Genomic DNA, 57,166 nt, shown 5'->3' with positions numbered 1-57,166 from the left:
TGGCGGAGCTGGACAAGCCGGTGCTGGTGTCCGAGTTCCAGTTCGGCTCGCGTGATCGCGGGCCGTTCTGGCCGGGGCCATTGGAGCTGGCGCGGGAAGAGGATCGCGGCCCGGCCTACGCAAACTTCCTCAAGGCGGCCCTGGCGCAGCCTATGATCGTTGGTGCGCACTGGTTCCAGTACCTCGACCAACCGGCCAGCGGTCGCCTGCTCGATGGTGAGAACGGCCACCTTGGGCTGGTGGCGATTACCGATATGCCCTATCCAGGGTTTGTCGATGCCGTGCGCAAAAGCAATCTGCAAACCATGAACCAACTGCGTGCCGAGCTGGAAAAACCGGCCCCTTGAGATCAGGCAGATGCAGTCAACCCAGGTGAGAGCGGCCTTGTGTCGCGACCACTTGGCCCAAGCCTGTTTGCAAAACACCCAACTACTGAAACAATGCACACCTTTTTGGATAATGGTCGTACGGAGAGCAGCGGGTGCAGATCCAGGGTCACTATGAGCTGAAGTTCGAAGCTGTGCGCGAAGCTTTTGCCGCGCTGTTCGATGATCCCCAGGAGCGTGGCGCCGCGCTGTGCATCCAGGTGGGTGGCGAAACCGTCGTTGACCTGTGGGCTGGCAGTGCCGACAAGGACGGCCAGCAGGCCTGGCACAGCGATACCATCGCCAACCTGTTCTCCTGCACCAAGACTTTCGCGGCTGTTACCGCCCTGCAGCTGGTCGGCGAGGGCAAGCTGGCCCTCGATGCTCCGGTTGCCAACTACTGGCCCGAGTTTGCCCAGGCGGGTAAGCAGTCGATCACCTTGCGTCAGCTACTCAGCCACCGTGCCGGCTTACCGGCCATACGCAAGCTGTTGCCGGCTGAAGCCTTGTATGACTGGCAGTTCATGGTCGATGCCCTGGCAGCCGAGACACCGTGGTGGACGCCAGGCACAGAACACGGCTATGCCGCCATCACCTATGGCTGGCTGATCGGCGAGCTGATTCGCCGTGCCGACGGCCGTGGCCCTGGCGACTCGATCGTGGCCCGCACCGCCCGCCCATTGGGGCTGGATTTCCATGTTGGCCTGGCCGACGAAGAGTTCCACCGCGTGGCGCATATCGCCCGTGGCAAGGGCAATGCTGGAGACAGTGCAGCGCAACGCTTGCTGCAGGTGACCATGCGCGAGCCTGAGGCACTGTCGACCCGTGCCTTTACCAATCCGCCCGCGATACTGACCAGCACCAACAAACCGGAATGGCGGCGCATGCAGCAGCCAGCGGCCAATGGCCATGGCAACGCACGCAGCCTGGCAGGGTTCTATGCCGGGCTGCTGGACGGCAGCCTGCTTGAATCCGAACTGCTCGATGAGCTGACCCGCGAGCATAGCCTTGGCCAGGACCGTACCTTGCTCACCCAGACCCGTTTCGGCCTGGGCTGCATGCTCGACCAGCCCGATGTGGCCAATGCCACCTTTGGTCTCGGCGCCCGCGCCTTTGGCCACCCCGGTGCCGGTGGTTCGGTCGGTTTTGCCGACCCGGAGTACGATGTGGCCTTCGGTTTTGTGGTCAATACCCTCGGCCCTTACGTGCTGATGGACCCACGCGCCCAGAAACTGGTACGCGTCCTTGCCAGTTGCCTTTGATCGGGTAATGCGGGTATTGCCACACCCCTTTGACTATCCTCAATGCCAACGCCTGAAGTTCGTAGGCAAAATATCTTTCTATTTCATGGTGTATCGCTGATGTCTTCACATAAAACCTTAGCACTCGCCCTGTGCCTGACCGCCGTTACCGGCTGCGCCAGTCACTCCCCGGACGGCTCCAAGGAAGGTGGCTCCAGCTGGTGGCCTTTCGGTTCGGACAAGGTTGCCGAGCAGGAAGTGAAGTCAGCCGTCACTGAAAACGTGGCCAAAGCCGATGCCAAATCCGAAAGCTCCAGCCGCTGGTGGTGGCCGTTTGGCGGTGACGACAAGCAAGCCAAGGGGCCGGTGGTGCCAAAGATCGATCAGAAGGCCACTCAGGCCTGGCTGGACGAATACGAGCCCAAGCTGCGCGAAGCGATCAAGGACAGCAAGCTGGAGCTGGAGCGTCGTGACAATGTGCTGGCGGTAACCCTGCCGGTGGACAGCTCGTACAATCCCGATCGCCCGAACATGTTGCTGCCCATGTCCCTGGGCCCGATCACCCGCGTCGCCAAGACAGTCGAAGGCGACCCCAAGACTGCCGTACTGGTACTGGGCCATGCCGACAGCAGCGGTGCCGCCGTTGCCAACCAGAAGCTCAGCCTGGAGCGCGCCGCTTCGGTATCGGCCATCTTCCGCCTCAGCGGCCTGCAGCGTGACCGCCTGACCCTCAAGGGCATGGGTTCGGTGATGCCGCGCGCTGCCAACGACAGCGCCGAGGGGCGCGCCCTGAACCGCCGCGTGGAAATGTTGCTGACCCCGCAAAACACCATGGTCGCGCTGCTGGCCAAATACCAGCAGGCCGCCCCGGCACCCGTCCCGGCCTCGATGGTGGCGGTGCAGGATGCCAAGGCACCCGCCGCCAAGGCCGCTGGCAGCAAACCGGCCGTCAAGGCTGCGGCGAAGAAACCTGTAGCCAAGGCCAAAACGCCTGCGAAGACTGCAGCCAAGAAAAAAGCTGCGCCGGCCAAGCCTGCCGCCAAGAAAGCTGCCGTTGACAAGAAAGTAGCTGCCAACAGCCCTGCGAAGACCAACTGATCGTCAAGGAACCGCAGTAATGACCCAATCCCTGGCCGATATGCGCCGCGACTACACCCGTGATGGCCTGGCCGAAGCCCAGGCACCAGGGGAGCCGTTCGCCCTGTTCCACCAGTGGTTCGCCGATGCGGTGAAAACCGAGCAGGTACCGGTAGAAGCCAACGCCATGACCTTGGCCACGGTGGACGGCGAAGGTCGCCCGCATTGCCGTGTTTTGCTGTTGAAGGGGCTCGACGAGCAGGGTTTCACCTTCTTCACCAACTATGACAGCGCCAAGGGCCAGCAACTGCAAGCCAACCCCTTTGCGGCAATGACCTTCTTCTGGCCGGCCCTGGAACGTCAGGTGCGCATTGAGGGCCGGGTGCAGAAGGTCACGGCGCAGGAGTCGGATGCCTACTACCAGGTACGCCCGCTGGGCAGTCGCCTAGGGGCTTGGGCTTCGCCACAGAGCCGCGTGATTGCCGGGCGTGAAGAGCTGGAGGGCCTGGTTAAGGCCACCGAAGCGCGTTTCTCCGACACCCAGCCGCACTGCCCTGAGCATTGGGGGGGATACCGTTTGTTGCCCGAGCGCATCGAGTTCTGGCAGGGGCGGGCAAGCCGCCTGCATGATCGTTTGAACTATCGGCTGGTGGATGGGCAGTGGCTGCGAGAGCGGCTGGCGCCCTGAGCAACTGGGGCCGCCAAGCGGCCCCAGCCATTGATCAAGCTACCCCGGATAACCTGCCGCCTCGCGCTCCAACCACCCCGCCAGTTGCTTACGCCCCACCTTCTCCTGGCGCGCCTGCGCCAACCTTTCCAGCATGAACGCGCGTTTTTCAGGATCGGCCCCTGCCAGCGACAACGCCAGGTCGCGGTCCATCCAGCGGCGCATGCGCACATACAACCACCAGTGGAAATACAGTCCCGTAACGGTGGTGACCACGACGATGAAGTAATCCATGGCTATTCTTGGTCTCACTTGAAAGGCCTTCGACACAGCCCGGCAGGCTGTACCCCGGCTGAATGAAAACAATTTTATTACGTTTGTACCGTGACAGCCGTCAATGTGCAGCGTCTAATGAGCACCTGACTTATGGAGACTTTACCCATGCGTAAATCCGCTTTGCTGGTGGCGACCTTTACCACCATGTCGCTGCTGCTGGGGGGCTGTGCCTCGAGCCTGACCGGTGACAGCTACTCTCGTGACGAAGCCCGCCGCGTGCAAACCGTGCGTATGGGTACCATCGAATCCCTGCGCCCGGTCAAGATCGAGGGCACCAAGACCCCGATTGGCGGCGGTGCCGGTGCCATTGTGGGTGGCGTTGCCGGCAGCGCCGTGGGCGGTGGTCGTGGCAGCATCGTGGCTGCCGTGATCGGTGCCGTGGCCGGTGGCTTGGCGGGTTCCGCAGCAGAAGAAGGCCTGACCCGTACCCAAGGTGTCGAAATTACCGTTCGTGAAGATGATGGCAGCATGCGCGCCTATGTGCAGGCCGTGCAGGAGAACGAAGTCTTCCGCGTTGGCGAGCGCGTGCGCATCATGACAGTTGACGGTACCAGCCGCGTTTCGCACTGACCGTAGCGCAGTAAAACAAAACCCCGACATGGCTGCTGCCAGTCGGGGTTTTTTCATGCTTCAGCCAAGTCAGGCAACGCTGGTTTTGCGGCTGGCCATTGCGGTGACGGCGTAGCCGATCACCGCGGCAAAGAACGAACCAGTAAGAATACCCATGCGGTCCATGCCGGCATACTCACTGCTACCCGGGGCGAAGGCGAGCGAGCCTACGAACAGGCTCATGGTGAAGCCAATGCCGCAGAGTATCGCCACCCCCAGAATTTGCCCCCAACCCGCACCCGCAGGCAGCGCGGCCAGGCGCAGCTTGACCGCCACCCAGGTCAGGCCGAAAACCCCCACGGTCTTGCCCAGCAACAGGCCGACCGTGATGCCCATCGGCACGGGGTGGGTGAAGCTGTCTACGGTCATGCCTGCCAGCGAAACGCCGGCATTGGCGAAGGCGAAAATGGGCAGGATGGCATAGGCCACCCAAGGGTGCAGGGCGTGTTCCAGCGCCAAAAGAGGTGACGATTCAGCATTGCGTGTACGCAGCGGGATGCAAAGGGCCAGGGCGACACCGGCCAGAGTGGCGTGCACGCCACTTTTGAGCACGCAGACCCACAGGATCAGGCCAACGATCATGTAGGGCCCGAGCTTGACGACGCCAAGCCGGTTCATCGCCACCAGTACCACCAGACAGGCCGCAGCCAGCAGCAGCGACACACTCGACAGGGTGCCGGAGTAGAACAGGGCGATGACAATGATCGCACCCAGGTCGTCGATGATCGCCAGGGTCATCAGGAACAACTTCAGTGACACCGGTACGCGCTTGCCGAGCAGGGCCAGGACGCCGAGGGCGAAGGCGATGTCGGTGGCGGTAGGGATCGCCCAGCCTGCCACGGCTGCAGGGTTGTCACGGTTGATGAACCAGTAGATCAGCGCTGGCACCACCATGCCGCCCACGGCTGCGGTGGCAGGCAGAATCACTTGTGAGGGCTTGGACAGGTGACCGTCGACCACCTCGCGTTTGACCTCCAGGCCGATGAGCAGGAAGAACAGGGCCATCAGGCCGTCGTTGATCCACAGTAGCAATGGCTTGGCGATGTTCAGCGCGCCGACCTGGACGGCGACGGGTACGTCGAGCAAGCCGCCGTACAGGTAGGACAGTGGCGAGTTGTTGATGATCAGGGCCAGAACGGCGGCGGCGATCAGCAGCAGGCCGCTGGCAGCTTCGAGCTGGAAGAAACGGGTAAACAGGCTACGCACGGGCTTTAGGCCCTCCATGAGCAGTTTACGAAGGGTGCGGGCGTACACCCTAGCCTGTGACGATGTTCCTTAAAACAAAAAACATATTCGTTTTTGTTATATGTTGTTGCTGACAGGCCTGGGGCAAGCCTAGACGGATTTGGGGAAGGATGGGGGAGGGGAAGTCTGGAGTAGGTGCCGGAATAGTCTGATGCCGGACCGGGCCCTTTCGCGGGTAAACCCGCTCCTACAGGGGACCATTGTTCCGTGTAGGAGCGGGTTTACCCGCGAAGAGGCCCTGTCAGTCGATAAAGAGTCAGAGGCCGAGCATATCCCGCGCCACCGCCTCTGCGATGCGAATGCCATCCACACCGGCTGACAGGATCCCGCCCGCGTACCCGGCCCCTTCACCCGCCGGGAATAGCCCTTTGAGGTTCAGGCTCTGGTAATCCTCACCGCGGGTAATCCGCAGTGGCGACGAGGTACGCGTCTCGATCCCGGTCAACACCGCATCATGCAGGTTATAGCCCTTGATCTGCCGGTCGAACGCCGGCAGTGCCTCCCGAATCGCCTCAATGGCGAAGTCCGGCAGGCTCGGCGCCAGGTCACCCAAGGTCACGCCCGGCTTGTAGGACGGCTCGACACTGCCCAGTGCGGTCGAGGGCCGGCCGGCGACAAAATCACCCACCAGCTGCGCCGGGGCCTGGTAGTTGCTGCCGCCCATTACATAGGCGTGCGCCTCCAGGCGCTCCTGCAGTTCGATACCGGCCAACGGGCCACCCGGGTAGTCGCGCTCGGGGTCGATGCCGACGACGATGCCGGAGTTGGCGTTGCGCTCGTTACGCGAATACTGGCTCATGCCGTTGGTGACGACCCGCCCAGGCTCGCTGGTGGCCGCGACCACGGTGCCACCCGGACACATGCAGAAGCTGTATACCGAGCGGCCATTCTTGGCGTGGTAAACCAGCTTGTAGTCGGCGGCACCCAGTTTCGGGTGGCCGGCGTACTTGCCCAGACGTGCCTTGTCGATCAGCGTTTGCGGGTGCTCGATACGGAAGCCCACCGAGAACGGCTTGGCTTCCATGTAGACACCTTTTGCGTGCAGCATGCGGAAGGTGTCGCGGGCGCTGTGGCCCAGGGCCAATACCACATGGCGAGAGTGCAACTGCTCGCCGCTTTCGAGCACTACACCGGTCAGTTGGCCATCTTCGATCAACAGGTCGGTGACCTTCTCCTGGAAGCGCACGTCGGCCCCTAGGGCGATCATGTCCTGGCGCATCTGTTCGACCATGCCGGTGAGGCGGAAGGTGCCGATGTGCGGCTTGTTGATGTACAGGATTTCGTCTGGCGCACCGGCCTTGACGAATTCTTCCAGCACTTTGCGGCCGTGGTGTTGCGGGTCCTTGATCTGGCTGTACAGCTTGCCGTCCGAGAAGGTACCGGCGCCGCCTTCACCGAACTGCACGTTGGACTCAGGGTTGAGCACGCTTTTACGCCACAGGCCCCAGGTGTCCTTGGTGCGCTGGCGCACTTCCTTGCCGCGTTCGAGGATGATCGGCTTGAAGCCCATTTGTGCCAGCAACAGGCCGGCAAAGATGCCGCACGGGCCGAAACCGACCACGATCGGGCGCTCCTGCAGGCCTGCCGGGGCCTGGCCGACAAACTTGTAGGTGACGTGTGGGGCTGGGCCGATGTTGCGATCATCGGCGAACTTGCTGAGCAGCTCGGCTTCGTTGCTGGCTTCCAGGTCGATGGTGTAGATGAACAGCAGTTCGCTGTTCTTCTTGCGCGCATCGTAGCTGCGCTTGAACAGGTTGAAGCTGAGCAGTTGCTCGTCGCGGATGCCCAAGCGCTGGACGATGGCTTCGCGCAACGCTTCGTCGGGATGGTCCAGGGGCAGCTTCAGTTCGGTGATTCGTAGCATGGCAGGGTCCAGTATCCCGGCCATGGGCGGCCGGCGGCTTTACACAAACCGCCAAGTATAAGCTGTTAGACGCCCTGACTGGCAGGATAAAAGCGCCCGGCGATCAGTTGTCGCGCGCACCACCGTAGTAACCGCAGCCGCGCAGGGTCTGGCCGTCGATGCGCAGTTCGGCGCGCAGGTGGTGGATGGCGCCGGTGGCGCTGTCGACGCAGCGTTGCGGGGCGACCCACAGTTCCACGTGCTGGCCGTTGGCTTCGCTGGTGAGGGTCAGGCCGCCGCCGGGCACTTCTTCTTCGAGAAATGGCAGTGGCAGCGGGTCTTTGCCGATGCGGTTGAGCACCATGCCCTTGCCGCTGGCCTTGATGTCCCAGTCCGGTTCATGGCCATTGGCGCGCAGGGTCAGCTGCTTGAAGTTGGGGTCGTCGCAAGCGCGGGTGGAGGGTTCCAGGCGGTACAGGCGGCTGACTTCCAGCTGGCCGTCGTTGTCGGCCTGCTTGGCGCCCGTGAGGCGACCGCGCACGTCGGCGAACAACTTGGCATTGGCGTCCTTGGCCAGGTTGGCGGACTCTTGCAGGATGCCGGTGCCGGCGACGTCGTTGATCACGAAGCGGCGTGCTTCGCTGCAGGGCTTGAACAACAGGCGGCCGCCGTTGGCGCTCAGTTCGCCCTGCATGCGTGTGGTGCCGATGTTCGGGTCACGGGGCTGCTCGGCCAGTAGCTGGCAGCCAGCGAACAGCGGCAGCAGGGCACTGAGCAGCAGGGTAGGGGTGAGGCGCATGGGGCGGGCTCCGGGGAATCTTTGCCAAAGAGCTGGCCACGATACACGTCCTGCGGGCAGAAAAAAGGGCCCGAAGGCCCTTTTTCATTCAACCCCCCAGGTAGGCATCGCGCACCTTCGGGTCGGTCAGCAGTGCCTCACCGGTGCCCTGCATCACCACCCGACCGTTCTCCAGCACATACGCCCGGTCAGCGATCTTCAGCGCCTGGTTGGCGTTCTGCTCCACCAGGAACACCGTCACGCCATCGCGGCGCAGCTGTTCGATGATGTCGAAGATCTGCTGGATGATGATCGGCGCCAGGCCCAGCGAAGGCTCGTCGAGCAGCAGCAGCTTGGGCTTGCTCATCAGCGCCCGGCCGATGGCCAGCATCTGCTGCTCGCCACCGGACATGGTGCCGCCGCGCTGGATGTAACGCTCTTTCAGGCGCGGGAACAGTTGCAGGACCTTGTCCAGTTGCTCCTGATAGTCGCCCTTGTCGGTGAAGAAACCGCCCATGGCCAGGTTTTCCTCGACCGTCAGGCGAGCGAACACGCGACGGCCTTCCGGCACTACCGCGATGCTTTTGCGCATGATGTGCGAGGACGGCTGGCCGACCAGCTCTTCACCCAGGTACTTGATGCTGCCGCTGTGCGCCTGCGGCGAGCCGCACAGGGTCATCAGCAAGGTCGACTTGCCGGCACCGTTAGCGCCGATCAGGGTGACGATCTCGCCCTGGTTGATCTCCACGTTGACGCTGTGCAGCGCCTGGATCTTGCCGTAGAAAGTGGAAACGTTTTCGAACTTCAGCATTTACGCTTCCCCCAGGTAGGCTTTGATCACGTCAGGGTTGTCGCGGATCTCCTCCGGCGTGCCATGGGCCAGGGGGGTACCCTGGTTGATCACCACGATATGGTCGGAAATGCTCATCACCAGCTTCATGTCGTGCTCGATCAGCAGCACGGTGACGTTGTGCGACTCACGCAGGTAGGCGATCAGAGCCTTGAGGTCTTCGGTTTCCTTCGGGTTCAGGCCGGCTGCCGGTTCATCGAGCATGATGATGCGTGGCTGGGTCATCATGCAGCGGGCAATTTCGAGGCGGCGTTGCTGCCCGTAGGCGAGGGTGCCGGCCGTACGGTTGGCGAACTCGGTCAGGTTGACCTTCTCCAGCCAGTACTGCGCGCGTTCCATGGCCTCCTTCTCGCTGCGGCGGAAGCTCGGGGTCTTGAACAGGCCGGCGAAGAAGTTGGTGTTGAGGTGGCGGTGCTGGGCGATCAGCAGGTTTTCCAGTGCGGTCATTTCCTTGAACAGCCGCACGTTCTGGAAGGTCCGCACCACGCCCTTGCGGGCGATCTGGTGGCCGGCCAGGCCCTGAATCGGCTGGCCATCGAGCAGGATGGTACCGCCGCTGGGCTTGTAGAAGCCGGTCAGGCAGTTGAACACGGTGGTCTTGCCGGCGCCGTTCGGGCCGATCAACGCCACCACCTGTTTTTCCTTGACGGTCAGGGCCACGCCGTTGACCGCCAACAAGCCGCCGAAGCGCATGCTCAGGCCGCTGACTTGCAGAATTTCGCGGCTCATCGACGCAGCTCCATGTGTGGACGTTGCATAGGCAGCAGGCCTTGCGGACGCCAGATCATCATCAACACCATCAGCGCACCGAACATCAGCATGCGGTATTCGCTGAACTCACGCATCAGCTCAGGCAGCAGGATCATCACGATGGCCGCGAGAATCACGCCCAGTTGTGAACCCATGCCACCCAGCACGACGATGGCGAGGATGATCGCCGACTCGATGAAGGTGAACGACTCCGGCGTCACCAGGCCTTGGCGCGCGGCGAAGAAGCTGCCGGCGAAACCGGCGAAGCAGGCACCCAGGGTGAATGCCGAGAGCTTGATCACGGTCGGGTTCAGGCCCAGTGCACGGCAGGCGATCTCGTCTTCACGCAGGGCTTCCCAGGCACGGCCGATCGGCATGCGCAGCAGGCGGTTGATCACGAACAACGCCAGCAGGGCCAGCAGCAGGGCCACCAGGTACAGGAAGATGACCTTGTTGATCGAGTTGTATTGCAGCCCGAAGAACTCGTGGAAGGTCTGCATGCCCTCGGCCGCACGGCGTTCGAAGGTCAGGCCGAAGAACTCCGGCTTGGGGATGTTGCTGATGCCGTTGGGGCCGCCGGTCCAATCGGTGAGGTTACGCAGGAACAGGCGGATGATCTCACCGAAACCGAGGGTCACGATCGCCAGGTAGTCACCACGCAGGCGCAGCACCGGGAAGCCGAGCAGGAAGCCGAAGGTGGCAGCCATCAGGCCGGCAATCGGCAGGCACACCCAGAAGCTCCAGCCCAGGTAATGCGAGAGCATGGCGTAGCTGTAGGCACCGACGGCATAGAAGCCTACGTAGCCGAGGTCGAGCAGGCCCGCCAGGCCGACCACGATGTTCAGGCCCAGGCCCAGCAACACGTAGATCAGGATCAGCGTGGCGATGTCGACCGCACCGCGAGAGCCGAAGAACGGCCATACCAGTGCCATCACGATCAACCCGATGATGACGTAGCGCTGGGTCTTGGGCAGGGTGAGGTAGTTGCTGACTGCCGGGGGGATCAGCTTGCGATCCGATCGGCGGCCCATCACCGAACTCCACTGCTTGTCGAACAGCACGCGCAGGAACATCAGCACCGAACACACGGCGATGATGCTGATGGTGAACGAGCCCTGACTGTGCACGACCAGGCTGATCCCGTCGATGCTCAGTTTCAGGCCCAGTACCGGGAAGGCCACGGCCCACACCAGCAAGGCGCTGAAGAACGCCTGTTTGAGATTTCTGTTCATACTTTTTCAACCTCCGGGCGGCCCAGGATGCCGGTCGGCCGGAATAGCAGGACAAGAACCAACAAGCCGAATGCCACCACGTCCTTGTACTGGTCGCCGAAGATATCGGCACCGAACGCTTCGGCCACGCCCAGCACCAGCCCGCCGAGCATGGCGCCCGGGATGCTGCCGATGCCACCCAGTACCGCCGCGGTGAAAGCCTTCAGGCCCACCAGGAAACCGGCGTTGGGGTTGATCACCCCGTACTGCATGCTCAGCAGCACGGCCGCCACGGCAGCCAGGGCGGCACCGATGACGAAGGTGAGGGCGATGATGTTGTTGGTGTTGATGCCCAGCAGGTTGGCCATCTTGATGTCCTCGGCACAGGCGCGGCAGGCGCGGCCCAGGCGGGAACGAGAGATGAACAGGGTGAGCAGGGTCATGGCCACCAGGGTGACAACGAACACCAGGACTTGCATGTAGCTGATCAGTACTTCTTCAGCACCGCCTGGCCCGAAGGAGAAGCTCCCGGGGATCAGGTTGGGGATGGACTTGTCCTTGGAGTCCTGCGAAAGCAAGACCGTGTTCTGCAGGAAAATCGACATGCCGATGGCGGAAATCAGCGGGATCAGACGGTTGCTGTTGCGCAGGGGGCGGTAGGCAACCCGTTCGATGCTGTAGCCATAGGCACTGGTGACGAAGATCGTCGCGACGAAGGCGACGGTCATCAGGATCGGCAGCGAATGGATACCCATCATGGCCAGGCCCGCCAGGGCAATGAAGGCCACGTAGGAACCGATCATGTACACCTCGCCGTGGGCGAAGTTGATCATGCCAATGATGCCGTACACCATCGTGTAGCCGATGGCGATCAAGGCATAGGTGCTGCCGATGGTCAATCCATTAACCAGTTGTTGGAAGAAATGGTAGATCTCAGGCATTACAGCGCTCCTAAAAACCTGATTTGCATTTCACTGGCAGGGGTACGGCCAGGAAACCGCGGGTGACGGTTTTAAGATTTTCAGGTGAGCCTGCCCCCGGATCGCGGGGATCGGGCCCATGAACCTCATAAAACGAAGCCCACTGCTCGCACAGTGGGCTCGTAGGTCAGCTATTAGTCACGCAGTTACTGAGGGGAGACTTCGGTCTTCGGCTTGCCGAAGTGCCATTCGTAGACCACGAACTTGAAGTCTTTCAGGTCGCCTTTGTCGTCGAACGACAGTTCGCCGGTCGGGGTCTTGAAGGTGCCTTTGTGGATGGCCTCGGCCACCTTGTCGGTATCATCGGAACCGGCTTTCTTGATGCCTTGAGCGATCAGCTCGACAGCCGAGTAGGCAGGGAATACGAACGGGCCACTTGGGTCCTTGCCGTCAGCCTTGATGGCGTCGACGATCTTCTTGTTCGCCGGGTCTGCGTCGAACGATTTCGGCAGGGTGACCAGCAGGCCTTCGGAAGCGTTCTGGGCGATCTGCGAAATGGAGTCGTTACCCACGCCTTCCGGACCCATGAATTTGGCTTTCAGGCCTTTTTCCTGAGCCTGGCGCAGGATCAGGCCCAGCTCTGGGTGATAGCCGCCGTAGTAGACGAAGTCGACGTTGTTCTGCTTGAGCTTCTGGATGATCGAGGAGAAGTCCTTGTCACCGGCATTCAGGCCTTCAAAGACGGCAACCTTGGTGCCTTTCTTCTCAAGGGTTTGCTTGACGGCGGTGGCGATGCCTTCACCGTACTGCTGCTTGTCGTGCAGGACGGCAACGACCTTCGGCTTGACGTGGTCGGCGATGTAGTTGCCGGCGGCCGGGCCCTGGGCGCTGTCCAGGCCGATGGTGCGGAAGATCAGCTTGTAGCCACGGGCGGTGATTTCCGGCGAAGTGGCGGCCGGGGTGATCATGATCACGCCTTCGTCTTCGTAGATGTCGGACGCAGGCTGGGTGGAGCTGGAGCACAGGTGGCCGACCACGAACTTGACGCCGTCGTTGACCACTTTGTTGGCGACTGCCACGGCCTGTTTAGGGTCGCAGGCGTCGTCGTATTCCTTGGCTTCGAGCATCTTGCCATCCACGCCGCCCGCGGCGTTGATATCCTTGATGGCTTGCTTGGCGCCGATGAACTGCATGTCGCCGTACTGGGTCACAGGACCCGTCTTGGGACCGGCGATGCCGATCTTGATGGTATCGGCGGCAAACGAATGGCTGGCTACCCCGGCCAGTACCATTGCGGCGAACAGCTTGGAAATCTTGATCATAGTGCTCCACTCATTCTGTTGTAATTCTTATAGTCCTGGCGGCCAGGGCTACAGACCGGGCGGGATTTGCGGCGTGGCCATGCCAACGCGCTAGCCCACCTTCCCCCGGAACATGTCCCGGAACTGTACCGGTACAGTGTAGAGCGCTGTTCGAGCGCTTGAAAAGCGGTCGAAAAGTGCGTCTTTCCTGCGTTGTCGCTTGATCGACAGAAAGATACAGAAAGGCGCCATCAAACTGCCTGCATCTGCGATCCCGCCCCACAACTTCGGGGTCAATCGACCAAATTACATATTTGAAACCGGGTTTTTCTGCAAAAATGCCGGCCTTTTTTATTGACCGATTTTTTGCGGATACCACCCATGACTGATCAAACAAGCACCCTCTATGCCAAATTGCTTGGCGAGACGGCAATCATCGAGTGGAAAGCGCTGGAGCGTTTTTGGGCCAAGGGTGACCTGATTTGGGTCGACCCCTGCCTTGACCTGATCGCCGTTGCTGAGGCGATGGCCGAGAATCGCAGCGAGATCTTCGCCAAGTGGCGTAGTGATGGCACTGTTGGGCCGGTATCGGCCGAGCAGGCATTGGACCTGCAAAGCCGCGACCCAGAGATCTGGGCGGTGGTGGTTTCGCCGTTCATCGTGATACAGGTGAAGGGCCAGGAAGAAGCGTGATCTTTTTTGGTGCGCAAAAATACGCATCAGCTCCGTTTTGGTGCTTGAAAGCGATCAAGGCGGGTAGAGGGAAGTAACAATTCGGCGTGGCGGTAACAGTTTACGGGATGCGTAATGTGGCCGCCGTTCTGGCAGGCGCCAACGGAATCGTAGCCCGCCTGGGAAATGTTCGAATCAGTCAGGAGTTTATCGATGAGCACTGCACTACCTTCGCTTGGATTCGCCGGCATCGGCCTGATGGGCCTGCCCATGTGCCGCCGCCTGCTGGCAGCGGGTTATCCGCTGACGGTATGGAACCGCAGCCCGGACAAGTGCGCCGCACTGGTCGCTGCTGGCGCGCGCCTGGCCAGCAGCCCGGCCGAATTGTGCCGTGACAGCGACATGGTATTACTGTGCCTGGCCGACACGGCGGTGGTGCGTGAGGTGGTGTTTGGCGAGCAAGGCATTGCCCAGGGCGGGCGCAGCGGCCAGTTGCTGATCGATTTCTCTAGCCTGGAACCCACCGCCACCCGTGAAATGGCTGCCGAACTGGCAGCACTGTGCGGCATGGCCTGGCTGGATGCACCTGTCTCTGGCGGTACGCCCGGTGCCGAAGCGGGCACGCTGGCGATCATGGTGGGCGGTGAAGCGGCCGATCTGCAGCGTGCACGCCCGGTGCTGGAGGTGCTTGGTCAGCGCGTGACGCATATGGGCGCGGTAGGCACGGGACAGGTGACCAAGGCGTGCAACCAGATGATCGTCGCGTGCAATGCCCTGGTAATTGCAGAAGTGGTGGCATTGGCCGAACAGTCGGGCGTGGACGCGACGTTGATCGCTGAAGCGCTGGCGGGTGGCTTTGCCGATTCCAAGCCATTGCAGATTCTTGCGCCGCAAATGGCCGAGAGCCGCTTCGAGCCAATCAAGTGGCACGTACGCACGCTGCTCAAGGACCTCGATGGCGCGGTCAAGTTTTCCCGCGAGCAAGGCTCGGCGACGCCGCTCAGTGGCCTTGCCGCGCAACTGATGCGCTTGCACGGTAGCCAGGGTTACCTGCAAAAAGATCCGGCGACCCTGGTAGAGCTGTATCGCAACAAGGTGTGATCCGGCCGTTCTGGCGCTGCAACCGCTCCAGCAGTGGGCGCAACTCGGCCAGCGGTACGGGGCGCCCCAACAGGTAGCCCTGCAGGTAGTCGCAGCCATGGCTTTCGAGGAACGCCTGCTGTTCGGCGGTTTCCACGCCCTCGCTGACTACCCGCAGGTGCAGGGTATGCGCCATGGCGATGATCGCCTGGACAATTTCCCGGTCTTTCTGGCTGCCCGGTACATCCTGCAGGAAGGTGCGGTCGATCTTCAGCACATCCAGCGGCAGGCGCTTGAGGTAAGCCAGTGACGAGTAGCCGGTACCAAAATCATCGATCGAAAGTGCCACCCCCAAAGCCCTGACGCGTTTGAGCAGGCTGACCGTGCGCTGGATATCGCCCACCAGGGCGTTCTCGGTCACCTCCAGCTCCAGGTGGCGCGGCGCAAGGGCGGCGTGGAACAGCGCCTTTTCTACTTCCTTAGGCAGTTCGTCGTGGCTGAGGGTGACTGCCGAGCAATTGACCGTGACCTGGACCTCGCCGTAGCCGTGGCGCTGCAAGTGGGCCAGGTCGGCACAGGCATGGCGCAGCACCCACAGGTCAAGGTCGATGATCAGGCCGTTGGCTTCGGCAATGCCGACAAAACGGTCGGGCCCGAGCAGGCCGTGTTGAGGATGCTGCCAGCGTACCAGCGCTTCCAGTTTGGCCACTTGCCCGCTGCGCAGGTCGAAGATCGGCTGGTAGTGCACACACAGCCCGCGCTCCTCGAGCAGGGCCAGGCGCAGCTCTTCTTCCAGTTGCAAGGCGATCGACGCGCGAGCCTTCAGGCTGTCATTGAAGAAATTCAGGCTGTTGCGCCCGTTGTCCTTGGATTGGTAGAGGGCCAGGTCGGCATGCTTGAGCAGCTCTTCGGCTGTGCTGCCATCGTCCGGGAAGATACTTATACCAATGCTGGTGGTCATGACCATGCGCCGCCCGCCCAGGTCGATGGGTTCTTTCATCCGTTGCATGATGCGCTGGGCCAGGTGGCGGGCTTCGTCGCGGCTGTTCAGGCTGGTGACCACACAGAACTCGTCGCCACCAAAGCGCGCAACCAGGTCGTGGTTGCGGGTAGCGGCCTTGATGTGGTGGGCGATCACCTTGAGCAGCTCGTCACCGGCATCGTGGCCAAGGCTGTCGTTGATACGCTTGAAATGGTCGATGTCGAGAAACATCACGGCCAGGCGATTTTCGCTGGCCTGAGTTTCGACCAGGCGCTCGGCGAACACCTGGTTGAATCCGCGGCGGTTGAGCAGGTTGGTCAGGGCATCATAGTGCGCCGCCTGCTGCAGCGAAGCGCGGGCCTGGTCCAGTTGGCTGAGCAGTACGCTGACCCGGCGCAGGTCGTGCTCCTTGCTTTGCAGCTTCTTGTCGGCCAGTGCGGCGCTGATGCTGGCGCCACTGATCAGCAGGGTGATGAAGCCGATGCCCAGTCCCAGCTGCAGGCTGTTGTCGCCAGACGGCAGGCGCAGTGCGGTATCGGCAGGGATGATCAAGGTCATGGCCGACATCGCGGTGAAATGAGTGGCGACGATGCCGCCCGCCATCAGCAGGCTGGCGCCGTACTTCATGGCCTGGTACAGGGTGCCGCTGCCATTGCGCAAGTAGCGGGCCAGGTACAGCGAGGTCAGGGCGGTGAGCAGGGCAATGGCGGCAGAGGCAAGTAGCAAGCCGGTTTGGTAGTACTGGCGGGCACCCGTTTCCATCGCGGCCATGCCGACAAAATGCATGAGGATGATGCCCAGGCCGATCAGCCCTGCGCTCAGCACGAAGTGGTGCGCGCGCATCTTGCTGCGTTCGAGGCTGTGCATGGCCAGCCAGGCCACGCCCAGTGCGATGAGCAGCGAAAGAATGGTCAGGGATACGTCGTAGTGCACGTCCACCGGGGCCCGAAAGGCCAGCATGCTGATGAAGTGCATGGCCCATATGCCGCCTGCCAGGCAGCAAGCTCCAAGCATGTTCCATTGCCGGTGGGCGGTGGGGTCGTCGCTGTGGGACTGGCGCTCGGCCATGTCGAGGGTGGCGAAACAGGCCGCGCAAGCAACGAAATAGGCGAGCAGAACCAAGAGCGGTTCATGACGGCAGTCGATGACGATGCGCCCGGTTGCGGGAAGATCGGCGAACAGTTGCAGCCCCAGCCATTCCATGGAATGCCTCTTGATCGAGTTTTCACTCGTCTGCGCTACAACCCTGTGCAGACTGTCCAGAGGCAGTATAGGAAGGAGTGCTTAAGCCTTCCTGACTAATGGCACAATGATTTCTACGATTTGGTTATAACTCCAATCGCAGTGAGGAATAAATTTGGGGCCCTGATGCCTTCCTGTGGGAGCGGGCGAGCCCGCGAAGCATCCACTGCGGTGGATGCCACCGGCTTCGCCGGTGTTCGCGGGCGTGCCCGCTCCCACAAGGGCGCGGGGACTGCGTTAGCCAGCCACCAGCACGCGAATGGCTTCCAGGCGCAGGGCGGCCTTCTCCAGCATTGCCAGGCCATCTTCGCGCCGCTTGCGCAGGGCGTCGATTTCGCTGTCACGCACACTTGGGTTGACCGCTTGCAATGCCACCAGGCGCGCCAGCTCTTCGTCGGCCTCGGCTGTCAGGCGGCGCTGGGCTTCGGCCACGCGCTCGTTGTGGGCCGGCAGGATCTTCTCCTCGCCGCCACTGATACGCTTGGCCAGCACATCGCGCTGGGCCTGGACGAACTTGTTGGCGCTGGCGCGCGGTACGCTCTCGAGCTGGTCGTTGAGGGTTTCGAAGGCCACGCGTGACGCCAGGTCGTTGCCATTGGCGTCGAGCAGGCAGCGCAGTGCCGCCGGCGGCAGGTAGCGGCCCAGTTGCAGGCTGCGGGGTGCCACCACCTCGCTGACGAACAGCAGTTCAAGCAGTACGGTGCCTGGTTTGAGCGCTTTGTTCTTGATCAACGCCACGGCGGTGTTGCCCATCGAGCCTGACAGCACCAGATCCATGCCACCCTGCACCATCGGGTGCTCCCAGGTGAGGAACTGCATGTCCTCGCGTGACAGCGCCTGGCCACGGTCATAGGTGATGGTCACGCCTTCATCGTCGCCCAGCGGGAAGCTGGCATCGAGCATCTTCTCGCTCGGCTTGAGGATCAGTGCGTTCTCGGAATGGTCTTCGCTGTCGATGCCGAAAGCGTCGAACAGGGTTTCCATGTAGATCGGCAGGGCGAACTGGTCGTCCTGTTCGAGAATGGCCTCGACCAGCGCCTGACCTTCGCCGGCTCCGCCGGAGTTGAGCTCCAGCAGGCGGTCACGGCCAGTGTGCAGTTCGGCTTCCAGGCGCTCGCGCTCGCTGCGGGCGTCGGCCACCAGGGTATCCCAGGCCTTGTGATCGCCGCCTTCCAACAGCGGCAGCAGGCGTGGGCCGAACTGGTGCTGCAGGGCATTGCCGGTGGGGCAGGTGTTGAGGAAGGCGTTGAGCCCTTCGTGGTACCACTGGAACAGGCGCTCTTGCGGGCTGTCTTGCAGGTACGGGATGTGCAACTGGATAGTGTGCTTCTGACCAATCCGGTCAAGGCGGCCGATGCGCTGTTCGAGCAGGTCGGGGTGCGCTGGCAGGTCGAACATCACCAGGTGATGAGCGAACTGGAAGTTGCGGCCTTCGCTGCCGATTTCCGAGCAGATCAGGACCTGGGCGCCAAACTCTTCATCGGCAAAGTAGGCAGCGGCACGGTCGCGCTCGAGGATGCTCATGCCTTCATGGAACACCGAGGCCGGGATGCCGGAGCGCACGCGCAGGGCGTCCTCCAGGTCCATGGCGGTTTCGGCGTGGGCGCAGATCACCAGTACTTTGGTGCGCTTGAGCATCTTCAGGGTGTCGATCAGCCAGTCGACGCGTGGGTCGAAACGCCACCAGCGCTCGTCATCGGCCACTTCACCCTGGGCCTGGAAGGCAACTTCCGGGTACAGCTCGGCATGCTCGCCGGCTGGCAGGTTGCGGTATTGCTCGGGCGTGGCCAGCGGGTAGGGGTGCAACTGGCGCTCGGGGAAGCCCTGAATCGCCGCACGGGTGTTACGGAACAGCACGCGTCCGGTGCCGTGGCGATCCAGCAGTTCGCGAATCAGCCGGGCGCTGGCCTGGGTGTCGCCGTCGCTGACCGCAGCCAGCAGGGCTTCGCCTTCGGCACCCAGGAAGCCCAGGATGGTGGCGTGGGCCTTGGGCGACAGGCGGCCCTCGTCGAGCAGTTCCTGCACCGCCTCGGCTACCGGGCGGTAGTGCTCGCTTTCGGCGCGGAAAGCGGCCAGGTCGTGAAAACGGTTGGGGTCGAGCAGGCGCAGGCGGGCGAAGTGGCTGTCCTGGCCCAGCTGCTCGGGGGTGGCGGTGAGCAGCAGTACGCCCGGAATCACTTGGGCCAGTTGCTCGACCAGGCCGTATTCGGCGCTGACCTGGTCTTCGTGCCAGACCAGGTGGTGGGCTTCGTCGACGACCATCAGGTCCCAGCCAGCGGCAAACAGTGCGTCCTGGGCCTTTTCGTCGTCGACCAGCCACTCCAGGGCAACCAACGCCAGTTGGGCATCCTCGAACGGGTTGCTGGCGTCGCTTTCGATGAAGCGCTCGGCGTCGAACAGCGCCACTTGCAGATTGAAGCGCCGGCGCATTTCCACCAGCCACTGGTGCTGGAGGTTTTCCGGCACCAGGATCAGTACGCGGCTGGCGCGACCCGACAGCAGCTGGCGGTGAATGACCAGGCCAGCTTCGATGGTTTTGCCCAGGCCCACTTCGTCGGCCAGCAGAACGCGTGGGGCGCTGCGGTCGGCGACTTCGCGGGCAATGTGCAGTTGGTGGGCGATGGGCTGTGCGCGGCAGCCGCCCAACCCCCACAGTGCCGACTGCATCTGCTTGCTGGTGTGCTGCAGGGTGTTGTAGCGCAGGCTGAACCACGACAGTGGGTCTATCTGCCCGGCGAACAGGCGGTCGCTGGCCAGGCGGAACTGAATGAAGTTCGACAACTGGGTTTCAGGCAGGGTGCGAGGCTGATTCTGCCCGTCCAGGCCGTGGTAGACCATCAGCCCGTCGATGTCCTCGACTTCGCGTACGGTCAGCTTCCAGCCTTCGAAGTGGGTGATCTGGTCACCTGGCGAGAAGCGCACGCGGGTCAGCGGCGCATTGCGCAGGGAATACTGGCGGGTGTCGCCAGTGGCCGGGTAGAGCACGGTCAACAGGCGGCCATCCTGCGCCAGGATGGTACCCAGGCCGAGCTCTGCTTCGCTGTCGCTGATCCAGCGTTGCCCCGGTTGATACTGCTGCGCCATACTGCCTGAACTCCCGCGATGAAAAAGCCGATTATGTTAACGGATCGGCCGGTCAGACCAAAGTGCCGAGAGCACCGAAAGGTATCGAAAGGCACAGTCTAGTCGTTTCATCGCCCTGCACAGCGCCGCCGATGAGGGCCCCGGATCAACATGTCTGCCAAGCACCGCTGGATCAGCGCTTCGATGGCCGTGGGCAGCCTGGTGCTGCTGAGCGCCTGCGAGCAGAAAAACTTTGAGACATTGCCCCCCATTCCGATGGAGCAGCTTGAGGTACTGGGCGTGCAGACGCCGATAAAGAGCGTGCACTTTCGTGACAGTGACGGCGAAGGGCTGTTGGTCCTGAGCCGCAGCGATGGCCAGGCCAGCGACCTGGAAAGCGAACAGGAAGTGGACAAGGTGGTGCTCAAGGCCACCTTGTACGGGCGCACGGCCGAGAACGACACCTTCAAGGCGCGTTGGCAGGTCGAGCAGGAAACGACCTGCCCGGGGCTGGACCTGGACGTGGACTTCTATAATGACGTCAGTGATGTGAGCGACCTGAACAAGAATGGGGTGGCCGAGATAACGGTGGCCAGCCATGCGTTCTGCGGCGGCGGTATCGACCCGCATGACATCGCCATCGAGATGCGTGAAGGGCAGGCCAGTTACACCATTACCGGCCAGTCGCTGATCACCCCGGCGGGCGAGGAACCGATCGGTGGTGAGCGCGAGGACAGCGCTTCGCTGAAAGCCGCGCCACAGGTGTTACGCGATCATATGGATGCGGTTTGGCAACAGGTGTACAAGCGGCCCTGGAGCGAGGCCAGTCCGCCAGTCGACGACGAGCCGGGTGACGAAGCCGAGTAAATGTTGTCCATGACATCAAGGTAAAGCTGCGCCTGCCGATATAGGGGGCATAGGAGAACGTCCATGCTGCCGCCGATCATTCCGCTCAGTGCCGCCCCGGTCACCTCGCAACAGGACCCGGTCAAGCCAACCCCCGATATCAAGCCGGTGGTGCCGACGCAGCCTGCGTCCGGCGAAAGTGCCATTGACCTCAAGCGCCAGCGCGACCCGCAGGAGCAGGTATTGTTGCTGCGCGATGAACAGCGCCGCCAGCAGCAACGCCGCAATAAGGGCGAGCAGGAACGCTACGATGCCGTCCCGGGTGACGAGGTCAATGCCGACAATACCGTGCCGGTAGCGCCATTGATGGGCGAGCATGTACGCCAAGGACTGCTGGTGGACATCGAAGTCTGATACGGGGCTGGTCAGCGCCTGCGCCTGGCTTCATCATGCAATTCTCTGTTGATCGTCGAGCCCACCCATGAGCCAAGACAACCTCATCGATTTCGATGCCGAACGTGCCAAGCGCGTCCACGACCTCAAGGAAAAGCGGCTGAACGAAATGCGCAATGCTTTCGAGCAGGCCCTGCCTTTGAGTACCAGCAAGAAAAAGAAGCCCAAGGGCAAACCTAAGAAGCGTTGAAACTTGACGCAGGTCAACCCTGCGCCCCCCTCGCGTGCCCGGCCTCGGGCACCATTGACACTGATCAATTTTCCCCGCCGCCACATTGGTTAACGTGTACCCATCGGACAACGGCAAACGAATGGGGAGGCCAGCATGTTCTTCGACAACGTGGTTATCGCCGGTGTGGTAACGGTCGGGCTGATGGTCGCCTTCTTTGCCGGTCTGGGCATTTTCATCTGGAAGGACTCGAACAAGCGCAAGCCGCGCTGACCTTCCGGGTACACGAGCACGCAAGGCATTTAGGGCGACTTCGGTCGCCCTTTTTTTTTGCCTGCATTTTTTATTGCCTGAGCTGTCCCTCTCGGTGCAGGCCCATCGCATATACATGATTAGCTAGCTAATTAATCGTTTCCGCTTTATTCTGCTCATCATTGTCTATCTTTTCAGCAAGACTTTTCCCCGCAAGGTCCGCCTCGTGCCCATCACCTTTCAGGCCCTGTTCGCGCCCAACAGCCTCGCCCTCAAGTTTGCCATCAAGACCCTGCTCGGTGGCGGCCTGGCGTTGTGGCTGGCGATGCGCTGGGGGCTGGAGCAACCCTCCTGGGCATTGATGACTGCTTTCATCGTCGCCCAGCCGCTATCGGGCATGGTGGTGCAGAAAGGCTTGGCGCGGTTGGCCGGCACGTTGGTCGGCACAGTCATGTCAGTGCTGTTCATCGGCCTGTTCGCCCAGACCCCCGGGCTGTTCCTGCTTGCCTTGGCGCTGTGGCTGGCCCTGTGTACCGCCGCGTCCACCCAGTTGCGCAGCGCCTGGGCCTATGCTTTCGTGCTGGCCGGCTACACCGCAGCGATCATTGCCTTGCCGGCCATTGACCACCCCCTGCAGGTATTCGACCAGGCCGTGGCGCGCTGTACCGAGATCTGCCTGGGTATTTTCTGTGCAACAGCCAGCAGTGCCTTGCTCTGGCCCATGCGGGTCGAGCAGCAACTGGGCGGGCAGGCACGGCAGGCCTGGCAGAACGGCCTGCAGGCCGCCAGAGCCATGCTGGGCGGAGAGGACGAGGCGCGCAAGGGCCTGCTGGAAAGCCTGGGACGCATCGTTGCCATCGACAGCCAACGTGAGCATGCCTGGTTCGAGGGCAATCGCGGGCGCCAACGTGCCCGTGCCATTCGTGGCCTTAGCCAGAAACTGCTGGTGCTGTTGCGTATTTCCCGTTCGGTGCGCCGCCAGTGGCGGCAACTGGATGAGTGTGAGGTCGAGCACTTGACGCCTTGGTTGCAGGAAGTGCGTACGCTGCTCGACCAACCCGACCAGCCCAGCCTGTTGTTGTTGCGTCAGCGTATCTGGGATGCCGCACACGACGAGCAGATCAGTTCGGCGGAGCACTTCTGCCTGGCGCGCATGGCCCTGCTATTGGACTATGCCATGGCCGCCAGCCAGGCACTTGAGGATGTGGAGGCGGGCAGGGCGCCCAAGGACGTGTCCCAGGGGCTGGCCGTGCACCGAGACTGGTCGCTGGCCTTGCTGTTCGGCTCGCGCAGTGCGCTGGCCTTCCTGGTAATGAGTGGTTTCTGGCTGGCCACGGCCTGGCCTTCGGCACCGGGTGGCCTGGTGCTGACCTGCGTGGTCTGCAGCCTGTTCGCCAGTCGCGAGAACGGCGCACAGATCGGCCTGAGTTTCCTGCGCGGGATATTCCTGGCGATACCGGCGGCGTTTGTGGTCGGGCAGATCATGCTGCCGCAATGGAGCAGCTTCGCCATGCTCTGCCTGGGCATGGGCGTGCCACTGTTTCTTGGTGCACTGGGCATGGCCCATCCGCGTACCGGGGCTACGGCCACTTCCTATTGCCTGCACTTCATTGTGCTGGTGTCGCCGCTGAACGCCATGCAGTTCGGCGTGGCGACCATGTTGAACAGTGCCTTGGCCATGCTGGTGGGGGTGTCGGCAGCGGTCATGGCCTTCCGCTTGCTGGTGTTCCGCCACCCGGCCTGGCTGGGCCGGCGCTTGCGTGCTGCAACGCAGAACGACTTGGTGCGCCTGACCCGGCGCGACCTGCGCGGGGCTGACAGCTGGTTTGGCGGGCGCATGGCCGACCGGCTGATGCAACTGGCGCGGCATGCCAGTGAATTACCGGAAGGCGAACGCAAACGCTGGGATGACGGCCTGCTCGGGCTGGATATCGGCGACGAACTGGTGCACCTGCGCATGTGCCTGGCGGTCGCCCAGGCCCCTTTGGGGCGGGCCGAGCGCGAGTACCTGCAACACGTGGAGGCAGTGCTGGCCAAAGGGCCGGCTGCCGGGCGTGGGCAGCGGCTGGATGCTGCCAGTGAGCAGTTCATTGCAGCCTTGCGTCGGTTGCCAGCCAGCGACCCGCTCCGGCTGGCCGAGGGGGCGGTGCTGCAATTGCAGAAAAGCTGGGGCAAATGGTGCCGCTGGCAGGAGGACACCCATGGGTTTGCGTGAGTGGGAAGTGGGCGGTGTGCTGCTCAGCCCGTTTCTGCTTTATGTGTTGTTGGCGCTGCTGCTCACCGGCCTGCTGCGCCTGGTGGTGCAGGCCACACCGTTGGGGCGCTGGATCTGGCATGAAGCGCTGTTCGACGCAGCGCTGTTCGTCTGTGTGTTGTTCCTGGTGGTACGCCTGCTGGGAACTTTATAAAGGAGTGTTTCGATGCGTGCGGCCGTACGTATTCTGGTGACCCTGTGTGTGGTGGCCCTGGCCGTGTTGGCCGGCTACCAGCTGTGGCAGTACTACATGCTCACCCCATGGACGCGCGATGCCCGTGTGCGCGCCGATGTGGTGGTGATTGCGCCTGACGTGTCTGGCTGGGTTCGCGAACTCAAGGTTCATGACAACCAGCAGGTCAAGGCTGGCGACCTGTTGATGAGCATTGACCGCGAGCGCTTCCAGGCCGCGTTCGATCAGGCCAGCGCGGTGACCGAGACCCGCGCCCAGCAATTGCGCTTGCGCGAGCGTGAAGCAGCCCGGCGTACTGCCTTGGGGCCGGAGGCGATCAGTGCCGAGTTGCGTGAAAACGCCCAGATCAATGCCGCCATCGCGCGTGGCGAGTTGCATGAGGCCGAGGCGCAGTTGCAGGTGGCCAGGATCAACCTGGCGCGCAGTGAGGTGCGGGCACCGCGCAGCGGGCATATCACCAATCTGCGTTTGGCCGAAGGCAATTATGTGAACACCGGGGAATCGGTGATGGCGCTGGTGGATGATTCGACGTTCTACATCCAGGCCTATTTCGAGGAAACCAAGCTGCCGCGCATTCGCGTTGGGGACACTGTGAAGGTGTGGCTGATGGGCACGGGTGAACCGATGCAGGGGCACGTGGAGAGCATCAGCCGCGGCATCACCGACCGCAACAGCAACCCGGACAGCCAGTTGCTGCCGGAGGTAGAACCGACCTTCAACTGGGTGCGACTGGCCCAGCGCATACCGGTGAGGATCCGCCTGGATCAGGTGCCGGAAGGGCTGACCTTGAGTGCGGGGATGACGGCGAGTGTGCAAGTGCACGAGGACCGCGACCCGCAGTGATGGTGCTGCCTCAATAGACAGAAATGTAACGTTCGAAGCGGTACAGCCGGGTCGTGTGGTGAAGGCAGTCCAGCTCCAGTACGCCGACGACGTCGGGCAGACACGAAAAAACTTGGCGAGCGGCCCGCCAGTTGCGTTAGGCTGCCGTTGTGAGTTGCCCGACAGAGGCAACCCTTTTCCCGCCGGGCGTGCGTATCTTCCGATTTCATTGCGAGGTTACGTCATGGCCATCACTTCCCAGGATATTTGCAACGCCGCCGATCAGCTAAAGGGCTTTGTCGGTTTTCACGGCAAGCGCGGTGTTCATATCGTGCGTTTCTCCGAGGACGCGTTCGGCATGGACGTGGCCGACGCCAGTATCACCCCCTGCAGCGAGTTTGTCTGGCGGCCCGAGCAAGGGCAGCGCATGGCGTTGTGCCGCGAACGGCTGTCGCTGTTGCTGGATCAGCATGTGGATGACCGCTTGAACATTGGTGAACCGCTGCGCGCCTACCTGCGCCGCTGTGATCTGCCCGAAATCGTGGCGCAGCGCAGCCTGCAGCAGCACACCCAGTCTGTTTAGGAGCAAGGCCGCGTCTACAAGGGCTGTGCAGTGCTTTGGGAGGTTTGGTGCAACAACGCCGCCAATCCGGCGCTGTCCAGGGGCATGCTCAGGTAATAGCCTTGCACTTCATGGCAGCGATCGTTTTCCAGCGCCTTGAGTTGATGTTCGCTTTCCACGCCTTCGGCTGTCACTGTCAGCCCCATCGCCTCACCCAGGTTGATGATGGCCTGGACCACAGCGCGGTCGCTGCCGCCGTTGTTGTTCAGGCCGCTGATGAAGCGTTTGTCGATCTTGATGCTGTCGAACGGGTAAGTACGCAGGTAGCCCAACGACGAATAGCCGGTGCCGAAATCATCCATGTTCAGGCGCACCCCTAGCTCCTTGAGCGACAGCATGGTGCCTAGCGCGCCCTCGATGTCGTTGAGCATCACGTTCTCGGTAATCTCCAGTTCCAACCGCTGGGCGGGGAAGGCCGTGTCGAGCAAAATTTCGCGCACGTCGGCTACCACATCGCTGCGCAAGAACTGCGCAGGCGACAGGTTGACCGAAACCAGCACGTCGGCTGGCCAGTCATGGGCAGTGCGGCAAGCTTCGCGAAGCACCCAGCGGCCCAGCGCAACAATGATGTCGCTCTGCTCGGCCAACGGAATGAAGGTGTCCGGCCCCAGTAACCCTTCCTGTGGATGCCGCCAGCGCACCAAGGCCTCGACCGCGACGATACGCAGGTCGTCGAGGCGGTAGCGCGGCTGGTAATGCAACTCGAACTCCTCATTGCGCAGGGCCCGGCGCAGGTCGTTCTCCAGCTGGCGGCGGTACTGGATCTGCTGGTTCATTTCGGCAACGAAGTAGCGCCATGTGTTCTTTCCATCGGCCTTGGCCTGGTACAGGGCGATGTCGGCGCAGCGGATCAGCTCACCTGCATCGAAGCCCTGGTTACGCGTCTGGGCAACGCCAATGCTGGCACCGATGTGCAGCGGCTGGCTTTCGAAGACGATGGGTTGCTGCAGCAGGCCGATCAGGCGCGCACAGAAGCGGTCGATCTCGCTGCTGTTGTCCATGCCGCTGAGTACCAAGATGAACTCGTCGCCGCCCAGACGCGCGACCAGGTCGCCATCGCGGGTGGTGTCGCGCAGGCGCGTTGCCACTTCTTGCAGCACGGCATCTCCGGCGGCATGACCGAGCGAGTCGTTGATCGGCTTGAAGTTGTCCAGGTCCAGCAGCAACAAGGTCAGCGGCGGCGAGTCACTGCCGCGCAACAAGGCCTGCTCCAAGTGCCGGGCGAGTTTGTTGCGGTTGGCCAGCCCGGTCAGTGGGTCGTGCAGCGAAAGATGCTGGATGCGCGCGTGGGCGTCGACTTCGTCGGTGATATCGCTGGCGGTACCCCGAAAACCGATGGCCTTGCCATCGCGCCAGATAGCGCGGGCGGATATCCGGCAGTAGCGGTTCTGGCCATTCTGGTCGCGGTAAGTGCAGCGCAGGTTGGCCAATTGCTGCGGGTCGGCGGTAGCCAGGGCGTCGAGCCAAGGTGACAACGGCGTGGTGTCGCAGGCTAGCAACTGGTTGAGCGGGTGGCCCAGCCAGCCGTCTACCGGGTAGCCGGTGACGTTGGCGAAGCGTTGCGACAGGTAGGTCAGGCGTTGTTGCCGGTCGGTTTCCCAGATCCAGTCGGATGCCGACTCGGCCACCGCGCGGAAACGCTGCTCGCTGGCCTCCAGGGCCTGGTTGCTTTGTTGCAGATGCACGAGCGTGAGGCCGATTGCCCGGGAGCTGCGCAAGGCATGACGGAACAGGTACAGCATCACCAGGCCAAGTATCAGTAGTGCGCACAACAGTGCTGGCAACACTGCCCGCAGCATCTGACGCCCCGGCAGTGGGCTGTTCCAGGTCAGATGGTAGCCGGTGTCGCCCAGGTCGATGCGCAGGTGGCTGTGATCCTGCATATCCTTCTTTTCCACGTGCATGCCCGTCAGGCCGGCGCCGTGGCCCAACTGCGCCAGTTTGCTTTCGTTGAGCTGGTCAATGAACAGCATCACTGGCGCTTGGCTCACCTCGCTGTCGGTAACCTCCCGGTCCGGGCGCACGGCTGCTGCACTGAGTGCGGCCGGCCAGCCGTTGAACAGCACGAAATGGGTGATTTGCTCGCGTGAAACTGCCGCTGCGCGGGCTTGTTCGATGATCGGTTGCAGCGGTGTGTCTATATAGGTGTTGGCACCTGCCTGGCTGGGCTGGCCTTTGAACAAGGCATAGGTGGTGCGGTCGTTTTCCACTACGAACACCCCTTCGTAGCCGCTGGCGCTGTACAGCGACTCGCCTATGTTTTTTTCCTCGTAGGCCCATTGCCAGTCGGCTTGGCCCGACAAGTGCTCGAAGGCTGCATCCCATACGGCATAGCTGGACAGAAACTGGCGCGAGGCGAGCAGCCGTTGTTCCAGCGCCTGGTTCGCATGGAAGGCGCTACGCTGGCGCTCCTGTTGGTCGAGTGTACTGGCGATATTGAACAGAGCGCCGAGAATGACCAGGCAAGCCAGGCCGAACACTGCGCTGAAACCGGCAATGAGGTGGCGCACCTGAAAGCGCGGTGTGGGGCTAGCGGGTGGAAGCTTGGCGGTCCTGGCCATGCGCGAGCGGCTCCTTCAGGCAACCTCCCGCCAGGCAGTCAGGAAGGAGGTTCAATCAGAATAGGCCAGCCTGAGCGCGGCAGCTTCACTGCGGGCAAAATTGACCTGATCGCGGCCAGCGTGCTTGGCGATGTACAGCGCCTTGTCTGCCTGTTCGAGCCAGTGTTCGGGGGACTCGAGGTTGGCCTCGAAGGGGGACAGGCCGATACTCAGGCTGATGCGCAGGTGCGGTAACTGTGGGTTGCGGTAGCTGGAAACCCGCTCGCGCAGACGCTCCATGACTTGGCAGGCCTGGGCTTCACTGATTTCGGGCAGGATCACGCAGAATTCGTCGCCGCCGTAACGCCCGGCCTGGTCGCCCTCGCGCAAACTGCGCCGCAGCTCAGCGCTGAGCTGGCGCAGTACACAGTCGCCGACCACATGGCCAAAGGTGTCGTTGATGGTCTTGAAGTGATCGATGTCGATCAGGGCAATCACCGCGTGCTCCTGTCGCTGCTTGCACGCCTGGAACTTGAGCTGCAGCAGGTCCTTCCAGGCGCCGTGGTTGAACAGCCCGGTCAGGCTGTCGGTGAGGCTCAGGGCGCTCAGCCGGCGCTTGTGGTCGCCCAGCTTGATCGCAAGCTGGTAGCACACCCAGCCCAAGGCCAGTGGGTACAGCGCCAGCATGGGCAGGCACGCATAGACCTGCAGGGGCGTGGCGATCAATTGCAAGCCAGGGCCAAGTAGCAGGATGGCGGTGAGCATGCCAGCCAGTTGCGCCAGCGCTCCGCGAAAGACCATGCGCTTGCCGCCGGCGGCGACGTTGTTCATCGTCATCATCGACAGCACGGTCACGCTGGGTAGCGGGTTGAAGTGCATGGCGGCAGTCCAGAACCCGCCCATCAGCGAGTCCAGCAGAAGGTTGCGCTGTTCCGCCTGGTAAGGCGTTGTCGAGCGGGCAGCCCACTGGTAGGCCACGTGCGGCCACAGCAAACCATTGAACAGTACTAGCAGCCATGCCCAGGAGGGGGGCGACAGCGGCGCAATCGCCGCCATGACAGTGAACAGGCCGATTCCCAGGCCAATGACCCGCGGCAGGTAGATGCGCTTGACGAATGAAAGCCCTTTGCCGATGCGATTGTCCATAATGCTGATCTTCTTCTGCCGGTGTACCGTTCATCGCATAATTCGGATGAATATTGTTGAACAGTGTTACATCGGCGAGAAATGACCTTACAAGCCAATTCACGGTTGATTCGATCACTGTGGTGGGCCGTCGATAACCAGGCTCAGGTGCGACTGGGCGCGCCGCGGACGGGAGCGGGGTAACCTGGAGTCACCGCATGGCGGGCAGAACGGATGTGTAGCCCTGGCCCATGAGTAAGCAGGGCCAGGGGCATGAGCTCACCGTAGCGGCACGCTGAGTATCATTTTGGCTCATGTCTGCTGCGCGCGGACTGGGGCTGGTCGTCGTTCAGAAGCCGCGAGGGTGGTTTGCCACTGTCACTGCGCACTTGCGCATGGCTGATCAAGGCGAAGATGAAACTGCCACCGATGATGTTGCCCGTCAGCGTCGGCAGTGCAAATTCCAGCCAGAAACGGCTCCAGGTTTCGTCGCCAGCCCACACCAGGTAGGACACTTCGACTGACCCCACCACTATATGAGTGAAATCGCCAAGGGCCATCAGGTAGGTGATCATCAGAATGATCCAGATCTTGGCGTGCTCCATTGAAGGGATCATCCAGACCATGGTGGCAATCATCCAGCCTGAGACTATGCCCTTGGCGAACATCTGACTGATGTCGTTCTTCATTACCTTGCGACCGACCTCCAGGAATGCCACATCGGTCTTGCTGTCGAAGATCGGCAGTTCCAGCATCACCCAGGCTACCAGCAGGGTGCCTGCCAGGTTGCCAAACAACACCACGCCCCAGAGGCGTAGCAGTCGTCCGAAGTTGGCCAGCGTAGGGGCGGTCATGACGGGCAGCACGGCGGTGAGCGTATTTTCGGTGAACAGTTGCTGGCGTGCCAGGATCACGGCAAGAAAGCCCGCACTGTAGCCGATGCTGGCGACCACCTGGGCACCATCGCCTTCCGGCAGGCGGGCGTAGAATAGCCCCATGGCCATCAACGACAGCCCCATGGACAGGCCGGCGGCAAGTGCCGACCACCACAACGCGGCAAGTGTACGTTCCAGTTCCTGGTCGCCCTGGTAGCGAATGATTTCGTGCAGCACAGCCGCCCGCGGCGGTTGGCTGTGGCTGACCTCCTGCTCTTCATCTGCAGAGAGGCCGGGGGTTTTCTCGCTTTGCCCATCGCTCATGGCCGCTACGCTCCGTGGTGTGTTTCTTTACAGATCCACGGCGCTTTCATTAGTTGCCGGTTAGCGGCAAAACGTTGATGGAAAAGTTTTTCAGAACAAGGTGTTGACTCTGATTTCAAAGCGCGTATTATTCGCCTCCTCGCAGCGATGAACGCTTCGGGGCAAGCGGTAAGTTGTTGAAGTTGTTAGCTTTCGAAAGAAAGCGGTGGTAAAAAACTTCAAAATAAACGCTTGACAGGTTCTGAGGAAAGCGTAGAATGCGCGCCTCGGTTGAGACGAAAAGCTCTTAACCAAACGCTCTTTAACAAATCGAATCAAGCAATTCGTGTGGGTGCTTGTGAGTACGGACTGATAGTCAAAAAGATTATCAGCATCACAAGTGACCATGCGAGAAATCACATAGTCATTTGAGATTGCTGAGCCAAGTTTAGGGTTTCTTAAAAACCCAAGCAGTATTGAACTGAAGAGTTTGATCATGGCTCAGATTGAACGCTGGCGGCAGGCCTAACACATGCAAGTCGAGCGGATGACGGGAGCTTGCTCCTTGATTCAGCGGCGGACGGGTGAGTAATGCCTAGGAATCTGCCTGGTAGTGGGGGACAACGTTTCGAAAGGAACGCTAATACCGCATACGTCCTACGGGAGAAAGCAGGGGACCTTCGGGCCTTGCGCTATCAGATGAGCCTAGGTCGGATTAGCTAGTTGGTGGGGTAATGGCTCACCAAGGCGACGATCCGTAACTGGTCTGAGAGGATGATCAGTCACACTGGAACTGAGACACGGTCCAGACTCCTACGGGAGGCAGCAGTGGGGAATATTGGACAATGGGCGAAAGCCTGATCCAGCCATGCCGCGTGTGTGAAGAAGGTCTTCGGATTGTAAAGCACTTTAAGTTGGGAGGAAGGGCAGTAAGTTAATACCTTGCTGTTTTGACGTTACCGACAGAATAAGCACCGGCTAACTCTGTGCCAGCAGCCGCGGTAATACAGAGGGTGCAAGCGTTAATCGGAATTACTGGGCGTAAAGCGCGCGTAGGTGGTTTGTTAAGTTGGATGTGAAAGCCCCGGGCTCAACCTGGGAACTGCATCCAAAACTGGCAAGCTAGAGTACGGTAGAGGGTGGTGGAATTTCCTGTGTAGCGGTGAAATGCGTAGATATAGGAAGGAACACCAGTGGCGAAGGCGACCACCTGGACTGATACTGACACTGAGGTGCGAAAGCGTGGGGAGCAAACAGGATTAGATACCCTGGTAGTCCACGCCGTAAACGATGTCAACTAGCCGTTGGAATCCTTGAGATTTTAGTGGCGCAGCTAACGCATTAAGTTGACCGCCTGGGGAGTACGGCCGCAAGGTTAAAACTCAAATGAATTGACGGGGGCCCGCACAAGCGGTGGAGCATGTGGTTTAATTCGAAGCAACGCGAAGAACCTTACCAGGCCTTGACATGCAGAGAACTTTCCAGAGATGGATTGGTGCCTTCGGGAACTCTGACACAGGTGCTGCATGGCTGTCGTCAGCTCGTGTCGTGAGATGTTGGGTTAAGTCCCGTAACGAGCGCAACCCTTGTCCTTAGTTACCAGCACGTTATGGTGGGCACTCTAAGGAGACTGCCGGTGACAAACCGGAGGAAGGTGGGGATGACGTCAAGTCATCATGGCCCTTACGGCCTGGGCTACACACGTGCTACAATGGTCGGTACAGAGGGTTGCCAAGCCGCGAGGTGGAGCTAATCTCACAAAACCGATCGTAGTCCGGATCGCAGTCTGCAACTCGACTGCGTGAAGTCGGAATCGCTAGTAATCGCGAATCAGAATGTCGCGGTGAATACGTTCCCGGGCCTTGTACACACCGCCCGTCACACCATGGGAGTGGGTTGCACCAGAAGTAGCTAGTCTAACCTTCGGGAGGACGGTTACCACGGTGTGATTCATGACTGGGGTGAAGTCGTAACAAGGTAGCCGTAGGGGAACCTGCGGCTGGATCACCTCCTTAATCGACGACATCAGCCTGCTGATGAGCTCCCACACGAATTGCTTGATTCATTGTCGAAGACGATCAAGACCCTATATAGGTCTGTAGCTCAGTTGGTTAGAGCGCACCCCTGATAAGGGTGAGGTCGGCAGTTCAAATCTGCCCAGACCTACCAATATGCGGGGCCATAGCTCAGCTGGGAGAGCGCCTGCCTTGCACGCAGGAGGTCAGCGGTTCGATCCCGCTTGGCTCCACCACTTGCTGTACCTTGATCAAACTCAGAAATGAGCATTCGCGTCGAATGTTGATTTCTGACTTTTGTCAGATCGTTCTTTAAAAATTCGGATATGTGATAGATATAGACTGAACACCAGTTTCACTGCTGGTGGATCAGGCTAAGGTAAAATTTGTGAGTTCTGCTCGAAAGAGCAACGTACGAATTTTCGGCGAATGTCGTCTTCACAGTATAACCAGATTGCTTGGGGTTATATGGTCAAGTGAAGAAGCGCATACGGTGGATGCCTTGGCAGTCAGAGGCGATGAAAGACGTGGTAGCCTGCGATAAGCTTTGGGGAGTCGGCAAACAGACTGTGATCCAGAGATCTCTGAATGGGGGAACCCAGCCAGCATAAGCTGGTTATCTTGTACTGAATACATAGGTGCAAGAGGCGAACCAGGGGAACTGAAACATCTAAGTACCCTGAGGAAAAGAAATCAACCGAGATTCCCTTAGTAGTGGCGAGCGAACGGGGACCAGCCCTTAAGTTGATTTGAGATTAGTGGAACGCTCTGGAAAGTGCGGCCATAGTGGGTGATAGCCCCGTACACGAAAATCTCTTATCAATGAAATCGAGTAGGACGGAGCACGAGAAACTTTGTCTGAATATGGGGGGACCATCCTCCAAGGCTAAATACTACTGACTGACCGATAGTGAACCAGTACCGTGAGGGAAAGGCGAAAAGAACCCCGGAGAGGGGAGTGAAATAGAACCTGAAACCGTATGCGTACAAGCAGTGGGAGCCTACTTTGTTAGGTGACTGCGTACCTTTTGTATAATGGGTCAGCGACTTATATTCAGTGGCGAGCTTAACCGAATAGGGGAGGCGTAGCGAAAGCGAGTCTTAATAGGGCGTTTAGTCGCTGGGTATAGACCCGAAACCGGGCGATCTATCCATGGGCAGGTTGAAGGTTAGGTAACACTGACTGGAGGACCGAACCGACTACCGTTGAAAAGTTAGCGGATGACCTGTGGATCGGAGTGAAAGGCTAATCAAGCTCGGAGATAGCTGGTTCTCCTCGAAAGCTATTTAGGTAGCGCCTCATGTATCACTGTAGGGGGTAGAGCACTGTTTCGGCTAGGGGGTCATCCCGACTTACCAAACCGATGCAAACTCCGAATACCTACAAGTGCCGAGCATGGGAGACACACGGCGGGTGCTAACGTCCGTCGTGAAAAGGGAAACAACCCAGACCGTCAGCTAAGGTCCCAAAGTCATGGTTAAGTGGGAAACGATGTGGGAAGGCTTAGACAGCTAGGAGGTTGGCTTAGAAGCAGCCACCCTTTAAAGAAAGCGTAATAGCTCACTAGTCGAGTCGGCCTGCGCGGAAGATGTAACGGGGCTCAAACCATGCACCGAAGCTACGGGTATCATCTTACGATGATGCGGTAGAGGAGCGTTCTGTAAGCCTGTGAAGGTGAGTTGAGAAGCTTGCTGGAGGTATCAGAAGTGCGAATGCTGACATGAGTAACGACAATGCGAGTGAAAAACTCGCACGCCGAAAGACCAAGGTTTCCTGCGCAACGTTAATCGACGCAGGGTTAGTCGGTCCCTAAGGCGAGGCTGAAAAGCGTAGTCGATGGAAAACAGGTTAATATTCCTGTACTTCCAGTTATTGCGATGGAGGGACGGAGAAGGTTAGGCCAGCCTGGCGTTGGTTGTCCAGGTTTAAGGTGGTAGGCTGAAATCTTAGGCAAATCCGGGATTTCAAGGCCGAGAGTTGATGACGAGTTGCCTTTAGGCGACGAAGTGGTTGATACCATGCTTCCAAGAAAAGCTCCTAAGCTTCAGATAACTGGGAACCGTACCCCAAACCGACACAGGTGGTTAGGTAGAGAATACCAAGGCGCTTGAGAGAACTCGGGTGAAGGAACTAGGCAAAATGGCACCGTAACTTCGGGAGAAGGTGCGCCGGCGAGGGTGAAGGACTTGCTCCGTAAGCCCATGCCGGTCGAAGATACCAGGCCGCTGCGACTGTTTATTAAAAACACAGCACTCTGCAAACACGAAAGTGGACGTATAGGGTGTGACGCCTGCCCGGTGCCGGAAGGTTAATTGATGGGGTTAGCGCAAGCGAAGCTCTTGATCGAAGCCCCGGTAAACGGCGGCCGTAACTATAACGGTCCTAAGGTAGCGAAATTCCTTGTCGGGTAAGTTCCGACCTGCACGAATGGCGTAACGATGGCGGCGCTGTCTCCACCCGAGACTCAGTGAAATTGAAATCGCTGTGAAGATGCAGTGTATCCGCGGCTAGACGGAAAGACCCCGTGAACCTTTACTATAGCTTTGCACTGGACTTTGAATTTGCTTGTGTAGGATAGGTGGGAGGCTTTGAAGTGGGGACGCCAGTTCTCATGGAGCCATCCTTGAAATACCACCCTGGCAACTTTGAGGTTCTAACTCAGGTCCGTTATCCGGATCGAGGACAGTGTATGGTGGGTAGTTTGACTGGGGCGGTCTCCTCCCAAAGAGTAACGGAGGAGTACGAAGGTGCGCTCAGACCGGTCGGAAATCGGTCGTAGAGTATAAAGGCAAAAGCGCGCTTGACTGCGAGACAAACACGTCGAGCAGGTACGAAAGTAGGTCTTAGTGATCCGGTGGTTCTGTATGGAAGGGCCATCGCTCAACGGATAAAAGGTACTCCGGGGATAACAGGCTGATACCGCCCAAGAGTTCATATCGACGGCGGTGTTTGGCACCTCGATGTCGGCTCATCACATCCTGGGGCTGAAGCCGGTCCCAAGGGTATGGCTGTTCGCCATTTAAAGTGGTACGCGAGCTGGGTTTAGAACGTCGTGAGACAGTTCGGTCCCTATCTGCCGTGGACGTTTGAGATTTGAGAGGGGCTGCTCCTAGTACGAGAGGACCGGAGTGGACGAACCTCTGGTGTTCCGGTTGTCACGCCAGTGGCATTGCCGGGTAGCTATGTTCGGAAGAGATAACCGCTGAAAGCATCTAAGCGGGAAACTTGCCTCAAGATGAGATCTCACTGGGATCTTGAATCCCCTAAAGGGCCGTCGAAGACTACGACGTTGATAGGTTGGGTGTGTAAGCGCTGTGAGGCGTTGAGCTAACCAATACTAATTGCCCGTGAGGCTTGACCATATAACACCCAAGCAATTTGCTGACGCAGATTGCGGTGGTGAAGACGAAAGACCCGAAAATTCGTAAGCCACAAATATCGCATATCCGGATTCGCTGGGCCGTCCATCTGGACATTCTGGCAACAGAATTTCTTGACGACCATAGAGCATTGGAACCACCTGATCCCATCCCGAACTCAGTAGTGAAACGATGCATCGCCGATGGTAGTGTGGGGTTTCCCCATGTGAGAGTAGGTCATCGTCAAGATTCATTTCGCAAAACCCCTATCTGCGCATGCAGGTAGGGGTTTTGTCTTTGTGGGCAAAAAAACTGGACCTGCTCGAATCACTGTGGGAACAGGCAGCTCGGTGGAGGGCACCGGCTTCGCCGGTGTTCGCGGGTAAACCCGCTCCTACGACGGCCTGTGTCCACCCCCCGATGTGTGTCCACCACCATCTGTGTAGGCGCGGGTTTACCCGCGAATACGGTGGCGGCGGCAACGGTGAACGGCAAGTGGGGATTGGCCAGCAGGGCCGGCCTCTTCGCGGGTAAACCCGCTCCTACAGAGGATGGTGCGACGCCAGGCTAGATTGGCCTCCACGCATCATTAACGTGACTTTCCCGCCCCCCCCCTACGTCAAGACTTTGGTTCGGGGCACTTCTGCTCTGGACCTGGCGATGCCAGCGTACCGTGCTGCGCATTTCTGGACTTCCCCGTCCCATCACTTGAGGTAGCAAGCAAGATGGCCAAGGCCGCCGATGTCGTTGTGCAATGCCTGGAAAACGAAGGTGTCGAGTATGTATTCGGCATTCCCGGTGAGGAAAACCTCGACCTGCTCGAATCCCTGCGCAAGTCGAAGATCAAGCTGGTACTGACCCGTCACGAGCAGTCTGCAGGTTTCATGGCTGCCACTTACGGTCGTCTGACCGGCAAGACCGGCGTCAGCCTGTCGACCCTCGGCCCTGGTGCCACCAACCTGGTGACCGCCAGCGCCTACGCCTACCTGGGCGGCATGCCGATGATGATGATCACCGGGCAGAAGCCGATCAAGAAGTCCAAGCAGGGTCGCTTCCAGATCATTGACGTGTGCGGCATGATGGACCCCATCACCAAGTACACCCACCAGTTCGCCTCGGCCGACAACATCCCGGCCCGCATGCGCGAAGCCTTCCGCCTGGCCGAAGAAGAAAAGCCGGGTGCGGTGCACCTGGAGCTGCCGGAAGACATCGCCGCCGAGCAGACCGACGCGCTGCCGATCCCGCGCAGCCTGCACCGCCGCCCGCTGGCCGAGCACGTGGCCATTGAAGCTGCCGTCGAGAAACTGCAGAACGCGCGTAACCCGATCCTGGTGATCGGTGCCGGTGCCAACCGCAAGATGACCGCCAAGGTCCTCAAGCAACTGATCGACAAGACCGGCATCCCGTTCATCACCACCCAAATGGGTAAAGGCGTGGTCGACGAGCGCCACCCGCGCTTCCTTGGCAACGCTGCGCTGTCGTCGGGCGACTTCGTTCACCGCGCCGTCGAAGCCGCCGACCTGATCGTCAACATTGGCCACGATGTGATCGAGAAGCCGCCGTTCTTCATGGTCCGTGGCGGCACCGAAGTCATCCACATCAACTTCCGCTCTGCCGAAGTCGATGCCGTGTACTTCCCGCAAGTAGAAGTGATCGGCGACATCGCCAACGCCGTGTGGCAGATCAGTGAAGCACTGAACGACACGTCGCACTGGGACTTCACCCGCCTGATGGCCATCCGTGAAGCCAACGAAGCACAGATCGCCGAAGGCGCCGACGACGACCGCTTCCCGGTCTACCCACAGCGCATGGTGGCTGACATCCGTCGTGTACTGCCGTCCGAAGGCATCGTCGCCCTGGACAACGGCATCTACAAGATCTGGTTCGCCCGCAACTACAAAGCGCACAAGCCAAACACCGTGCTGCTGGACAACGCCCTGGCGACCATGGGCGCCGGCCTGCCATCGGCAATGGCTGCGCACCTGGTGCACCCGGACCGCCCGGTAATCTCGGTGTGTGGTGACGGCGGCTTCATGATGAACAGCCAGGAACTGGAGACTGCAGTACGTCTGGGCATGCACATCACCGTGGTGATCCTGCGTGACGACGGCTACGGCATGATCCGCTGGAAGCAGGCCAACATGGGCTTCACCGATTTCGGCCTGGACTACGGCAACCCGGACTTCGTCAAGTATGCCGAAGCCTACGGCGCCAACGGCCACCGCGTGGAAAGCGCCGAAGGCCTGCTGCCGCTGCTGGAGCACTGCATCAAGACCCCAGGTGTGCACGTGATCGACTGCCCGGTCGATTACAGCGAGAACGACCGCATCCTCAACAGCGAGCTGCGTGAGCGCGCGCTGGCGGTGTAAGCCCTGACGACCTTATCGCTGTAAGCCGGCACCCACAGGTATCTCAGATCCTGTAGGTGCCGGCGGGTGGTAGATGGCAACCACTTCACGCCTGTTGCAATTGATCATTCTCAGGTTCTCTACTCATGGAGAACCCGAGAACATGACTATTGGTTCGACACACAACCCTCCTGCCGATCTGGCCATCGACCCATCACTGCCTATGCAGCCATGGGCCGCACGTTTCCCTAATCCCCCGGATCTCTGCTTCGACTACCGCCGGCTTCTCGAACAAGAGGGCGGCGTCGCACGTGCCACACAACCCGATCACCGCATTTGCATCGTCGGTGCCGGAGTTACCGGGTTGCTTCAGCACAGTTCAATGGTGACTTTACCCTTGAGTACTACCCCCACTATCAGGTTGGGAAATAACGGCGTACGGGTCATTTTGTAGGGGGAGTCCTACTGCCATTGTGTGATTTTCCTTTGGTTCCATAGGACTCTCCTGACTGTCGCTCCCTGACCCAACATCGCTTTACTGGCGTCCTTCCAAAACAACCACAAGAAGGAAGCCGCCATGTCTGAATCCTGTTCCCCCGTCAGCCCCGTACGTATCGCTGTCATCCAGTACGACCCTCAGGTCGGTCTTGAACACTGTGAGAGCAACGTGAGCAGAGGCCTGGCATTGGCCCGGCGCGCAGCACGCGAAGGTGCCAACCTGATCGTACTGCCTGAACTGGCCAACACGGGCTACACCTTCAACTCCCGTGCCGAAGCCTATTCCCATGCGCAGGTGCTGCAGGACGGCCCTTGCCTGAAAACCTGGGCCGACTTCGCCAAGCAGTACCAGGTATACCTGGCTGCGGGGTTTGCCGAACGTGACGGGCTGAAGTTATACGACAGTGCTGTACTGTTTGGCCCCGAAGGCCTGCTCGGGCACTACCGCAAAGCGCATCTGTGGAACCAGGAAAAGCTTTGGTTCACCCCTGGTGACCTGGGGTTCCCGGTGTTCGAGACGCCTATCGGCCGTATCGGCCTGCTGATCTGCTGGGACATCTGGTTCCCGGAAGTACCACGGGTGATGGCCGCGCAAGGTGCCGACATCATCTGCAGCCTCAACAACTGGGTATGGACCCCGCCGCCGTTGTTCGATGATGCAGGGCGCTGCATGGCCTCGTACCTGACCATGACGGCAGCGCATGTCAACAACGTTTATATCGCCGCCGCGAACCGGGTCGGCAGTGAGCGGGGCGGGCGCTTCCTGGGCTGCTCGCTGATCGCCGGTACTCATGGCTGGCCGATCGGCGAGGTGGGCAGTGCAGAAGCCGAGGAGATTATCTATGCCGATGTCGATTTGAGCAGTGCACGCTCGGCACCGATCTGGAACAGCCTCAACGACCTGCCAAGAGACCGGCGCACCGACCTCTACGATGCCACCCTTGGCTATCGCTTGCATGCACCTATGCCACGTTGAGGAGTTGCGAATGAACACGCGCTTCTTCTCACGACAGCAGCATTGGCTTGTGTTGATGTTCGGCTGCCTGCTGGTGTTTCTCGCTGCAAGCCTTGCCCATGGCCAATGGCTGGATTATGCACAGAGGGTGGCGACGCTCGATGAGCCGCTCAGCCGCTTGCGCTGGATTGTTGGTGATATCAGTGAAGTGGCTTTCTACAAGCACGAACTACCCGCGCTGGGCTTGCTGCTGGGCGCGTGCCTGGCGCACTGGGCGCAGGTGCGAGGGTACCGCTGGCAGGGCTTTGCCATTTGCTATGGCAGCGGATTATGGCCATGGGTGTTTACCAGCTCGCTCTTGGGCTTGCTGCTCAGCCATGCGTTGTGGGGATGGACCTTGGCCAGTGGCATCTGGCAACCAACGTTCGTTGCCTTCGTGTCATTGCCGGCAGCCATGGTCTTGCTTTTTGGTGCGGGCTGGCGGGTGACGATCACGGGGGCGCTACTGGGGGCACTACTGGTAACACCGGCCAGCCTGCTGATGGTCAATTACCTGTGTTATCCCCTGCAGTTGCCCGTGGTAGTGGGCAATGTGAGTGGCATGGCTGTGGCAAGCGTCGTGGCCTTCATCCTGTGCAAGCGCTTTCCTTCATGGGTACGCCAATGCGGTGAACCCACCGTCGTGGCGCCGGTTGTCAATCAGCCTGACTACGGTGTGGTCTGGACTTTGCGGCGCGTTCTGGCCGACTTCAGCGAAGCCCCATTCTTTGGTAATGAGCTGGCCAGCCTCGGGCTATTGCTGGGTGTGTTGCTGGCATACCTGTTGAGCCCGGCTGCACTGTCATACGGTTCTATGTTGGTGATGCAGATGGTGGCCGGGCAGGCCCTGGCATCCCTGGTCGGGGTTGTATGCTGGCGTGGACAGTGGAAAGCCCGTGGGTGGTACCCCACCTACATTCCGATTGTGTCGATCGTCCCGGCCGCGGTCTTGACACATGGCGGCAGTTGGCAAGTGGTGGTGGCCAGTGCAGTGCTGGGTGCACTGTTGGCTCCGCCGCTGGCAGTGGCGATCACTCAGCGGTTGCCGGCCTATGTGCATGGCTACATCGGCAATGTGGTGTCGATGGCCATCTGCACGCTGGGCATCGTGCCGGTAGTCGGTTTGGTTGTGGGGGGAGAAGCATGAGTGAACATTCGAGCCTGCCCAGGCTGTCGATCGCCACTCTGGGCGGCACGGTCAGTATGCGGCTGGGTACTGTCGGGGATGGTGTGACGCCAAGCCTGGATTGTGAGCGGCAACTGCTTCAGGTTCCACAGTTGCGCGAGATGGCGCAGTTGAACGTTGCTTCATTGTGCCTGCTCCCCAGTGCATCGCTGGGCTTCGCGACGTTGCTGGAGGTGCTGGCATGGGCCCGGGGCGAGGTGGAGCGCGGAGCCCAGGCTTTGGTATTGAGCCAAGGGACCGACAGCCTTGAGGAAACGGCCTATTTCCTGGATCTGCTCTGGCCATTCGATGCGCCATTGGTGATGACCGGTGCCATGCGCTCGGCGAGTCAGCCGGGCAATGATGGGCCGGCCAATTTGTTGGCTGCGGCTCAGGTTGCATTGGCACAAGACAGCCGTGGGCGAGGTGTGCTTGTGGTCATGAATGATCAGGTCCACTGCGCGGCAAGGGTTCGCAAGACGGCCAGCCTGGCGATGGCGGCATTCGAGTCGCCCGGATGTGGCCCGTTGGGCGACGTTGTGGAGGGTGTTGTGTTGTATCGCCATCCGCCCGGGCGACGGGAAGTGTTGCCGTTACCGTATCGCACCGACCAGCGCGTTGCCCTGCTGGAAGCCTGCCTGGACGCAGACACGGCGCTGCTGCAGGCTGTGGCCGCATTGGGTTACGAGGGGGTGGTCATCGCCGGTTTCGGTGCTGGTCATGTTTCTGCCAGTTGGTCCGAAGTGCTGGAACACCTGGCGCCCACCTTGCCGGTATTGGTTGCTACACGCACTGGGAGAGGGCCTACAGCCCGGGCAACCTACGGGTTTGCTGGCGCAGAAATCGACTTGCAGAAAAAAGGCGTCTACATGGCTGGGCAACTCTGCCCGCGCAAATGCCGCATCTTGCTGTGGCTGCTGATAGGCACCGACCGGCAACATGAGCTGCAGGCCTGGTTGCAGCCCTGAACCATCTGCCCGCGCGGACGTTCGCGCGGGCAGCCCTTCCGGCGTTGCTGTGCTAGGGTGCACACACTTTTGCTTCCCAGGATTCTTACCCATGCTCCCCGTACTCAGCGAAAAAGAACTCGACCGCCTCGAAGACCTGCTGATCACCTATGGCAATGACTACTCGGTGCTGGACCTGGCCGAGCTCAATGGCTTTTTCGTCGCACTCGCCAGTTCGCCGATCACTGTCCTGCCGGAACAATGGCTGCCGGCGGTAGCGGGTGGCAAGGTACCGAAGTTCAAGAAGCCCGCCCATGAGGAGGCCTACACGGCATTGATGCTGCGTTATGCCAGCCAGGTGGCAGAAGAACTGAGCAATGAGGTCGACCAGTTCGAACCGCTGTTCGAGGAACGCGAATGCGAGCAGGGCACTGTGATCGTGATGGAGGAGTGGTGTTTCGGCTACATGCGCGGTACCCAGGTGGCCGGTTGGGGCGAGTTGCCACCGGAGCAGGCCCCGCTCCTCAGGGCCATTTCGCTACATGGGTTGGAAGATAACTTCGAGCTGCTGGACCAGATGAGCGATGAGGATATCCAGGCCTGTGTGCCGCAGGTGGTCGAGGCTGCGCGTGGGCTGTACCGACATTTCAAAAAACTGCACTGATCGGATCGTAGGCTAGCGCTCACCTGCAGGCGCCAGCGCAAGTGTTTGGAAACCATTATTCCGCCCTGCGAAATTATGGTTTCCCCTGCGCACTGATTCTGCTACCAGCCGATCCAGTGCAGCATGTGCTCCATCAGCCCCATCCCGGCGCTGACCAGGAGCCAAGCCCATGTCGAACCCGATCAAGCTCTACAACTTCCCCAAGTCTGGCCATGCTCATCGCATCGAGTTGATGCTCTCGCTACTGAACCTGCCCACCGAGCTGGTGTTCGTCGACCTGGCCAAAGGCGCGCACAAGCAGCCGGACTTCCTCGCCCTCAACCCGTTCGGCCAGGTTCCGGTCATCGATGACAACGGCACGGTGATTGCCGACTCCAACGCCATCCTCGTCTACCTGGCCAAAAAATATGACAACGGTGCCTGGCTGCCCGAAGAACCTGCCGCCGCCGCCCGTGTGCAACGCTGGTTATCAGTCGCTGCCGGCCCGCTGGCCTTTGGCCCGGCCGCCGCCCGCCTGGTCACGGTGTTCGGGGCTTCATTCAATGCCGACGAAGTGATTTCCCGTGCCCACACCTTGCTCAAGGTGATCGATGCCGAGTTGGCGAAGACGCCATTCCTGGCGGGTAGCACACCCACGATTGCGGACATTGCCAACTACTCCTACATCGCTCACGCCCCTGAAGGCAACGTGTCGCTGGAGCCCTATGCCAATGTGCGCAACTGGCTGGCGCGGATCGAGGCGCTGCCGCATTTCGTTCCCATGCCGCGCACCGTAATCGGGCTGCAAACCCACGCCTGAAACCCCGCCATCGCGAGGAGCGCCGCCATGCAACAATCTCCTGATCACCGCCCCTCGCCCTGGCATACGGGTGAAAAGACCCTGCAGGAAAAGGTCGGTGTAGCAGAACGCATGGAGGCGTTCGGGCAAAAGGTCATTCGTGACCACATGCCCGACCAGCACCGAACGTTCTATCACCAGTTACCCTTCATGGTCGCCGCCAGTGTGGATGCCCAGGGTCGGCCTTGGGCCACGCTGCTGGAGGGGCCAGAAGGGTTCGTAAGCTCGCCCGACCCTCGTATGCTGACGATCCACACCACGCTGCCAGCAGATGACCCCGCCACCCCCGGGTTGGCAGCCGGGCAGGCGGTCGGCCTGCTGGGGATCGAACTGCACACCCGTCGGCGCAATCGTATCAACGGGCAGATCCGCCACGCTGCCCAAGGGCAACTGCACGTGGCCGTAGAGCAGGCGTTTGGCAACTGCCCGCAGTACATCCAGTTGCGTGACTACACCCGCGTCACCGAACCCGCCCTCGGGCGCATCGATGCGACAACACTGGATACCTCAACCGTCAGCATGATCCAGGCGGCCGATACCTTCTTCGTCGCCAGCTATGTCGAGCATGCTGACGGCCAGCGCTCGGTAGATGTCTCTCACCGGGGTGGCCGGCCAGGGTTCATCAAGGTCGAAGGCAATCGGCTGACGATTCCCGACTATGCTGGCAATCTGCATTTCAACACCTTGGGTAACCTGGTGGTCAACCCGCGGGCCGGCTTGCTGTTCATCGACTTCAATAATGGCAATGTGTTGCAACTGTACGGGCGTGCCGAGGTGCTGCTGGACAGCCCGGCCATCCAGGCCTTTGAAGGGGCTGAGCGGTTATGGACACTGCAGGTCGAGCAGGTGGTGTGGCGTCCGGCAGCCGTTGCCCTGCGCTGGGCTTTCAAGGAATACGCGCCGACCAGTCTGATGACCGGTACCTGGGCCGAGGCCGATGCGCGCCTGGAGCAGCGGCAACAACAGCGCCAATGGCTGGCCTGGCGGGTGCTGCGGGTGGAGCAGGAAAGCCGCGACATCCGCTCGTTCTATCTCGAACCACCGGCAGGCTGCCGTGTGGCCTTTGCCCCTGGCCAGCATCTGCCTGTGCAGGTGACGCGTGATGGCGAGCCGGCGCTGATCCGCACCTACAGCCTTTCAAGTGCCCCCGACGATGGATTCTTGCGCATCAGCGTCAAAGCCCAGGGCCCGGCTTCGCGGTATTTGCATGAGCACGTTGTGGCCGGCGAGGTGTTGAATGTGCGGCCGCCGATGGGCAGCTTCACGCTTGATCAGCAAAGCACGCGCCCGTTGGTGCTGATCGGCGCGGGCGTGGGCATCACGCCGTTGCTGGCCATGCTGCGTCAGCAGTTGAGGACGGGGCAGGCCCGGCGCATTCATCTGTTCCATGGCGCACGCAGCCTGGCCGACTTGCCGTTCCAGCAGGAACTGGCGACCTTGCAGCAACAGGCTGGCGAACTACTGCATATACACCGCGCCCTGAGCCAGCCTGAAGGGCACGCGCAGGTCGGTCGTGATTACGAGTTTGCCGGCCGGTTGGGTATCGAACAGGTCAAGGCAACGCTGGCGTTGGACGACTACGATTTCTACCTGTGTGGGCCGGGCAGCTTCACCCAGCAGCTTTACGAAGGGCTGCGTGGGGTGCATGTGCCGGATGCGCGGATTCACGCCGAAGCGTTTGGCCCGTCGACGCTGCGGCGGCACACCGACGCAGACCAGCCAATCTTGCAACAGCCGCCTGCCGCCGACGAACCGGTGCCGGTGTATTTTGCTGCGTCGGCCAAGGAGGCTCGCTGGGTTCCCGGTAGCGGCACCTTGCTGGAACTGGCCGAGGCGCGTGGGCTGGCACCGGAGTTCAGTTGCCGGGGTGGTTCGTGTGGTACCTGCAAGACCCGGCTGGTGAGCGGCCAGGTGCATTATCCGAATCCGCCGGCAGAGTTGCCGGAGGCAGGGTCGGTGCTGATCTGTTGTGCTGTGCCAGCGAAGGGGGAGGAGGGGATGCAGGCGTTGGTGCTGGATGTCTGATTGAAGCCAGTCGTAGGAGCGGGCTTGCCCGCGAAGAGGCCGGCACAGCTAACACCACGCATCCAGATGAACGATAATCCGCACGCCCCATTACCCTCAGGAGCCCGCATGGACCAGATCCACCTGATGAAGGTATTCGTCGCCGTCGGCGAGCTGGAAAGCTTCGCCGCGGCTGCCCGCCGTCTGGACATTTCTGCGGCCGCCGTCACCCGCGCCGTCAGCGCCCTGGAAGAGCAGCTCGGGGTCAAACTGTTGCTGCGTACAACCCGCAGCGTGCGTCTGACCGAGGCCGGCGGCCGCTATCTGGAAGACACCCGGCACATCCTCGCCAGTATCCACGAGGCCAATGAAGCCGCTGCCGGCATCAACGCGACTCCCAGGGGCGACCTGGCGGTGACCGCGCCGATTTTGTTCGGCAAGAAGTTCGTCATGCCGTGCATCGTCCGTTACCTGCAGCAGTACCCGGAAGTCGACGTTTCCGCGTTTTTTCTCGACCGCGTGGTGAACATGGTCGAAGAGGGCATGGACGTGGCCGTGCGCATCGGGCCGTTGCCCGACTCCGGGTTGAAGGCGTTGCGGGTGGGCAGGGTGCGGCGCATGTTGTGTGCCTCGCCCGACTACCTGGCGCGCCATGGTGTGCCGAAGCATCCGTCGGACCTGGCCGGGCATGCGATAATCGGCACCACCAACCTGTCGCCGCGGGCGGGTTGGCGCTTCGGAGTGACCGACGAGCCGACCTTGGTGCGCATGAAGCCACGGCTGACGGTAACCAGCAATGACGGGGCAATCGCAGCTGCCAGCGGCGGGCTGGGGATTGCCCGGCTGCTGTCGTACCAGGTGGCGGACGAACTGGCTAGCGGGGAGTTACAGGTGCTGCTGGCCGAGTACGAAGAGGCGCCCTGGCCCATTCATGTGCTGCACCGCGAAAGCAAGTACGGCTCGGCCAAGGTCAGGGCCTTTATCGACATGCTGGCGCAAGACTTGCGCGATCAGCAGCTGGATTGAGGCCGTTCAGCGCGTCGAGAAATGGCGCCAGACAATGTTCGCTATCGTGACGGCCCTTTTTCAGGCAGCCCGCTCACAACGCCCGATACTGCATCCTGAACCCCAGGGTCATTGCCTCCCCCCGGTTCAGCAACCGCAACCCTGGTCGCCCTGGCAGGTGATGCGCATTGATTGGGTGGCTAACAGGTTCAAAGCAGAAAAAACCTTGCCCCTGCGGGCAATACAGCAAGAAGTGTTCGGCCCCATTGGCACTGCACGCCAGTCGATAACCCGCGCTGGGCTGTTCGATCACACACTCCCCTGGCCAGCCATTGAAGGCGTGATCAACCACTGTCTCGGGTAAACGCCCCATGGCATTGAAGCGCCATTGTTCGGGCACCTCGGCCTGGTACGACGGCAACCGCCCATCCTCGGCCAGCCACACGTTGCGTGCCGATGCGTACAACTTGGTATCGGGATACCGCGGAAAGTAAGGGTGCAACCCCAACCCGTACCAGTTGGCCGACTCATCCAGATGGGTTACATGCAGGTCCAGGTTCAGGCACCCCTCATGCAGATGCACATCCAGCGTGGCCCGGTAAGCAAACGGCACAGCACTGTCTAGCGTCAGCCGTGCTCGCTGTTCACTGTGGTGCTCCACCTGCCAGGCCTGCTGCCAGGCACTGCCATGGATCGGGTAAGGGTCATGCCCGGTATTGGGTGCCAGTGCCTGCCACCCCTCGGGTCGGGCAAAGCCACCCTCGCCAATGCGGTTGGACCAAGGCGCCAGTGGGTAGCAGGCGAGGCGTCGTGGCGTACCACTTTTTAGTGCGGCCAGGTCGGAATGGCGCAGCAGCGCTTGCCCGGTCGCTTTCACTTCCCAGTTGACCAGGCTGGCGCCCAACTCCGGAGCCAGGCTCAGGCGGGTCAGGCGGTCCTGCAGGTGCAGTTCGGTCACAGACATTCAAGGCTCCATTTAAATGAACGATCAATTGGCCCGACGGTAGGTGAGCAGCACGATGCCGCACACCACCACCGCGCCGCCGAGTAATTGCAGGGTGCCCAGTTGCTGGTCGAGCAAGGCCCAGCCCAGCAGTAGCGTGGCGATGGGTTCGACGTTCATCACGGGGGCGTTCTGCGCCATGTTCAGCCTTGGCACACAAACGAACAGCAAGGTGAAGGCCAAGCCATACAGCACTACCAGGCTGGCCAAGGCCGCCCAGCCACTGCTGCTGCCTGGCAGTGACAAACCGGACGGCATCACGCCGCTTGCGCCTGCAACCAGCATGCTGGAGAACACGATCAGCAAAGTCAGCAGGCTGCGCACGGGGCCGCGCACGCTGGCCAGTTTATGGTCGGTGATCCACAAGGCGCAGGCAAAGGCACAGGCGGCGCCGAAGGCCAGGCTGACCCCTGGCACCCAGTGCGGGTTGGCCGCAGCGCTGTCGGCCAGGCGTGCCGGGACATCCAGCGCCAGCACCAGGCCGCACAGGATCAGGCCCATGAACAGTACGGTGCGGCCCGTGGGGCGTGCGCCGCCCAGCGCCCAGGTGAGCAGCGCCAGCAGCATCGGGAAGGTGTTGCCCACCAGCAGCGCCAAAGCCACTGGAATACGCGCCACCGCCGAGTACAGGCACAGGCTCTGGGTGGCAATCAGCAGGCCGAGCAGCAGCTGCCACCGGTGCGCACCAGCGGGCAGGGCCAGGGCCTGGCGTTGCCACAGCAGCAGCCCGGCCAGTACCAGGAAGGTGATGCCAGAGCGGCAGAGGATGGCCAGCAGCACGCCGGTGCCGTCATCGAAGGCGATGCGCGCGGCGATGTGGTTACCGGCGAATGAACAGGCCAGCAGGGCGAGCAAGGCGATGGCCAGTTTGCGGGGGAAAAGCGGTACAGCCGAGGAGGGGACAGCCATGTGCAGGATCCATTTGCAAGAGCCCAGGGGCCGCCAAGCGGCCCCCGTTCATAATTACAGCACCACGCTAGGCAGCCACAGCGAGATCGCTGGAATGTAAGTCACTGCCATCAGCACCAGGAACAGCGCCAGGTAGAACGGCATCAGCGCCTTCACCGTCGACTCGATACTCACCTTGCCGATGGCCGAGCCGACAAACAACACCGCTCCCACCGGCGGGGTGATCAGCCCGATACCCAGGTTCACCAACATGATCATGCCAAAGTGCACCGGGTCCACGCCGATACCGGTAATCACCGGCAGCAGGATCGGCGTAAGGATCAGGATCAGCGGCGCCATGTCCATCACCGTGCCCAGCAGCAACAACATGAAGTTGATGCACATCAGGATCACGTAGCGGTTGTCCGACAGGGTCAGGAACGCCGTGGTGATCTTCGACGGGATCTGCATCAGCGTCATTACGTAGCCGAAGCTGGCGGCAAAGCCGATCAGGATCATCACGATGGAGATGGTCCGTACTGTGCGGTGCATCAGCTTGGGCAGGTCGCGCCACTTGTAGTCGCGGTAGATGAACATGGTCACGAAGAACGACCACACCACTGCCACGGCTGCCGATTCGGTGGCGGTGAACACCCCCGACAGGATACCGCCGAGGATGATGACCATGGCCATCAGGCCCCACAGCGCCTCACCGGCAATTTTCAGCGCCTGGCGCAGCGGGATCACTTCGCCCTTGGGGTAGTTGCGCTTCTTGGCGAACAACAGGCACAGGCCCATCATCACCGCGCTCAGCAGCAGGCCGGGCATCACCCCCGCCATGAACAGCGAGGCGATCGACACCGTGCCGCCCGCCGCCAGCGAGTACAGCACCGAGTTGTGGCTGGGCGGGGTCAGCAGCGCCTGCACCGAGCCGCTGACGGTCACGGCGGTGGAAAATTCACGCGGGTAGCCTTTGCGCTCCATCTCCGGGATCAGCACCGAGCCCACCGAGGCGGTATCGGCTACCGACGAGCCGGAAATCGCACCGAAGAAGGTCGAGGCCATGATGTTGACCAGCGACAGCCCGCCACGCACGAAGCCCACCAGCACCCCGGCAAAGGCCACCAGCCGGCGTGACATGCCGCCTTCGGCCATGATCGCGCCGGCCAGCACGAAGAATGGAATGGCCAGCAGCGAGAACTTGTTAACCCCACTGGCCACCTGGATCATCATCGCCTGCAGCGGGATGTCGATCCACCAGGCGCCGATCAGTGCCGACAGGCCCAGGGCGTAGGCTACCGGCATGCCGATCAGAATCAGCACGATGAAACTGCCCAACAGAATGAACGCTTCCATTTACGCAGCTCCTTCGTTTTCTTCGACCAGATCAAAGCGCACGACCTTGCGGTTGCTCTGATCGCCCAGCAGGAGTTTTTCCAGCACGAACACCAGCGTCAGCACGCCGCCGACCGGGATCGGCGCGTAAGTCATGCCGACCCGCACACCGGGCAGCGAGGCCAGCGACTGGTTCCAGGTGGTGATGCACAGCCGGGTGCCGTAATAGGTCATGAACACGCACACCACGATCATCAGCAGTTGTACCAGCAGGGCGACCAGCTGGCGCTGCAGCGGCGGCAATCGGTCGGTAATCATCCCCACCGCCATATGCGCCCCGGCGCGATAGCTGGCGGCGGCACCAACGAAGGTGAATACCACCATCAGCAGGATAGAGACTGGCTCTGGCCAGCTGGAGCCGGTGCCCAGCACGTAGCGGGCGAAGATGCCCCACGGGATGATCAGCGTCATGGCCAGGATCGACAGGCCCGCGATCCAGATGCAACTGCGGTACAGCGTGTCGTTCACGCTCAGGAAAAGCGATTTCATAGGCATCACCAAAGCGGCAGGGCGGCGGCGGCCGCACTGCCGAGGTCGTCTTGGAAGGGGCTGGTATTACTGGACGGCGTCGATACGCTTCATCAGGTCGGCGTACGGCGCGCCGTACTTCTCGCGTACCGACGCGGTGGCTTCGAAGAACGGTTTCTTATCGACAGTGATGAACTCGACACCGGCGGCTTTGAGCTTCTCTTCGCTGGCGGCAGACTTGGCGTCCCACAGCGCACGCTCTTCCATCTGTGCTTCGCGCGCGACCTTTTTCACCAGCACCTGCTGCTCCGGAGTGAGCTTGTTCCAGGTGGTCTTGGACATCACCACCGGCTCCGGCAGGATCAGGTGGCCGGTCAGGGTGTAGTACTTGGCGCTCTGGAAATGGTTGTGCTCAAGCAAGGTCGGCGGGTTGTTCTCGGCGCCGTCGATCACCCCGGTTTGCAGGGCACTGAAGATTTCCCCGGTGTCCATGGCGATACCGTTGCCGCCCATGGCGTTCATCATGTCGATGAACAGCGGGTTGCCCTGTACGCGAATCTTCATGCCTTTGAGGTCTTCCAGGCTGCGCACCGGCTTTTTGGTGTAGATGCTGCGCGAGCCGCCGTCCATCCAGGCCAAGGCCACCAGGTTGAAGTCGGAGTTGGTGATCTTGTCGAGGATCTCCTGGCCGATCTCGCCATCGATGATCTTGCGCATGTGCTCATGGTCGCGGAACACGAACGGCATGTTGAACACGTTCACATCCGGCACTACCGGGCCGACGATCCCCAGGCTGACGCGGGTCATCTGCACGGCGCCGATCTGAGCCTGTTCGATCACTTCCTTTTCCGATCCCAGCACGCCGCCGGCGAACATCTTGAAGGTAATGTCGCCATTGCTGGCCTGTTCCAGCTTTTTACCCATGTTCTGCTCGGCGACCACGGTCGGGTAGCCGGCCGGGTGGATTTCGGCGAACTTGATGTCCAGCGCCGAGGCGGGCATGGCCACGCTGAAGGCGAACGGGAGTACGGCAAGAAGCAGCTTGCGTTTGAACGTCATGATGAAACTCCGTGGTTTTTATTATCCGGTTTCGGGCGTGCAAGTGTGGGTGTGGCAGTGGGGCTCAGCCCCGGTAGGCAGGTTCCTCCAGGCCCTTTGTGCCAGGGTTGAGGGCAAATACCCCGCCAGCCAGTGGCTGGTCGCCGAGGTCGATGCCCGCGGGGCGGATCGAGGTGACGTACAGGGTGTCGAGGTTGGCGCCACCAAAGGCGCACATGGCCGGCTTTTTCACCGGCACGCTGAGCGAGCGGTCGAGGCGCCCGTCAGGGGTGAAGCGGTGAACTTGCCCGGCGTCGTTGCCGCAGATCCAGTAGCAGCCATCCTGGTCGATCGCGGCGCCGTCGGGGCGTCCTGGGTAGCCGCGCATGTCGACGAACAGCCGCTTGTTGTGCGGCGTGCCGTTGTCGGTGTCGTAGTCGAAGGCCCACACCTTCTGCACGTTGGGGTGTGAGTCGGACAGGTACATGCGCATGCCGTCGGGGCTGAACGCCAGGCCGTTGGGCACGATCATGCCGTCCTGCTGCAGGTGCAGGTGGCCTTCGCCGTCATGCCGGTACAGCGCACCCACATGGGCGCCTTGCTGCATGTCCAGCAGCATGGTCCCGGCCCAGAAGCGGCCCTGACGGTCGCAGCGGCCATCGTTGAAGCGCATGCCGGCCTGGGCGTGCTGCACGTTGCTGAGCAGCCGGCTGTCCAGGCTGCCGTCCGCCCTGGCCTGGAGCTGAAAGATGCCGCTTTCCATACCCGCAACCCAGCCCTGACCGCTGCGGGCGATGCAGGCCAGCATCTCGTCGCCTTGCCAGAACTGGTGTTTGCCATCGGCCGCTTGCCAGCGATGCAATTGGCGAGCGGGAATGTCTACCCAGTACAGGGCCTGTTCACCGGGGTGCCACACAGGGCTTTCGCCGGTACCGTTACGGGCGTCGACGATCAGTTCGCAGTTCATGGCCGTGCCTCCTGGCGTGGGGTCAGTTGAACGGGCCGGCCACGGCGAAAGCGCCGCCCTGGTAGACCATGCTCGGGTCATCGGCGGCGGGTGCCGGTTGGGCCTCCACGGCTGCGCGGAAGGCTTCCGAGCTGTCCTTGGGCACATAGCCCAGGTGCGCGGCATGGCGGTTGTCCCACCACACGGTGCGATTGTCGGAGGCGCCGTAGACGATGGTATGGCCAACGTCGGGCGTCGATAGGCCACGTTCGATCAGTTGCACCAAGTCGTCATAGCTCAGCCAGGTGCAGAGCATGCGCGGGTTCTGTGGCTGCGGGAACGACGAGCCGATGCGAATGCTGACGGTCTCGATGCCGTAGCGGTCAAAGTAGAAGCTGGCCACATCTTCGCCGTAGCACTTGGACAGCCCGTAATAGCTGTCGGGACGGCGTGGCGCGTGAGCGTCGATGCGCTCATCCTGGCGGTAGAAACCGATGGTGTGGTTGGAGCTGGCGAAGATGATGCGCTTGACCCCATGCTTGCGCGCCGCCTCGTACACGTGGAACACGCCGCAGATGTTGGGGCCGAGAATCTCTTCGAAGGCGTGCTCGGTAGAAACCCCGCCGAAGTGGATGATGGCGTCCACGCCTTCGACCAGTGCATGCACCGCAGCCTTGTCGGCCAGGTCGCAGGTGATGACTTCCTCATGCGGGCCAGCAGCAGGCGCCATGGGGCTGATGTCGGAAAGGCGCAGGACCTCGGCGTAGCCTTTCAGGCGTTCGCGAAGGACCTTGCCCAGGCCGCCTGCGGCTCCAGTGAGCAGCAGGCGATTGAAGGGGGTAGTGGTCATGGCCGGCTCTTATTGTTAGTTGTTGTAGGTTGTCGTATGACTTGAGTGATTATTGGCGGTGGTTCTGTGTGTTGTCAATGAGGCTTGGGCGGCTTTTGCCGGCCTTTTCGCGGATAAGAAAATGCGAAAGGCCTGCGCGGTCGCCCGTAGGAGCGGGTTTACCCGCGAATGGGCCGGCCCTGCTGGCCAATCTCCACCCGCCGTTCGCCGTTGCCGCCGCTACCGTATTCGCGGGTAAACCCGCTCCTACACCAGATCGAGGGTGGACACAGGTCGGTGGTTGGGCGCAGGCCGTCGTGTAGGAGCGGGTTTACCCGCGAAGAGGCCGGCCCTGCTGGCCAATCTCCACCCGCCGTTCGCCGTTGCCGCCGCTACCGAATTCGCGGGTAAACCCGCTCCTACACCTGATCAATGGTGGACACAGGTCGGTGGTTGGGCGCAGGCCGTCGTGTAGGAGCGGGTTTACCCGCGAAGAGGCCGGCCCTGCTGGCCAATCTCCACCCGCCGTTCGCCGTTGCCGCCGCTACCGTATTCGCGGGTAAACCCGCTCCTACACCAGATCGAGGGTGGACACAGGTCGGTGGTTGGGCGCAGGCCGTTGTGTATGAGCGGGTTCACCCGCGAAAGGGCCGGCCCTGCTGGCCAATCTCCACCCGCCGCTCACCGTTGCCGCCACCACCGTATTCGCGGGTAAACCCGCAGGTCTTGATCAGAGCAACGACAATGGGTAGTTGAAGATCAACCGGTTCTCGTCAAACTCGTTATTGCTGTAATCCCGGCGAATCGACGAGTTACGCCATTTCACACTCAAATCCTTGAATGCCCCGCTCTGGATTACATACGCAAGCTCCGTTTCACGCACCCACTCCTTGCCATCGGTCACCCCCCCGCTGTGCACATCGCGCCCGCTGATGTAGCGGTTCATAAAGGTCAGCCCTGGCACCCCGACGGTGACGAAGTTGAAGTCATGGCGCACCTGCCACGAACGCTCGTTGGCATTGTCGAAGCTGGAGTTGTAACTGTCGTTGGCCAAGGTCCCGCCACTGGTGCCGTTCACCCGCATCCAGGTATCACCATCGACTTTCTGCAGCCCCACCCAGAAGGTGCTGCCACCGTACTTGGCCGAGAACATCCCCGAGTAGGTCTTGTTGTCCAACTGCCCGGCGCGTTCGGAGCCGTCCTCGTCGCCATGGAAGTAGCCCAGGTTCGCACCCAGGGTCCAGTCACCCACCGGCTGGCTATGGCTCAGTTGCAGGTATTGCTGCTGGTACACGTCCTTCAGCACCGCATTCCAAAGCCCCACCAGCGTGCGGTCCTGGTTGAACTTGTACTCGCCGCCGACGAAGTTGAAACGGTCCGACACGCCGCCGCGGTAGCTCATGTCTTCCATGCTCGCGTCGTTACGCGGGCTGTTGCCGCGGAACTGGCCGCCGTACAGGGTCAGCCCTGCGATTTCGTTGGAGGTAACCTGCCCGCCACGGAACGTCTGTGGCAACGAACGCCCGTCGTCCGAACGCAGAATCGGCAGTACCGGCATCCATTCACCGATCTTCAGTTCGGTCTTGGAAATACGCGCCTTGCCCGCCACTGCCAGGCGCCCGTAGTCGTCTGCCGGCTTGCCATCGTCATGGCGTGGCAGCAACGCCGTGCCATAGGTACCGCCACCGCCGTCGAGTTTGACCGACCACAGCCCCAGCACATCCACGCCGAAGCCGATTGGCCCTTCGGTGAACCCCGAGCGGGCATCGAGGATGAAGCTTTGCGTCCACTCCTCGGCCTTGCTCTGTGGGTTGCTGGGGTTGGTGAAGTTGCGGTTGATGTAGAAGTTGCGCAGCCCGAGGGTGGCCTTGCTGTCCTCGACAAATCCCGCTGCCAGGCTGGTGCCCGGCAGGCCGGCGATAACCCCGGCGCCAAGCAGGGCGAAGGGTAGGGTGTGGCAGATTTTCATTATTGTTGTGCTCCCTAAGGGTGTGGCAGCCCGTCCACCGGGCACGCGCAAGCGGCCTGCGGCAGGGGCGGGTAGATAACGGGCCGGTCAGGGCCAGGGGTGAATGCGCGGTAACCGGGCGCTACGTACTGGCAGGTTTACGCGAGCTGGCCGGGGGAAGAGGGGTATGCAACAGACGTAGGTGTAGCGGGATGGATGTCGACATGAGTTCGTCCACTGATTGTTGTTTTTGTTATGCGTTGTCGTACAACTGTGGGCGATTATTAGCAAGGGGGAGGAGGGCTGTCAACGGCTGATCGCAGAGCAAATAAGGTACTAGACGCCAAAAACTGAGCGGCAGAGGCTCTACCCTGAACGCGCTGCAGACATACTACAACTGCCATGCACCATGCCACGCACGTACACGATCTACTGGTAGGAGCGGGCTTGCCCGCGAACACGGGTAAAGCCCGTGCCATCCACCCCATTGGCCGCCTCGCACCGCAAACCGGGGGCAGGGTTAAAAATCAAATCGTAACTGCGGTGGCCCCATCCCCGAGCCTGCGCTATCTTCAGATCTGGCCTCGCCCTTGACCACGTCGACTGGCATGTCCAGTCCCGGCATCCTTGCTGGTGCCGTACCCCTCCTGTCGGCAGGGGCGAGGCCTCTTCATTTGAAGGGAATGGCGCTGTGGTCACTTCCGGCAGACAAACTGCCATTGCAGAGTCCCCACGATCAGTGCAGTGTAATGACAATCGTCTTTACATGAGGGCTATGTCATGGCTTCTATCAATATCCGCGTCGACGATGATCTCAAAGCCCGCGCCTACAAAGAGCTCGATCGCCTCGGTGTCACCCCCTCCGAACTCATGCGCCAGGCCCTGCAATATGTAGCTGAGCGGGGCAAGCTACCCTTCCGGCCGGTCCTGATGACCGAGGAAGATGAAGATCTCATTGCTACCGTACAAGAGCGGCTTGCTTCTCCGCAGCGCGTGAGGGTAAAGCTGGATGACCTATAGCCTCGACCTTGATTCCCGCGCATTGAAAGAGTGGAAGAAGCTGGGCGATACCGTGCGTCAGCAGTTCAAGAAGAAACTGGCAGAGGTCCTGCTGAAACCTTGAATCGAGGCAAACCGCCTTCACTCGCTGCCGGATTGCTACAAAATAAAGCTTCGCAGCAGCGGGTACAGGCTGGTTTATCAGGTCATTGACCAAGAGATCGTGGTTTTTGTCGTCGCTGTCGATCGCCGTGAGCGGGACCAAGCTTACAAAAAGGCTGCTGAGCGACTTGAGTAGGCCTATAGGGTTTGGCAGCCCCAGGCCGAAATCTCCAAGGTAAAACACCGCCTCAAAGCTAGAGCTGTGCTTCGGTGGGAGCGGGCTTGCCCGCGAAGAATCCGACTCGGTGTATGGCACCGGCTTCGCCGGTGTTCGCGGCGGTTCTACGCCTCGATGAACCCGCACAGCTCCCCCATCAGCCCAGAGGGCTCATTGCTAAGTCAGGCAGACCAGCTTGCCAGGTAACCCCGGCAAACTGCGATCTCTGTAGGAGCGGGTTCACCCGCGAAGAGGCCAGCACAGGCAATAAATGGCCCCCTGTTCACATGGGCCTTCGCAGGGGCGGTCTTTTATAGGATTAAGAAATCAATCTTCGTAACTGACGTCAGGACTCTCGGGGAAAATCATAAAAAAAGGCTGCCAATCGGCAGCCTTCTCGATGCTCAGCCCGGCCTTATTTTTCACTGACTTCCGAATAATAGGCATTGATAAATAAAGTTTTTTTCAGCGCGGACCGAACAAAAATATCAAAAAAATTGAACCAGAAGACTTTTAGTCACTGGCAATCGTATTGATGTTATCAAGGGCGCTTAGGTTCGAGTTCTGATCGCTCAGGCGCTAGGGCAGGTGGACGTCTGCAGACTATGCAAGCGCCAAAAAGGAGACCTGCTCTCTGGTCGATTGTGACCGCTTCACGGGGATTTGTGGTGGGCCGAATGACTGAGTGCGCTCCTCTCGCAGACTGTTTTGATGTCTACGAAGGCAGTCGATTGAACCTAAATGAACTACAGCCCTGGAAGGTGAGTTTTTGAAGTGTAGTCTGTGATTTTAATAACGCCTACCGGGTG

Annotated in this window: 47 protein-coding genes, 2 tRNA genes, 3 rRNA genes and 4 pseudogenes (2 of these 56 only partly in view); 32 read left to right on the top strand and 24 right to left on the bottom strand. The window is 61.0% G+C overall.

From position 1 onward, the window contains the following. The 4 genes from AA098_RS21815 to pdxH all read left to right on the top strand — a co-directional run. Positions 1 to 347: the final stretch of a beta-galactosidase gene (locus AA098_RS21815; RefSeq protein WP_060538669.1), read on the top strand. It extends 1,888 nt beyond the left edge of the window; 347 of the gene's 2,235 nt are visible here — the last part of the coding sequence; the start codon falls outside the window, past its left edge; the stop codon is at positions 345 to 347. Positions 348 to 481: 134 nt separating this feature from the next. Further along, entirely contained in the window at positions 482 to 1,627 is a 1,146-nt protein-coding gene (locus AA098_RS21810) for an EstA family serine hydrolase (RefSeq protein ID WP_004576208.1), read from the top strand. A gap of 99 nt (positions 1,628 to 1,726) precedes the next feature. Beyond that, on the top strand, positions 1,727 to 2,704 hold the full coding sequence (locus AA098_RS21805) for an OmpA family protein (RefSeq protein WP_003254886.1): 978 nt from the start codon (positions 1,727 to 1,729) through the stop codon (positions 2,702 to 2,704). Positions 2,705 to 2,723: 19 nt separating this feature from the next. Then, positions 2,724 to 3,371, top strand: a complete 648-nt coding sequence (gene pdxH, locus AA098_RS21800) for a pyridoxamine 5'-phosphate oxidase (protein ID WP_003254885.1) — start codon at positions 2,724 to 2,726, stop codon at positions 3,369 to 3,371. 39 nt (positions 3,372 to 3,410) lie between these two features. Here pdxH and AA098_RS21795 read toward each other — a convergent pair whose 3' ends face one another. Beyond that, a complete protein-coding gene (locus AA098_RS21795) occupies positions 3,411 to 3,644 on the bottom strand; it encodes a hypothetical protein (protein ID WP_003254884.1) in 234 nt (77 codons plus the stop codon). A gap of 147 nt (positions 3,645 to 3,791) precedes the next feature. Here AA098_RS21795 and AA098_RS21790 point away from each other — a divergent pair, with 147 nt between their 5' ends. Next, entirely contained in the window at positions 3,792 to 4,256 is a 465-nt protein-coding gene (locus AA098_RS21790; protein ID WP_003254883.1) for a glycine zipper 2TM domain-containing protein, read from the top strand. Between the two features lie 69 nt (positions 4,257 to 4,325). Here AA098_RS21790 and nhaA read toward each other — a convergent pair whose 3' ends face one another. The 8 genes from nhaA to AA098_RS21750 form a co-directional block, all read right to left on the bottom strand. Further along, a complete protein-coding gene (nhaA, locus tag AA098_RS21785; protein ID WP_173879536.1) occupies positions 4,326 to 5,519 on the bottom strand; it encodes a Na+/H+ antiporter NhaA in 1,194 nt (397 codons plus the stop codon). Between the two features lie 277 nt (positions 5,520 to 5,796). Then, the gene (locus AA098_RS21780; RefSeq protein WP_064614993.1) at positions 5,797 to 7,404 is read right to left on the bottom strand and encodes an NAD(P)/FAD-dependent oxidoreductase; all 1,608 of its coding nucleotides are present in this window, start codon (positions 7,402 to 7,404) and stop codon (positions 5,797 to 5,799) included. Between the two features lie 103 nt (positions 7,405 to 7,507). After that, positions 7,508 to 8,182 (bottom strand): COG3650 family protein, encoded by a 675-nt coding sequence (locus tag AA098_RS21775; protein ID WP_003254880.1) that lies wholly within the window; start codon positions 8,180 to 8,182, stop codon positions 7,508 to 7,510. Between the two features lie 88 nt (positions 8,183 to 8,270). Beyond that, positions 8,271 to 8,972, bottom strand: a complete 702-nt coding sequence (locus AA098_RS21770; protein ID WP_003254879.1) for an ABC transporter ATP-binding protein — start codon at positions 8,970 to 8,972, stop codon at positions 8,271 to 8,273. After that, positions 8,973 to 9,740 carry a high-affinity branched-chain amino acid ABC transporter ATP-binding protein LivG gene (gene livG, locus AA098_RS21765; RefSeq protein ID WP_003254878.1) on the bottom strand — a complete coding sequence of 256 codons (768 nt, stop codon included), beginning with the start codon at positions 9,738 to 9,740 and terminating at the stop codon, positions 8,973 to 8,975. Further along, entirely contained in the window at positions 9,737 to 10,993 is a 1,257-nt protein-coding gene (locus tag AA098_RS21760; protein WP_003254877.1) for a high-affinity branched-chain amino acid ABC transporter permease LivM, read from the bottom strand. The genes livG and AA098_RS21760 overlap by 4 nt, the downstream gene beginning before the upstream one ends. Continuing rightward, positions 10,990 to 11,913, bottom strand: coding sequence for a high-affinity branched-chain amino acid ABC transporter permease LivH (gene livH, locus AA098_RS21755; protein ID WP_003254876.1), 924 nt, complete (start codon positions 11,911 to 11,913; stop codon positions 10,990 to 10,992). The genes AA098_RS21760 and livH overlap by 4 nt, the downstream gene beginning before the upstream one ends. 185 nt (positions 11,914 to 12,098) lie before the next feature. Next, on the bottom strand, positions 12,099 to 13,214 hold the full coding sequence (locus AA098_RS21750; protein WP_012051426.1) for a branched-chain amino acid ABC transporter substrate-binding protein: 1,116 nt from the start codon (positions 13,212 to 13,214) through the stop codon (positions 12,099 to 12,101). A 360-nt stretch (positions 13,215 to 13,574) separates the two neighbouring features. Between AA098_RS21750 and AA098_RS21745 the strand changes: the two genes are divergently transcribed. Continuing rightward, the gene (locus AA098_RS21745; protein ID WP_004576203.1) at positions 13,575 to 13,886 is read left to right on the top strand and encodes a DUF2288 domain-containing protein; all 312 of its coding nucleotides are present in this window, start codon (positions 13,575 to 13,577) and stop codon (positions 13,884 to 13,886) included. Positions 13,887 to 14,078: 192 nt separating this feature from the next. Next, positions 14,079 to 14,966: an NAD(P)-dependent oxidoreductase gene (locus AA098_RS21740; protein ID WP_003254870.1), complete on the top strand. Its 888-nt coding sequence runs from the start codon at positions 14,079 to 14,081 to the stop codon at positions 14,964 to 14,966. Here the strand turns inward: AA098_RS21740 and AA098_RS21735 are convergent. Further along, positions 14,866 to 17,130, bottom strand: a complete 2,265-nt coding sequence (locus tag AA098_RS21735; RefSeq protein ID WP_004576202.1) for a bifunctional diguanylate cyclase/phosphodiesterase — start codon at positions 17,128 to 17,130, stop codon at positions 14,866 to 14,868. The genes AA098_RS21740 and AA098_RS21735 overlap by 101 nt on opposite strands. A gap of 276 nt (positions 17,131 to 17,406) precedes the next feature. Then, positions 17,407 to 20,253, bottom strand: a complete 2,847-nt coding sequence (rapA, locus tag AA098_RS21730) for an RNA polymerase-associated protein RapA (RefSeq protein WP_003254868.1) — start codon at positions 20,251 to 20,253, stop codon at positions 17,407 to 17,409. A gap of 150 nt (positions 20,254 to 20,403) precedes the next feature. On the opposite strand from rapA, the gene AA098_RS21725 reads away from it, so the two are divergent. The 8 genes from AA098_RS21725 to AA098_RS21700 all read left to right on the top strand — a co-directional run bounded on the left by AA098_RS21725 (position 20,404) and on the right by AA098_RS21700 (position 25,804). Beyond that, a complete protein-coding gene (locus AA098_RS21725; protein ID WP_004576201.1) occupies positions 20,404 to 21,099 on the top strand; it encodes a M949_RS01915 family surface polysaccharide biosynthesis protein in 696 nt (231 codons plus the stop codon). A 63-nt stretch (positions 21,100 to 21,162) separates the two neighbouring features. Next, on the top strand, positions 21,163 to 21,492 hold the full coding sequence (locus tag AA098_RS21720) for a hypothetical protein (RefSeq protein ID WP_003254865.1): 330 nt from the start codon (positions 21,163 to 21,165) through the stop codon (positions 21,490 to 21,492). Positions 21,493 to 21,559: 67 nt separating this feature from the next. Then, positions 21,560 to 21,721, top strand: coding sequence for a hypothetical protein (locus tag AA098_RS29605; RefSeq protein ID WP_003254864.1), 162 nt, complete (start codon positions 21,560 to 21,562; stop codon positions 21,719 to 21,721). Positions 21,722 to 21,856: 135 nt separating this feature from the next. Then, a complete protein-coding gene (ccoM, locus tag AA098_RS30040; protein WP_003254862.1) occupies positions 21,857 to 21,973 on the top strand; it encodes a cytochrome c oxidase subunit CcoM in 117 nt (38 codons plus the stop codon). A 205-nt stretch (positions 21,974 to 22,178) separates the two neighbouring features. Continuing rightward, a complete protein-coding gene (locus AA098_RS21715; protein WP_064614992.1) occupies positions 22,179 to 24,167 on the top strand; it encodes an FUSC family protein in 1,989 nt (662 codons plus the stop codon). Then, positions 24,154 to 24,360, top strand: a complete 207-nt coding sequence (locus AA098_RS21710; protein ID WP_003254859.1) for a DUF1656 domain-containing protein — start codon at positions 24,154 to 24,156, stop codon at positions 24,358 to 24,360. Before AA098_RS21715 ends, AA098_RS21710 begins: the two co-directional genes overlap by 14 nt. Before the next feature lie 12 nt (positions 24,361 to 24,372). Further along, positions 24,373 to 25,242, top strand: coding sequence for an HlyD family secretion protein (locus AA098_RS21705; RefSeq protein WP_003254857.1), 870 nt, complete (start codon positions 24,373 to 24,375; stop codon positions 25,240 to 25,242). 223 nt (positions 25,243 to 25,465) lie between these two features. After that, positions 25,466 to 25,804, top strand: a complete 339-nt coding sequence (locus tag AA098_RS21700) for a DUF2025 family protein (protein ID WP_003254855.1) — start codon at positions 25,466 to 25,468, stop codon at positions 25,802 to 25,804. A 14-nt stretch (positions 25,805 to 25,818) separates the two neighbouring features. On the opposite strand, the pseudogene AA098_RS30310 reads toward AA098_RS21700, so the two are convergent. Beyond that, a pseudogene (locus AA098_RS30310) lies at positions 25,819 to 27,111 on the bottom strand (putative bifunctional diguanylate cyclase/phosphodiesterase); the annotation flags it as partial. Here AA098_RS30310 and AA098_RS30305 point away from each other — a divergent pair. Next, positions 27,032 to 27,226 carry a hypothetical protein gene (locus AA098_RS30305; protein ID WP_353619278.1) on the top strand — a complete coding sequence of 65 codons (195 nt, stop codon included), beginning with the start codon at positions 27,032 to 27,034 and terminating at the stop codon, positions 27,224 to 27,226. The pseudogene AA098_RS30310 and the gene AA098_RS30305 sit on opposite strands and share 80 nt — an antisense overlap. Here AA098_RS30305 and AA098_RS30300 read toward each other — a convergent pair. From AA098_RS30300 to AA098_RS21685, 3 genes and pseudogenes are all read right to left on the bottom strand, one after another. Then, positions 27,139 to 28,404: pseudogene (locus AA098_RS30300) on the bottom strand (CHASE4 domain-containing protein); the annotation flags it as partial. The gene AA098_RS30305 and the pseudogene AA098_RS30300 overlap by 88 nt on opposite strands. Before the next feature lie 51 nt (positions 28,405 to 28,455). Next, the gene (locus AA098_RS21690) at positions 28,456 to 29,529 is read right to left on the bottom strand and encodes a diguanylate cyclase (protein ID WP_003254853.1); all 1,074 of its coding nucleotides are present in this window, start codon (positions 29,527 to 29,529) and stop codon (positions 28,456 to 28,458) included. Between the two features lie 281 nt (positions 29,530 to 29,810). Next, positions 29,811 to 30,707, bottom strand: a complete 897-nt coding sequence (locus AA098_RS21685) for a formate/nitrite transporter family protein (protein WP_003254852.1) — start codon at positions 30,705 to 30,707, stop codon at positions 29,811 to 29,813. A gap of 457 nt (positions 30,708 to 31,164) precedes the next feature. Between AA098_RS21685 and AA098_RS21680 the strand changes: the two genes are divergently transcribed. The 14 genes and pseudogenes from AA098_RS21680 (at position 31,165) to AA098_RS21620 (ending at position 46,545) form a co-directional block, all read left to right on the top strand. Beyond that, positions 31,165 to 32,701, top strand: a 16S ribosomal RNA gene (locus AA098_RS21680). A 77-nt stretch (positions 32,702 to 32,778) separates the two neighbouring features. Then, positions 32,779 to 32,855: transfer RNA gene (locus tag AA098_RS21675), tRNA-Ile, on the top strand. A 6-nt stretch (positions 32,856 to 32,861) separates the two neighbouring features. Continuing rightward, positions 32,862 to 32,937 (top strand) — tRNA-Ala (locus AA098_RS21670). A gap of 234 nt (positions 32,938 to 33,171) precedes the next feature. After that, positions 33,172 to 36,064 (top strand): 23S ribosomal RNA (locus tag AA098_RS21665). A gap of 130 nt (positions 36,065 to 36,194) precedes the next feature. Further along, positions 36,195 to 36,310, top strand: a 5S ribosomal RNA gene (gene rrf / locus AA098_RS21660). Together the 16S, 23S and 5S rRNA genes with 2 tRNA genes alongside form the textbook arrangement of a ribosomal RNA operon. Before the next feature lie 476 nt (positions 36,311 to 36,786). Next, the gene (locus AA098_RS21655) at positions 36,787 to 38,430 is read left to right on the top strand and encodes an acetolactate synthase large subunit (protein ID WP_003254851.1); all 1,644 of its coding nucleotides are present in this window, start codon (positions 36,787 to 36,789) and stop codon (positions 38,428 to 38,430) included. Between the two features lie 142 nt (positions 38,431 to 38,572). Then, positions 38,573 to 38,776, top strand: a pseudogene (locus AA098_RS30295) (amine oxidase); the annotation flags it as partial. A gap of 210 nt (positions 38,777 to 38,986) precedes the next feature. Continuing rightward, the gene (locus AA098_RS21650; protein ID WP_003254849.1) at positions 38,987 to 39,883 is read left to right on the top strand and encodes a nitrilase family protein; all 897 of its coding nucleotides are present in this window, start codon (positions 38,987 to 38,989) and stop codon (positions 39,881 to 39,883) included. A gap of 10 nt (positions 39,884 to 39,893) precedes the next feature. Continuing rightward, the gene (locus AA098_RS21645; protein WP_060538944.1) at positions 39,894 to 41,048 is read left to right on the top strand and encodes a hypothetical protein; all 1,155 of its coding nucleotides are present in this window, start codon (positions 39,894 to 39,896) and stop codon (positions 41,046 to 41,048) included. After that, positions 41,045 to 42,034 (top strand): asparaginase, encoded by a 990-nt coding sequence (locus AA098_RS21640; RefSeq protein WP_003254846.1) that lies wholly within the window; start codon positions 41,045 to 41,047, stop codon positions 42,032 to 42,034. Before AA098_RS21645 ends, AA098_RS21640 begins: the two co-directional genes overlap by 4 nt. 91 nt (positions 42,035 to 42,125) lie before the next feature. Further along, positions 42,126 to 42,677: a UPF0149 family protein gene (locus tag AA098_RS21635; protein WP_003254845.1), complete on the top strand. Its 552-nt coding sequence runs from the start codon at positions 42,126 to 42,128 to the stop codon at positions 42,675 to 42,677. A 169-nt stretch (positions 42,678 to 42,846) separates the two neighbouring features. Beyond that, positions 42,847 to 43,476, top strand: a complete 630-nt coding sequence (locus AA098_RS21630) for a glutathione S-transferase family protein (RefSeq protein WP_003254843.1) — start codon at positions 42,847 to 42,849, stop codon at positions 43,474 to 43,476. Positions 43,477 to 43,503: 27 nt separating this feature from the next. After that, a complete protein-coding gene (locus AA098_RS21625) occupies positions 43,504 to 45,540 on the top strand; it encodes a pyridoxamine 5'-phosphate oxidase family protein (RefSeq protein ID WP_064614990.1) in 2,037 nt (678 codons plus the stop codon). A 108-nt stretch (positions 45,541 to 45,648) separates the two neighbouring features. Next, a complete protein-coding gene (locus AA098_RS21620; protein WP_047603509.1) occupies positions 45,649 to 46,545 on the top strand; it encodes a LysR family transcriptional regulator in 897 nt (298 codons plus the stop codon). Between the two features lie 73 nt (positions 46,546 to 46,618). On the opposite strand, the gene AA098_RS21615 is transcribed toward AA098_RS21620, so the two are convergent. The 8 genes from AA098_RS21615 to AA098_RS21580 form a co-directional block, all read right to left on the bottom strand. Further along, complete coding sequence (locus AA098_RS21615; RefSeq protein WP_064614989.1) at positions 46,619 to 47,488, bottom strand: aldose 1-epimerase; 870 nt, start codon at positions 47,486 to 47,488, stop codon at positions 46,619 to 46,621. A gap of 24 nt (positions 47,489 to 47,512) precedes the next feature. Next, a complete protein-coding gene (locus tag AA098_RS21610; protein WP_064614988.1) occupies positions 47,513 to 48,436 on the bottom strand; it encodes an EamA family transporter in 924 nt (307 codons plus the stop codon). A 54-nt stretch (positions 48,437 to 48,490) separates the two neighbouring features. Next, complete coding sequence (locus tag AA098_RS21605) at positions 48,491 to 49,771, bottom strand: TRAP transporter large permease (RefSeq protein WP_003254833.1); 1,281 nt, start codon at positions 49,769 to 49,771, stop codon at positions 48,491 to 48,493. Then, positions 49,772 to 50,299 (bottom strand): TRAP transporter small permease, encoded by a 528-nt coding sequence (locus AA098_RS21600; RefSeq protein ID WP_003254832.1) that lies wholly within the window; start codon positions 50,297 to 50,299, stop codon positions 49,772 to 49,774. A 66-nt stretch (positions 50,300 to 50,365) separates the two neighbouring features. After that, positions 50,366 to 51,337, bottom strand: coding sequence for a TRAP transporter substrate-binding protein (locus AA098_RS21595; protein ID WP_003254830.1), 972 nt, complete (start codon positions 51,335 to 51,337; stop codon positions 50,366 to 50,368). Between the two features lie 64 nt (positions 51,338 to 51,401). Continuing rightward, positions 51,402 to 52,283 carry an SMP-30/gluconolactonase/LRE family protein gene (locus AA098_RS21590; RefSeq protein ID WP_003254829.1) on the bottom strand — a complete coding sequence of 294 codons (882 nt, stop codon included), beginning with the start codon at positions 52,281 to 52,283 and terminating at the stop codon, positions 51,402 to 51,404. A gap of 22 nt (positions 52,284 to 52,305) precedes the next feature. Further along, positions 52,306 to 53,112 (bottom strand): NAD(P)-dependent oxidoreductase, encoded by an 807-nt coding sequence (locus AA098_RS21585; protein ID WP_003254828.1) that lies wholly within the window; start codon positions 53,110 to 53,112, stop codon positions 52,306 to 52,308. 709 nt (positions 53,113 to 53,821) lie between these two features. Continuing rightward, complete coding sequence (locus tag AA098_RS21580; protein ID WP_064614987.1) at positions 53,822 to 55,060, bottom strand: OprD family porin; 1,239 nt, start codon at positions 55,058 to 55,060, stop codon at positions 53,822 to 53,824. Positions 55,061 to 55,819: 759 nt separating this feature from the next. Here AA098_RS21580 and AA098_RS21575 point away from each other — a divergent pair. Together AA098_RS21575 and AA098_RS28825 are read left to right on the top strand one after the other, a co-directional pair. Then, a complete protein-coding gene (locus AA098_RS21575; protein ID WP_003254825.1) occupies positions 55,820 to 56,059 on the top strand; it encodes a type II toxin-antitoxin system RelB/DinJ family antitoxin in 240 nt (79 codons plus the stop codon). Next, positions 56,049 to 56,336 (top strand): annotated as a pseudogene (locus AA098_RS28825) (type II toxin-antitoxin system RelE/ParE family toxin). The gene AA098_RS21575 and the pseudogene AA098_RS28825 overlap by 11 nt, the downstream one beginning before the upstream one ends. Before the next feature lie 810 nt (positions 56,337 to 57,146). On the opposite strand, the gene AA098_RS29350 reads toward AA098_RS28825, so the two are convergent. After that, positions 57,147 to 57,166, bottom strand: the end of a protein-coding gene (locus tag AA098_RS29350; protein ID WP_155737843.1) for a zinc ribbon domain-containing protein. The gene runs 2,485 nt beyond the window's last position; 20 of the gene's 2,505 nt are visible here — the last part of the coding sequence; the start codon falls outside the window, past its right edge; the stop codon is at positions 57,147 to 57,149.

The organism is Pseudomonas sp. JY-Q (assembly GCF_001655295.1).
GTDB classification, from domain to species: Bacteria; Pseudomonadota; Gammaproteobacteria; order Pseudomonadales; family Pseudomonadaceae; genus Aquipseudomonas; species Aquipseudomonas alloputida.
The sequence above is the reverse complement of the archived record's forward strand: the minus strand, read 5'-3'. Positions and strand labels throughout refer to the sequence as shown.

Excerpts from the sequence above, each read along its gene's own strand:
- AA098_RS21795 (WP_003254884.1), bottom strand. The coding sequence starts at position 3,644 with ATGGATTACTTCATCGTCGTGGTCACCACCGTTACGGGACTGTATTTC.
- AA098_RS21620 (WP_047603509.1), top strand. The coding sequence starts at position 45,649 with ATGGACCAGATCCACCTGATGAAGGTATTCGTCGCCGTCGGCGAGCTG.
- AA098_RS21595 (WP_003254830.1), bottom strand. The coding sequence starts at position 51,337 with ATGACGTTCAAACGCAAGCTGCTTCTTGCCGTACTCCCGTTCGCCTTC.
- rapA (WP_003254868.1), bottom strand. The coding sequence starts at position 20,253 with ATGGCGCAGCAGTATCAACCGGGGCAACGCTGGATCAGCGACAGCGAA.
- AA098_RS21705 (WP_003254857.1), top strand. The coding sequence starts at position 24,373 with ATGCGTGCGGCCGTACGTATTCTGGTGACCCTGTGTGTGGTGGCCCTG.
- AA098_RS21600 (WP_003254832.1), bottom strand. The coding sequence starts at position 50,299 with ATGAAATCGCTTTTCCTGAGCGTGAACGACACGCTGTACCGCAGTTGC.
- AA098_RS29605 (WP_003254864.1), top strand. The coding sequence starts at position 21,560 with ATGAGCCAAGACAACCTCATCGATTTCGATGCCGAACGTGCCAAGCGC.
- AA098_RS21725 (WP_004576201.1), top strand. The coding sequence starts at position 20,404 with ATGTCTGCCAAGCACCGCTGGATCAGCGCTTCGATGGCCGTGGGCAGC.
- pdxH (WP_003254885.1), top strand. The coding sequence starts at position 2,724 with ATGACCCAATCCCTGGCCGATATGCGCCGCGACTACACCCGTGATGGC.
- AA098_RS21685 (WP_003254852.1), bottom strand. The coding sequence starts at position 30,707 with ATGAGCGATGGGCAAAGCGAGAAAACCCCCGGCCTCTCTGCAGATGAA.
- AA098_RS21635 (WP_003254845.1), top strand. The coding sequence starts at position 42,126 with ATGCTCCCCGTACTCAGCGAAAAAGAACTCGACCGCCTCGAAGACCTG.
- ccoM (WP_003254862.1), top strand. The coding sequence starts at position 21,857 with ATGTTCTTCGACAACGTGGTTATCGCCGGTGTGGTAACGGTCGGGCTG.
- AA098_RS21690 (WP_003254853.1), bottom strand. The coding sequence starts at position 29,529 with ATGGACAATCGCATCGGCAAAGGGCTTTCATTCGTCAAGCGCATCTAC.
- AA098_RS21735 (WP_004576202.1), bottom strand. The coding sequence starts at position 17,130 with ATGGAATGGCTGGGGCTGCAACTGTTCGCCGATCTTCCCGCAACCGGG.
- AA098_RS21590 (WP_003254829.1), bottom strand. The coding sequence starts at position 52,283 with ATGAACTGCGAACTGATCGTCGACGCCCGTAACGGTACCGGCGAAAGC.
- AA098_RS21630 (WP_003254843.1), top strand. The coding sequence starts at position 42,847 with ATGTCGAACCCGATCAAGCTCTACAACTTCCCCAAGTCTGGCCATGCT.
- AA098_RS21580 (WP_064614987.1), bottom strand. The coding sequence starts at position 55,060 with ATGAAAATCTGCCACACCCTACCCTTCGCCCTGCTTGGCGCCGGGGTT.
- AA098_RS21610 (WP_064614988.1), bottom strand. The coding sequence starts at position 48,436 with ATGGCTGTCCCCTCCTCGGCTGTACCGCTTTTCCCCCGCAAACTGGCC.
- AA098_RS21575 (WP_003254825.1), top strand. The coding sequence starts at position 55,820 with ATGGCTTCTATCAATATCCGCGTCGACGATGATCTCAAAGCCCGCGCC.
- AA098_RS21700 (WP_003254855.1), top strand. The coding sequence starts at position 25,466 with ATGGCCATCACTTCCCAGGATATTTGCAACGCCGCCGATCAGCTAAAG.
- AA098_RS21615 (WP_064614989.1), bottom strand. The coding sequence starts at position 47,488 with ATGTCTGTGACCGAACTGCACCTGCAGGACCGCCTGACCCGCCTGAGC.
- nhaA (WP_173879536.1), bottom strand. The coding sequence starts at position 5,519 with ATGGAGGGCCTAAAGCCCGTGCGTAGCCTGTTTACCCGTTTCTTCCAG.
- AA098_RS21770 (WP_003254879.1), bottom strand. The coding sequence starts at position 8,972 with ATGCTGAAGTTCGAAAACGTTTCCACTTTCTACGGCAAGATCCAGGCG.
- AA098_RS21625 (WP_064614990.1), top strand. The coding sequence starts at position 43,504 with ATGCAACAATCTCCTGATCACCGCCCCTCGCCCTGGCATACGGGTGAA.
- livH (WP_003254876.1), bottom strand. The coding sequence starts at position 11,913 with ATGCCTGAGATCTACCATTTCTTCCAACAACTGGTTAATGGATTGACC.
- AA098_RS21605 (WP_003254833.1), bottom strand. The coding sequence starts at position 49,771 with ATGGAAGCGTTCATTCTGTTGGGCAGTTTCATCGTGCTGATTCTGATC.
- AA098_RS21645 (WP_060538944.1), top strand. The coding sequence starts at position 39,894 with ATGAACACGCGCTTCTTCTCACGACAGCAGCATTGGCTTGTGTTGATG.
- AA098_RS21650 (WP_003254849.1), top strand. The coding sequence starts at position 38,987 with ATGTCTGAATCCTGTTCCCCCGTCAGCCCCGTACGTATCGCTGTCATC.
- AA098_RS21805 (WP_003254886.1), top strand. The coding sequence starts at position 1,727 with ATGTCTTCACATAAAACCTTAGCACTCGCCCTGTGCCTGACCGCCGTT.
- AA098_RS21745 (WP_004576203.1), top strand. The coding sequence starts at position 13,575 with ATGACTGATCAAACAAGCACCCTCTATGCCAAATTGCTTGGCGAGACG.
- livG (WP_003254878.1), bottom strand. The coding sequence starts at position 9,740 with ATGAGCCGCGAAATTCTGCAAGTCAGCGGCCTGAGCATGCGCTTCGGC.
- AA098_RS21720 (WP_003254865.1), top strand. The coding sequence starts at position 21,163 with ATGCTGCCGCCGATCATTCCGCTCAGTGCCGCCCCGGTCACCTCGCAA.
- AA098_RS21750 (WP_012051426.1), bottom strand. The coding sequence starts at position 13,214 with ATGATCAAGATTTCCAAGCTGTTCGCCGCAATGGTACTGGCCGGGGTA.
- AA098_RS21655 (WP_003254851.1), top strand. The coding sequence starts at position 36,787 with ATGGCCAAGGCCGCCGATGTCGTTGTGCAATGCCTGGAAAACGAAGGT.
- AA098_RS21760 (WP_003254877.1), bottom strand. The coding sequence starts at position 10,993 with ATGAACAGAAATCTCAAACAGGCGTTCTTCAGCGCCTTGCTGGTGTGG.
- AA098_RS21710 (WP_003254859.1), top strand. The coding sequence starts at position 24,154 with ATGGGTTTGCGTGAGTGGGAAGTGGGCGGTGTGCTGCTCAGCCCGTTT.
- AA098_RS21780 (WP_064614993.1), bottom strand. The coding sequence starts at position 7,404 with ATGCTACGAATCACCGAACTGAAGCTGCCCCTGGACCATCCCGACGAA.
- AA098_RS21740 (WP_003254870.1), top strand. The coding sequence starts at position 14,079 with ATGAGCACTGCACTACCTTCGCTTGGATTCGCCGGCATCGGCCTGATG.
- AA098_RS21585 (WP_003254828.1), bottom strand. The coding sequence starts at position 53,112 with ATGACCACTACCCCCTTCAATCGCCTGCTGCTCACTGGAGCCGCAGGC.
- AA098_RS21775 (WP_003254880.1), bottom strand. The coding sequence starts at position 8,182 with ATGCGCCTCACCCCTACCCTGCTGCTCAGTGCCCTGCTGCCGCTGTTC.
- AA098_RS21790 (WP_003254883.1), top strand. The coding sequence starts at position 3,792 with ATGCGTAAATCCGCTTTGCTGGTGGCGACCTTTACCACCATGTCGCTG.
- AA098_RS21640 (WP_003254846.1), top strand. The coding sequence starts at position 41,045 with ATGAGTGAACATTCGAGCCTGCCCAGGCTGTCGATCGCCACTCTGGGC.